A 56601-nucleotide genomic window follows, 5' to 3' on the forward strand; every position below is an offset into this window, starting at 1 on the left:
GCTTAACAGATTCGTTATTATATTTAAATTATTATTTATCTAAAACATATCCATATGCTCTTATTTTTCCATCTTCTTTTTCAAGATAAACACCTTGAATTTCTGGCGCAAATCCTGGGAATCTATTAATTCCTTCCTCTAAAATTGAAAAATATTTTTGAGCAACATTATTCCATCTTTCACCTGGAACTACACAAAATACTCCTGGTGGATAAGGAAGAGCTCCTTCTAATGCTATTTCTCCAACTATATCACTTAATGGAACTAACTTAGCATTATTTCTTTTTAGTTCAATACTGGCTTCATTTGGATTTATTACATATTCTGGCAAATAATCTTTTCTAAATAATAATTTTTGATAAGTTTTTGCATCATTTTTCTTATAAAAATCATGCATTTCTTGACATAATCTTCTTATTGTATATCCTTTATAACGTTCTTCATATTTAGCATAAAGTTTTGGTAAAACTTCATTTAATGGAGCATCTTCTTTTATAAGATTTTCAAATCTTACTAAATGATCCACAAGACCTTTCATTTTTGAAGTACTTTCTGCTGGTGTTAATAAAAATAATATTGAATTTAAATCATTTTTTTCAGGTACAACTCTATGATCTCTTAAATAATTAGCAAGTATTGTTGCTGGAATTCCAAACTCTTCATACTCACCAGTTTCTACATCTATTCCCGGAGTTGTTAACATAAACTTATTAGGGTCTACAAAATATTGATTTTCTCCATATCCTTCAAAAGAATGCCACTTTTCTCCCGGATAGAATTTAAAGAATTCTATATTATTCGCTATTTCTTCTGTAGGATAATCTTGCCATGGCTTTCCATTAACCACAGGAGGTATAAATGGTTTTAATAATTCACATCTTTCTAATACATCTTTTCTTGCTTCAACTCCAACCTTTATACAATCTGCCCAAAGTTTCTTTCCTGCCTCTCCATCTTGCATTCTTGCATTAACATCTAATGCTGCAAATAGTGGATAAAATGGACTTGTTGATGCATATAGCATATAAGCATTATTAAATCTTTTATGATCTACATAACGTTTTTGTCCTCTAAGATGACTATCCTTTTTGTGAATTTGAGATGTTTGTGAAAACCCTGCTTGTTGCTTATGAATAGATTGAGTAACTAATATTCCTGGATCATCAGGCTTTAACTCTAATAATAATGGTGAACACTCTCTCATCATTGGTATAAATTGCTCATATCCAACCCAAGCAGAATCAAATAATATATAATCGCAAAGATGCCCTATTTTATCAACAACTTGTCTTGCATTATATATAGTTCCATCATAAGTTCCAAGTTGTATAACAGCTAATCTAAATGGTCTTTTTTCCTTAGCTTTTTCACTATCTACTTTAGCTGCTTCTTCTCTTAAGTATTTTTCATCAAAACAGTGAGCATCTATTCCTCCTATAAATCCAAAAGGATTACGTGAAGTTTCTAAATATACTGGCTTTCCAGCATTTGAAACTAATGCTGAATTATATATAGACTTATGATTATTTCTATCAAATAAAACTAAATCTCCTGGAGAAACTATTGCATTTATTACTACTGAATTAGAAGTACTTGTTCCATTCATTACGAAATAAGTCTTGTCTGCATTATATACTTTAGCAGCATAAGTTTGAGCTGACATAGCTGGACCTTCATGTATTAATAAATCTCCTAAGTCAACATCCGCATTACATATATCTGATTTAAATATATTTTCGCCAAAGAATTCATACATAGCTCTTCCAGCTGGATGCTTCATGAAATATTGACCACCTTGATGCCCTGGACATGCAAACTGTAAATTTCCTCTTCTTGAATATTCACTTAAAACATCAAAAAATGGTGGCAATATCTCTTCTTCATATTTATCTGCAACCTTATTTAACTCTTTACTAAATTCTTCCTCATTCAATTCATTGATCTGTATTATTTTATGTACTTTATTTTTAATTTCATTATCAAATTCATCTGTTTCTGCTAATACAAATATTTCTATTCCAAATCTTGTATCATATATATCATTTATACTTTCTATATCACTTTCATTTACTACAGCAGCTGCTACATCAGTATAATCAGTTGTACCAACTTCTATGGTCTCCCTATCTGTAAAAAAGTAATTTCTAGTTCTTTCGGTACAAGCAATCTTTAATGATTTCATGCCTATTCCCCCAATCTTTTTAGTTTATATATTTATAATTTACCTAATTAGTAAAATATATTATAAATATAGTTTATTAATTATCATCATAATTATATAGTTAGCATTTTTCAAAGTAAATGATATAAACTCAATATATAAAAAATAATTTTAATTTTGGTCAAATATTTATAATCATTTACATTATTTTATAAAAATAGCTAGATGATTAATCACCTAGCTTACTTCTACTTATTATTTTTTCACATATTGTCTTTTAATTTTTTGAGACGTTGTCTTTTCAAACTCATCTTTTCTTATATATACTTTATTAATTCTTTTATAGCTTGGTAATTCCCTATTATATTTATCAACAATATTTTGAATTTCCTCTTGAACATTTTTTACTTTCTTTTTGTCTAAATAATCATAATCTGGAAATACCTCTGCTTTAATTACATCTTTCTCTTCACTAACTACAATTTCTTTAAGCATTCTATTCTCTAAAAGTCCATTTTCTAATTCTTCTGGCGATACATTTTCACCATTAGCTAAAATTATAAGATTTTTTCTTCTTCCAGTTATATAAAGATAATTATCTTCATCTATATAACCTAAATCCCCTGTTTTAAGATATCCATTAACTAATGTTTCTTTTGTCTCTTCAGGCATTTTATAATATCCCATCATGACACTTGAACCTTTTACGTATATTTCTTCATCTACAACTATAGCTTCACAATTTGCTACAAGTTGCCCTACAGATTCTTTTTTTACTTTTCCAGGTAGATTAGTACTTATTACAGGAGAACATTCAGTCATACCATAGCCTTGTATTACATCTATTCCAAACGCCTTAAAGCCATCAATATACTTTGGATTCAAATATGCACCACCGCTATAAATAGTTTTTAGTTTTCCTCCTAAAGCAGCCCCTGCAATAAGCTTTTTAGGTAACATCACACTAGCATCCATAAGTTTGTTATACAATCCTTCTATTACCATAGGCACAAGGCACATTACTTCTGGTTTAAATAAACTTAAATTTTTAGAAAATCTTATCATAGAATCATTTATACATATACAAAGTCCACAATATATGCCCTTTAATATATCCATAGTAAAACAAAAAACATGATTGATAGGTAATACTGTCATTGATACGGTTCCTGGTTTAAGTTGCATATCACAAACTGTTGCATTATCAGAAAGATTTCTATGATTAAGCATTACCCCCTTACTTTTTCCTGTAGTACCTGATGTAAATAATATTGTACAAAGTTTTTCATTATCAATATCCATTGAAAATGGACCCCTATTATCCTCCATTATTTCATTCAATGATAAAGCAAATTCATTATTAAGACTTTCTGTCATTGAAATTATATGTTTTATTTTGTGGCATTTTTCCTTAACTGCTTTAGCTACATCTATTCTATTATTATCATATATTAAAACTTCTGAGTCAGACCTTTCTATAAGTTCACACACATCACTTACTGGTAATTTATCATCTATGGGAACAATCACCCCACCAGAATTCACAACCCCAAAGTAACTTATAATCCATTCATAAGATGTAGAACCTATTATTGCCACATGTTTTCCTAACATGTTTAAAGACTTTAATGCATTACTTACAGTTTCACTATCCTCTTTTAAATCCCTATAACTTCTAGTTTCAATCTCTTTTTTACTAATTTTATATTTAAATGCTACACTATCACCATAATTACTTGCTGCATAATTAATTATATCTTTCATATTTTTAATATCGTTCATCAATATCCCCCCAAGCTATAGATATTATATATTCTTTATCCCTTATACTTACCTTTTCTTGTTTAAACCTAAATCCATTTAAGTTGCAATCAATATCATCTTTAATATCAAATTCAATATTTTTAATACCATAAGATAATCCATGACCTATATTTTTTAACAATGCTTCCTTCAAAGTCCATATTCTAAAAAAATATTCATTTCTATCCATGTTTAAAGAACTTAATTGAATTTTTTCTTTTTGTGTTAATGCTTTATTTACTATAAATTTATTAGCTTCCTTAATATCCTCAATATCGATACCTACATTTCTTTCACTTATAATACAAACAACAATATTATCACAATAACTGATACTAAAAAAAGGAGAACCTTTTTTTAAACATGGCTTTCCATTTAAACCAATCATATACTTCAGGTCCTCTTTCTTTAAACGAAACTCTTTTATTAAATTTTCTTCTAATAAATTAAATGCAGCTTTATGAAGTTCTTTGTTTTTTTGTACCTTTGAAAGATTTTTATCTAAATTAACTACTTTATGCAAATACATTTTCTTCTTTAAAATTACTTATATAATCTAGTAAATCTGCTATTGAAATAAGTTTAACTATTTCTCTTTCATCTAGCTCTACATCAAATTCCTCTTCTATTTCTCCTATAACACTCATAAATTCATAAGAATTTAATCCTAAATCTTCAGCTAATCTTGTTTCTAACTTAATTTCATTACTATCCATATCTATATAATCACTTAATATATCTTTAACTTTATTAAATATCATAATAACCTCCACACTTATACACTTTCAATTATTTCCCCAATACTCTTATAAGGATTTTTAATTCCTTCAAATAAAATCTTACATATATAATAATACATATACTCTAATTTTTCTGGCGTAACTCTTCCGGTTTTATATTCAAAACTAAAGTTCAATCCATTATCATTTGATCTATGCATTACTGTTAAATATAGAGTATGTGCACAAGCTCCATTCGAATACCAATTGGTTTTATAATCAATACCACTAAAATCTATAGTTTGGCCAGTTCTTTGTTTTACGTCTTTCATAGTTAAAGGCTGATAAGTTAAACTAAGTGGCTCATAAGTTTGACCTGGTTCATTATTATAAAAGCTTGTTCTATAATTTAAGTACTCAACAGGATTATAATTAGCATGTCTAAACAGGTTGTTTTGAGCTTCTCGTATTTTTTCTATGCCTTCCATAAATGTTTCTTCTTTATTAACAATTGTTCTACATGGGAAACAATGCACTCTTGTTCCACCACTTTTCTTTTCTGATATTGTAGCTCTTCTTGCTACTGTACTCATTATTGAAACATCATCTTGATAGTTAAATTTCTGAAGATAAGTTCTAAGACCCATCATTAATAAACAAACCATCGGTACTTTATTATTTTCACAAAACTCTATTAATCTATGTGATGGCTCTGCTTCTAAACTAAATACTGTAATATTAGCATCTACATTATCACTTACATTAGTAACATTTCTTACACTATCATCACCACGTTTATGTCTTTCTTCTAATAATCTTTCTATTCCATTAATATCATTGTAAATCGGTTCTGACATTTCAATTAACTTTTCAAAAAACACTCTATCTCTTTCCTTAAATTTAGAACCTGCCTCATATTCTAAATCTTTTTCTAGCTGATTTATATATGAAGCCATATTTTGGGGATATTCTACACCTTCATATCTCTTATGGCAATAAATTTCAATTATATCCTTCATAAAAACTATTAAGCTTTGAGCATCCATAGTCATATGATCTACTAATAAATATATTCCCTTATAATTATCCGGAGTAATAATCATTACTATCCTATTTAATGGCTTATCTTCTCTATCAAATGGAGTTTCTGTCCACTCTCTCATTTTAGCCTCAGCATCTTCCATTCTCCATGATGAAAAATCAAAAAATTCAATATCTCGTTCTTCCTTGTCTGCTACATATTGAAATACATTTCCTTCTGAATCAGTAACAAACCTAAGCCTCATAGATTCACATCTTGAATAGGCTTCATATATAGATTCCTTTAAAATATCAAAGTTAATATCTTCTTTTATAGTTAAGCTTGTACCTATATTCAATACTTGCTTTTTAGGACAATATCTCAATGTAAAAAAGTGTAGCTTTTGTGCATATGTTAATGGATATAATTTTTTCTCTGTCATTTCGTTAATCATTAATAATCACTTCCTTATTTGATAAGTATCTTTCTATAAAATCTTTAACTTTTTTTTCATAATTTATTGTGTCCTTATAGTAAGATTCAGCATGTCCTGCATCTTTAACTATAAGTAATGCCTTTGGCGAAGCACAATTTTTATATATTTCTTTACTCATACTACATGGAACAAAGGTATCATTATCACCATGTATAAATAGTATTGGAACCTTTGCTTTCTTTACTTCTTCAGCTGAATTACATTCATTTAATCCATATCCAGCAATACTTTTACTAATACTATTTGCTATATTAATTATTGGATACGGTGGTATATGGTACATGTCCTTTAAAACATCAACAAATACTTCCCAAGCTGAAGTAAATGCGCAATCAGATATAATGCCCTTTACATTGTTAGGAAGTTCAAGTCCACTTGCCATTAATACCGTAGCTCCTCCCATTGAAATACCATGTAATAGTATTTCACAGTCATCACCAAATCTTTCTATAATATAACTTATCCAACATAATAAATCATATCTATCCAAACATCCAAAACCAATATACTTTCCTTCACTTCTTCCATGAGCTCTAGCATCTATCATTAAAATATTAAAATTCATATCTAAATAAAATTTTGATATAGCAGCATGGTCACTTATTCCTGCATTACTTGAATATCCATGTAAACAAATAACTATTTTTTTTGAATCGTTTTTAGGAAATAATATACCATGTAATTTTAAGCCATCATTTGACTTTACATAAACGTCTTTATGTTCTTGATTAATAAGCCAATCTTTCCTCTTTTTAATTTCAGGAATATACTTAACCCAATTAGTTCCTGACATCTTTTTTGTTCTTTCAACATCAGCCCTTCCCCTTACTAAAGTTCTTTTTAGTAAGTATGAGGCTATTGCAACTTCTCCTACTGTAAAACATACTACTCCACCAATTAATAATTTCCTTATCAAATTACACCTCTCAATTAGTGAAATTTTGGCCAAAATTTACTTATATTATTTTTTATTAAACTCAAATAAATCTTTATCATCCAATATATCTGCTACTGCAGAATCATATTGCTTTAGTTTTCGTATTGCCATTTCTAAATTATTTATTGTATTTTCGATTTTCTTTTTTATATATTCTGTATACCTACACATTAAATCTCTGCGCTCATCTATAGTTTTATCACCTTGTAGATATAATTGAATATATTCTTTTATATTTGAAATAGGCATATCAATATCTCTAAGATTCATAAGCAGTCTTATCCATTCTAAATCTTCTTCTGTATATTTTCTTACACCATTTTCATCTTTTTTTACAAATGGTGTTAATCCTTCTTTGTCATAATATCTAAGAGTATATATTGAAATATTAAGTTTTTTTGATGCATCTTTAATCAAATATTCCATTTTATCCCTCCTATTAGTTCATTATAAGTGGTAGAGTGTACTCTATGTCAAATAATATATTCTTTCCTTAATCATCAAATTAATGATTTTTTCGATAAATTTCCTAGGAAATATCCATAATACTTTAATACTTTTTGTCATCTAAACCTTTACTTTGATTATCAAATATTTTCAATAAAAAAGAGAAAATAATTTTATTAACTATTTTCTCTTCTATGCTAATATGTAATTTTATTTTCTTATTTATCTTTTTTAGACTCTGGAAGATTATCTGCTACATACTTATGAATCTGATTTATATGTCTATTATTTAATCCTATAAATTTAATATTATAAAGATATGTATCATTTTTATAACTAATTCTTTTTTTTAATATCTTAGCTTTTGATGAGTATGATTGTCCTTCTATTTTGAATAACACCCGTATATCCTTACTTTTTATATTTTCATCGGTCTCAATCAACATCCCACCTGAACTAATATCAATAGTATTAGCACTATATTTTGCACTTTCTGCTGGTAATATAGTATATTTTAAATCTAATATTAAAGGTAATCTATTACTTTTTCTTCGTTGTTTTTCTTGTATTTGTGAATTTATTTCTCCCCTATAATATACTATTTGTCCTCGTACTATTTTATTTGTGATTAATAATTCTGTTGTATATAGTGACTCTGATGATATAAATTCTATCCTAATTATAGTATCTTCTTTAAATCTAACTATTTGATATTCATCTGTTGGACATCTAAAAATTACTTCTCTCTCATCAAAGCTTTCAACATATGTTGTGTATTGCCTCCCATTATATCTTACTCTTAATGATAAATTTAAATCATTTTTTAATTGCTGTTCATATTTTTTAATCGACTTATCAATATTTTTAATCGAATTCTTATTAAATAAGCTTAACATAATTCCCCCTACCTCTTTTATTCTAATATAATTACCCATTTTACCTTTAAATTATAATTTATTCCATTTTTATTATATATTATCATTAAATATACAATCAAATAATTTATTTATAATATATCTATGTAGTAGTACATTCAAATTCAAGGAAATAAATGTTAATAGCTTATTAATATATCAATTAGCAAAATTGTGAATATTAAAGTCCTAAAAATGCAATACTCATTATGTTATTTTATTATTTCTTGTGGATTATTGAATCCATACTTAATATATTATAAAATTAAATTAATAAATTATGGTATATAAATATCTATACATCCTTTTATATACTTTTAGGAGGCTTTATTATGTCAAACGAAAAACCATTACCAGCTTGTCCAGTAGAAACTACATTATCCCTTATAAGTGATAAATGGACTGTTGTAATTATTAGAGATTTATTAACTGGAACTAAAAGATTCAATGAACTAATGAGATCAGTAACTGGAATTACTCAAAAAGTACTTACTAGTCACCTTAGAAATATGGAGGCTAATGGTCTTTTAGTGCGTAAAGTTTATCCTGAGATACCTCCTAAAGTTGAATATACTCTTACCGAAACAGGCTATAGTTTAAAGCCAATTCTAGATGCTATGTATACCTGGGGTGAGAACTATAAATCTAAAAATATATAATAAAAAAACAAAGTGACACTTATAAAAGCATCACTTTGTTTTTTTATTAATTAAAGGTTATATTCCTTTGGTGGATTTCCTGAAAAATCAGCAATAACAGCATGTGCATCTTTTAAATAAAATACTTCGAATATTGGATTATCAGCACTATTATATTGTCCTTTGACAATTGGATTAGACATACATCCTTCTTTAACTTCCTTATTATCTTCAAATACCGCTTCCCCATTTAATCTTATCCAAGCATAACTAGGACTTGAAACCGAAATTTCAATTTTAGGATTAACTTGTATATCCTTATATACATCCTTTTGATTATTTGTGCAGAACCATAATTTATTATCTTTTTCAAAACAAAACATAAATGGACGGCACTTTGCTTTTCCGTCTCTTCCTATTGTTGCTAAGTATTGTACCGGGTTTTCTTGTAAAAATTCAACTACTTCTCTCATATCTTTATCTCCTTAATCACTGAAAATACTATTAATAATTTAGAAATTTTATTATTGGTGGCCACTTCCTATATTTGTATTATATCTATTATTCCAAGCAGTGAGAAGAACGCACTTTAAAGTGGCATAAGTACCTTTCAGTAATATAGTTTCCTAGAAGTAATCTAGTTTCTTCTATCAACTATAAAATTATATTATTATCTGGTCCATACACAGATTTCAATTATAATTTCTTAAAATCTCTATAACCTTTACCTTAATATTTAAAGTATATATAGTATATTCCATCACTTTATTTACTTTTTTCTTATAAAAAAAGATTAGATAAAACTATCTAATCTCTGACTAAATTACCTGTATCAAAACCCTTTTTTACTAAATAATATATTCTATAAGAATTATTTCACTGGAGGGCCTTCCATGATCACCTATATTTCTATTCTTTTGGGATTTCTCTGTCTTGGAATATTAATTTATTCAACATTTTTAAAAAGCACCAATTTTAGATTAATCTCAAAAATATTCTGTAGCCTATGCTTTTTGCTTATTTCAATTACAGCTTATTTAAATAATCCAGTTAATTTAACTTACTTCTATCTTATTTTTATAGGATTACTCTTTTCTTTCCTAGGAGATATTTTTCTTGGAATAAAAAAATCTGAACCTAAATTTAATTATATTTTATTTATGTTGGGTATAATTAGCTTTTCTGTTACTCATATTTTTTACTCAATTTGCTTTATTAATTTATCTACATTTCATATCAGAGATATTATTTTTGCTATTTTTTTAACTTTTATTATCATTGCATCTCTTAAATACAATAAAAAAATAGATTTTCGCAACTTAATTATTCCATGCACAGTTTATGGCTTTTTAATTAGCTTTATGGTCTGTAAGTCTATTTCTTTAATTTCTCTTACTTCTACAAATACATTAGCCTTATCCCTTATCATTGTTGGTGCAATTCTATTTATAGCTTCCGATTATTTATTATCATTTGTAATGTTTTATAAAAATTGTCCAAAGTCAATTAGTAGACTAAATCTACTCTGTTATTATGTTGGACAATTTCTAATTGCTCTAAGCATTTTATATATATAGCTCAACCTTTTATCTCATAAATAATACACATATAAACATAGAGTTAGGAAGTAATTTTTTAATTACTTCTTAACTCTATGTTTATTCCTAGTAAAATTCCATATTTCCCCTTTTCAAACTATTATTAACTTGTTTTCTTTCTTATACTTAATTGCTTTACTACAAACGAAGTTAACCAATATGGTACAAATAAATATACTAAAAATACTACTCCTGTATATGCCCATCTATTAACTCCATATAAAGTATGAAGTAATTTTACTGGAATATTAGCTGGTGAAGATAACATCATTAAATTACTTCCAGTTATATTATTAATAAAAATAGAAATTACAGAAAAAAATAAATAAATCACAATAAACTTTTTAAATGTCTTCCAATTTAGATTTATTTGTTTTTTTCTTAAATATAATACTCCCATATAAATCATTAATGTATGAAACAACATACTATAAATACATAAATAATGGCCTATTGGATATGCAGTTAACGAAGTAGATGGAAATAATAAATATGCACCTCCAGCAACCACTGTTACTCCTGTAATAAAAGAATCTCCTAATTTCTTTAAATACCCATTAGTAAATCCACTCATCCATAAAGCATATATAAATATTGAACAAAATGATATTGGGAACCAATAATTAACCTTTGTATATCCCCAATAAAAATTAAAAAATATCTTTATTCCTTCTAAGAAAGTTAAACTAACTGCAAATACTTTTGTCAATATATCAATTTTTTCTACCGTTATTTTTATTGAAATAATCAATAAAAAAGTAAGTACACATACACTAATTAATAATAATATCATGTGTCCTTCTGTAAACATTCCGCAAGGCTTATATATTTTTCTTGGTACCCAAAATTGATTAAATATATCCATTATACAGACACTCACTTTCATATTTACTTTAAAATTAAACTCTTAACTTGTTTAAATCATAAAAAATACAAAAACTCACCACTATTATTTTATGCAGACAAATAATAGTGGGTATAATAAATTAAAAATTAGAATTTAAAAATAACTATTAAAAGTGGCTATATCATACTGAATTTATCAATTCAATCTGATACAGCCACTTCTTTTTTATTTCTATTTTAAAATAAATAATATTTTTTAATCTACCACTAATTAGTTTACTTTCAATTTATAAAAGTAGTGTAAAATACATAATATTGCCAAAGCAAGTATTATTATTTCAAATCTATAGTAAGGAGTGAACAAAAAAATGCTTCAAATTCAGAAAATAAGTAAAAAGTATATTACTGGCGATTTAGTACAAACTGCACTTAATGAAGTATCTTTAAATCTTAGAGATAGTGAGTTCGTAGCTATCTTAGGTCCTAGTGGCTCTGGAAAAACCACATTATTAAATATTATTGGGGGCCTTGACCGTTATGATAGTGGTGATTTAATTATTAATGGCATTTCAACAAAAAAATATAAAGATAGGGATTGGGATTCTTATAGAAATCATACTATTGGTTTTGTATTCCAAAGCTATAACTTGATTCCTCATCAAACTGTGCTTTCAAATGTTGAATTAGCTTTAACTATCTCTGGCATATCTAAAGCCGAAAGAAAAAAACGTGCAATAGAAGCTCTAGAAAAAGTAGGACTTGGAAAACAACTTCATAAAAAACCTAATCAAATGTCTGGAGGTCAAATGCAACGTGTTGCTATTGCAAGAGCATTAGTAAATGATCCAGAAATATTACTAGCCGATGAACCAACAGGGGCACTTGATAGTGAAACTAGTATTCAAGTTATGGATTTATTAAAAGAGGTTGCTAAAGATAGACTAGTTGTTATGGTAACCCATAACCCAGAATTAGCAGAAGAATATGCTAATCGTATTGTTAAGGTAAAAGATGGACATATCATAAGCGACTCTAATCCATATGAGATAGATATTAAGAATATGGCTCCACCAAAACATGAAAATATGGGAAAAGCGTCAATGTCATTGTTAACTGCCTTATCTTTAAGCTTTAATAACTTAAAGACTAAAAAAGGAAGAACACTTTTAACAGCCTTTGCAGGTTCTATAGGTATTATTGGAATTGCTTTAATATTATCACTGAGCAATGGTGTAAATACCTATATTGATAATATTCAAAAGGATACTATGACATCATATCCTATATCTATTGAAGCTGAAACAATCGATATTAGCAGTATAATGTCTTCAGGAGGACCTACCCCTGGAAAACCTAGTGACGTCAATCATGATTTAAATGCAATTTATTCAAATGGTTCTGGTATTGAAATGGCTTCTACTATGACAAGTAGCTTTACTGAAAATAACTTAACTGAATTTAAAAAGTATTTGGATAATCCTGATAGTGAAATAAACCAATATGTAGGTGAAAATGGTATTATATATTCTTATGATACTAAATTTGGTGTATACACAAAGGATTCAGAAGGAACTTTTGTAAATACAGATGGAAGTACACTTACAGATAAAAATTCTTCTTCAATTACAATGACAGGAATATCTGCTATGTCATCAATGCCTATATCTAAAATAAGTGGATTTTCATCTAGTTCAAATAACTTTAAAGAATTGCTTCCTGGTAAAGACGGTGCATCAGTAAGTGACGCTATTAAGGATAGCTATGACTTATTATACGGTGATTGGCCTACTGCTTATGACGAAGTTATACTTACCCTAGATCAAAACAATGAAATTTCTGCTACTACACTTTATCAATTAGGTATTTTACCAAGTGCTGAATATAAAGAATTAATGACTAAAATCGAAAATGGTGAGGAAATAAAACTTGAAAGCAAAAGTTGGAAATACGAAGATATATGTAATCAAGAATTCTATATGATTCCTGACTGTGATACTTATATTTCAAATGGTAATGGTACTTTTACATCAATAAAAGATAATGTAAATGAAATGGAAAAATTATTGGACAATGCTATAAAATTAAAAATAACAGGTGTAGTTCGTCCAAAAGAAGATGCTAAAAATGCATCTATTACTAGTGCCATTGGATATACAAAAGCTCTTACTGATTATATTATTGAATATACAGATAATAGTGAAGTAGTTAAGGCTCAAAAAGAAAGCTCAACTATTAATGTGTTAAATGGAATGGAATTTTCTCCTTCTAGTGATGACGAAAAAATAGCTGATGCAAAGAAATACTTAGAAGGACTTGGTGTTTCTGATAAAGCAAATTTATTTAAAACTATGATGTACTCTATGCAATCTACTAGTAATGTTGAAGATGAAGGAATATCAACATCAATGCAAGCCGGAACACCAGATATATCAACTATGAGCGAAGAGCAACTTGCAGCAATGTTAGATGAATACTTAAAGTCACCTGATGATGATACACTACTTAAAATTTACGATGCATATATTTCTACTGGAAGTTATGATGATAACATGACTACTTTTGGTGTAGTAAGCTTAGATGCACCATCATCTATTAGTATTTATACAGATAGCTTTGAAAATAAAGAAGCTATTTCTGATTGTATCGAAGACTATAATTCAACTGCAAATGAAGAAGATCAAATTAGTTATACTGATTATATTGGAATATTATTATCTTCTATAACTACTATAATTGATGTTATTTCATATGTATTAATTGCATTCGTTGCTGTTTCTCTTATTGTTTCATCAATTATGATTGGAATTATTACATTTATCTCTGTTATGGAACGTACTAAAGAAATTGGTATTTTACGTGCTATTGGAGCATCAAAACATAATATTTCTCAAGTATTTAATGCCGAGACATTTATTATTGGACTTTGTTCAGGCTTACTAGGTGTAGGAATTTCTGCATTATTATTAATTCCTATTAATTCTATTATTCACTCTGTATTAAATTTAGATACTATTAATGCCTCATTGCCACTATCAAGTGCAATAGGATTAATTATACTTAGCATGATTCTTACTATTATAGGTGGATTTGTTCCAGCTAAAAAGGCTGCTAAAAAGGATCCTGTTACAGCTCTTAGAACTGAATAATCTACTTAAACACAAAAAGGCCTTAATAATAAGGCCTTTTTTCTTGATAACTATTTCTTAATTAATCTAACTACAGTCTCAAGCAGTAGGTTGCTTCCACTCGACTATAGTCTCTTGAACATCCTTTGCATGGACAGTAATAGAAGTCTTACTTCATCGCTCCGCTCTTCGTAAGCCTAACAACTGTCTCAGCGTGAGGTGTATTTGGGAACATATCCTTAACTGTACTCTTATCAACAGTATATCCATGAGCTAATAATACATCTAAGTTTTCAACCATAGTCTTAGGGTTACAAGAAACATATATAATTTCAGGTGCATTAAATCTAATTACATAATCAAGTGCCTTTGGAGAAACACCGCTTCTTGGTGGATCTAGGATAATTATATCTGGTTTATCCTTAACTTTCTTAATAGTTTCAGCAACATCACCTGCTATAAATGTACAATTATTTAATCCATTAAGCTTAGCATTTTCTCTTGCAGCTTCAACAGCCTCTTCAATAAGCTCAAGTCCAACAACCTTCTTAGCATTAGGTGCTGCTATTTGACCAATAGTACCAGTTCCACAATAAAGGTCAAATACAACTTTATTTTCACCATCTCCCATAAAATCTCTAACTAAACTATAAAGAGATTCAGCTCCCTTAGAATTAGTTTGGAAGAATGAGAATGGAGATATCTTAAACTTAAGACCAAGTAAAGTTTCAACTATGTAATCTCTTCCAAATAACACATTTACCTTTTCAGGTATAACTGCATCTGATAAAGAGTTATTTTCAGTATGTAAAACAGATACTAATTCCCCTTTATAATTTTGAGATTTAAGTAATTCAGTATATTCAGTTAAATCAAAATCAACTTGAGTTGTAGTTACTAAGTTAACCATAAGTTCACCAGTATTAGTGGCTTTTCTAATAACTAAATGTCTTAAGTAACCTTCTCTTTTCATTACTCTATAATAAGGTAATCCAGTTTTTCTAAAGTAATCTACAGTTGTTTTAAGAACAGTTCTAAAATCTTCATCAACTATCATACAGCTATCAACAGTTAATACACCAAAAGACTTACCTTTCATATGCATTCCTAAAGTAAGCTCTCCGCCTTTTTCTAAATCACCAAAAGTGAATTCCATCTTATTTCTATATTCCCAGCAATTTTCGCTACCTTTTACTCCAAGATACATTCCCATTGGTAAATCTCTAGCCTCAAAAAGTTCGCATATTTCATCACTTAAAAACTCTAATTGCTTTTCATAAGTTAAATTTTGTGAACTACATCCTCCACATACTCCAAAGTGAGGACATGGTGCTGGTATTTCATATTCAGCTCTTTCAATAACCTCTACAAGCTTTGCTTCAGCATATTCATCTCTCTTTTTCTTAACTGTTGCTTTTACTGTTTGGCCTGGAAAAGCTCCTTTTACATAAATCTTCTTTCCTTCACACTCTGATATTCCTGTTGATGGGAATTCTAAGCTATTTATCTTTAATGTTAACTGACTTCCTCTTTTCATCTTGTACTCCAATCTTTATATTTTAATTATCTTTTTAAACTTCCTATTAAGTTATTCAATAATATTTAAATATAATATTATATCTTAACTCTAGCTTTTAATATTATACCTTAAAACTAAAAGAAAAACACCTCTATAATTATATAGAGGTGTATCACATATTATCTGAAGATAAATTTCTTTCCTAAAGTTTTTCCGTGTAAAAACTCTTGCATTACTGGGTAATAGAATATATTACTTATAATATACGTAATTAAAAATACTTCTTCTCTCATAGCAATTTTATACCCAAATAATCTTATTACTAAACCAAATATTCCAAAAATAAGCATTGCTAATAGCATTACAAATATTTGATCTAATACTCCACTTAATATAACTTTAGTATAGTGTAATAACTTGCCATCACTTTTAATTTCTTCGTCTCTAATAAATTCTTTAGCTTCTGCTACTTCTTCTTCAGCTAAATAAACTTCAGCCTCTTCTAATTCTTCACCTGATAAAGTTATATCTTTATCATCAACTTGGCCTTCACCCTTATTTAACTTTTCTTCATTGTTATTCACCATTTCTACCTCCATAGGACTTATATTTATAATTAAAGCTTATTATTTACTTAAAGTTATATACTCTACTTTCTAATTTATAGAACAAAAAGTCATCTGTTATGGTTATTGTTTCTTTTAAACCATCAAGATTGTTTTCAATTGTTTGTATTTCATCTCCAGTTCCATTTTTAATTATGTCATATATTTGCTTATCTAATTCAGTATAATCCCTTTCATAATTCCCTGTAAAAGCTTGTGAAAATGCAGCTAAAGATAAGTTTTCAAATTCAAACTTTTGTCCTTCTAATATAGTTTTTCTATCTAAATTATAACCCATCTTCATTTCTAATTTTCCACTTGCTAAATCAGACCCATATTGTTTAAATCCAAAATACATACTTTCTAATCTCTCTGCTTCTGGAATATCTAAATATACATATGTATCATTAGTTGACTCACCATTTTCTTCTTTTATTTCATTTTCAGTTACCTCATATTCTAATGAATATCCTTTTGCTGTTGATTCAACACTTGCTAATGCTTTATCAAATAATGACTTTACTTCGTCTCTACTATAATCTTCTGACCATGTTCCTGACAAAATATCAGTATCTTCAATTGCTATTTTTGAATTATCACTTGCTATATTTTTATTTTCTGTATTATTACTTGAGCATCCTACAACACTAATAGCTAAAACTGTACATAATGCTAAAGCTATTACATTTCTCTTCATGTTGTTTCCCCCTATATCTTTATTAGCATAATATTATGCTTTCCTAAATCCTATTAATTATAACATTAATACCCTTTCATTTAAATGTGTTTATTAACATATTTATTTAAAATTCACATTAAGAATTATATTTTTATATTATTTTTTATTTTTTCAAAAGTTTTTTCTCCTATTCCATCAACATTTTTCAATTCATCTATTGTTTTAAATCCACCATTCTCTTCTCTATACATAATAATAGAATTAGCTTTTACATCACCTATACCTGGAATATCTTTAAGTCTATTTAAATCAGCTGTATTAATATTAATTTTACCATCATCAATTTCTATTTCTTGAATTTCATTAATTTCTATGTTCTCATTACTAACTGAATCATTAATATTTCTAATTACTATAAGCTCATGATTGTTTATTTCCTTTGCCCTATTTATATTAGAAATATCAGCTTCATTTGTTAATCCTCCAGCTGCTTCTATTAAATCTTTAATTATACTTCCTTCATTTAAACTATATACATCAGGATTAATGACCTCACCTTTAATTTCTACTACAATTATATTTCCTACTTGTTGATTAATATTGGTATTATTAATTATTAAACTTGAATCTTCTTTAAATATTTCATCTTTACTACTATTAGTTTTTTGCTCTTCATTATAATTATCATTTTCCTCAATAAAAATATTATTCATATATTCATCTTTAAAAACATTACTTTTATTCTTTCCATATGTCATTAATGAAACTATAAGAAGTAATATTAATACTACTGTTAAACCTATTGTTTTTTTCTCTTTAAATATATTCTTTAATTTCTCTTTCATATTATCCATTTATTCACCTACTTATTAATCTCATTATAATTATTAACACAAATTCCATATATAAACTTATTATATAAATATATATATGGAATTATTTCACCTTTTTTGATAAACTAAATAAGTAAACTATGAAATATAGGGAGAGAAAAATGAAGAAAAGATTATTCAAAAAGTTTGCTTTAGTATTTTTCTCAGCAATTTTGTTGTTAAATATTACTTCAGTAAACACCTTTGCCTTTCCTAATATATGCTCTGAAGGAGTATATCTTATGGATGCAAAAACTGGTCAAGTACTATATGAAAAAAATTCTGATGTTCAATATATGCCTGCATCAACCACAAAAGTAATGACAGCAATAATAGCATTAGAAAAATGTAATCTTACAGATCAAGTTACTATAGGAGAAAATCCACCCAAAGCTGATGGCTCTTCCATAGGGATAGAACAAGGCGAAGTTTATACAATTGAAGAATTACTTTATGGATTGTTATTAGAATCAGGAAATGATTGTGCAGAAGCAATTGCAGAACATGTTGCAGGTTCAATTGAGGAATTTGCCAAGCTTATGAATGAAAAAGCTAAAGAATTAGGAGCAACAAATACCTCCTTTAAAAATCCAAGTGGGTTAACAGAAGACGGACATTTAACAACGGCTCATGATTTAGCTTTAATAATGAGGTATGCTTCTCAAAATCCAGACTTTGTTAGGATTTCACAAACACCATCATATTTTTACGAAAATCATCCTTATTCAAATGGAAATGAAAAGTGGGCTTCAAATCATAATCCTTTATTAAAAGAAAATTCAGCATATACTTATAAATATGCTTATACAGGAAAAACTGGATATACAGTAGCTGCAAATCATTCATATGCTGCAGTTGCAGTTAAGGATGATCAAGAAATAGTAGGTGCATTTTTAAATGCTACTGATAAAGATGGTCTATATACTGGAGTTGGCCAATTATTTGATTGGGGATTTGAAAACTTTAAAACAGAAAAAATAGTAACAACTGGTGATAAATTAGATGATTATCAAATAGATGATTCAACTACTATTCCATTACTTGCTGCTGATGATGTTTATTATACCTTCAATCTTGCAAATGGAGAAAATATCGATAATATTAACTTATCAGTTACTTATGAAAATAAAGATTTAAGTAAAACATCTATAAAAAAAGGTGAAACACTATTTAATGCTTCACTTTTAATTAATGGCAATAAGATATGTGATATAAAATTAGATAGTGGTGAATCTAGAAAATATACAGCTGAAGTAGCGGTTAAAAATACTGTTAATTCTATTACTAATAATAAGTATTTTATTCCTGGAGTAATAACAGGTATTATTTTAATAATTATTATAATTATCATTATTCTTTCAATACGTAAAAGAAAGAGAAGAAAAAGATTTTTAGCAAGACGTTCTTATATAAGAAATAAACATAATTTTTAATAAAAGAGTCTGCCTTTAAGGCAGACTCTTTTATTAAAATAATTATTTATATTATAATTTTTTCTTAACTCTCTCTTAGATTTTCTAAAAGTGCTCTTATATCTTCAGGTAAATCGGCTCTCAATTGAAGATATTCTTTTGTTCTAGGTGATTTAAAGTTTAATCCATATGCATGAAGTGCCTGTCTTGAAATTAACTGAGCATCTTCCTCAATTCCATATAAAGTATCTCCATAAATAGGATGTCCTAGATGACTTAAATGAACCCTTATTTGATGTGTTCTACCTGTTTCTAATAAACACTCAACTAAATCAGCATTTTTTAATCTTTCTACTACTTTATAATGAGTTATACTCCTTTGTCCTCTTTCATCTACAACTCTTCTCATATTTCCTTCAATTTCAGGCCTATAAATTGGCTTATCTATAGTTCCCTCCATTTGCTCCATATGCCCATGGACTAATGCTAAATATCTTTTTTCTATTCCATTTTGTTGCATATCTTTTGATAACTCCATATGAGCATACTGATTTTTAGCAATTATTATTAACCCAGATGTATCCATATCAAGCCTACTAACAAGTCTTACAATACAGTCTTGGTTAGTTTCTTTAAAATAATATAACAATGCATTTGCTAATGTTCCTGATTGATAACGCTTAGTAGGATGAACTACCATATTAGGTCTTTTATTCACCACAATAATATCGCTATCTTCATATACTATTTCTATCTCTATTTTTTCTGGCTCTATATTTTGACTTTCTTTCTTTTTAAGATTAATCAAAATATTATCATCAGCCTTTAATACATAATTCATTTTAACTGGATTATTATTTACTAATATTCTTTTATCTAAAGCAGCACCCCTAATAAGCCTTGATGATAACCCCATCTCTTCTTTTAAGTATTCTCTTATCTTTATTCCATCAAAAGCCTTATCTACACACTTCTCTAAAGTACTCATGTTTTCCTCCCTAAAGTTAAGAGTTAAACTTAAAGTTATTATATCACTCTTACTAACTTTAAGTTAATTAATTAAATGTTAAATAATCTTCTCCAATAATAATTATAGCATCATAGTTTTCGTATTCTTCTTCTTTATTTTTAGAAAGATCATTAATTCCTGTATCCTCACTTAATAGCTTTTTAAGCTCTTTATCATTAGATAATATCTTAGATTCTTTCGATTTATCGTAATTTCCTACGCTAACATTTGTGTATCCTAGATTCTCCAATTCTATCCTTAAATTGCCTGCTAATCCATTTACCCTAGTAGCATTTAAAACCATTATAGAATAACCACTTCTGTTTGCACTCTTATTAGCTTCACTTGTTATCTTTAATGATTCTAATAAACTTTGATTATATGATGGATTCATAACTAGGAAATCTTGTCCATAAATTCTTTCATTATCACCTTGTAAAGTATTCATAGAAATCCCTTCATTTTTTACCATCTTCAATCCATAGTAAATCATATCACTACCAGACATATTAGTTACTATATTTTCTTTAACAGCCTTAAGAATACTTGGAATCTGTGTTATAATTTCTGGACTAGTGCATTTTTCAATTACTTTAGCTATAAATGCCTGTTGATTTTTAATTCTCCCTAAATCACCTTCTGCAAGTCCAGTTCCATCATTATTTTTTCTCCATCTAAAATATTCTTCTGCCTTTTGCCCATCTAATAATACTGTTTCACCAGCATTAAAATGTATATGTAAATCCTGTGCATCATCATCATAATACATATCTCTATCTATATACATTTCAACTCCGCCAATAGCATCAATTAAATTTCTAAAAGCCGCATAATCTATTTCAACTAAATAATTAATTTTTACATCTAAAAGATTTTGAACTTGTTCTATAACTTCTTCTTCCCCACCTAAAACATAGGCAGCATTTATCTTCCAATAAGGAATTTTATTTCCTTTACCATCTGTTGCATTCTCTACCTCTATTAATGTGTCCCTAGGTATTGAAACAACGTTTATATTATCTGTACGCGGGTTATAGTTAATCATCATCATAGTATCAGTTCTTCTTGCTGATGAATTTGAAGTATTTTCTGCATCTCCTATATCCATCCCCAGTAATAATATATTCACTGTTTCATTTGAACTTGGCTTAACTGCAGATATAATATCATTGTTATTAAGCGATGAAATAAATGAAAATAAATATACTCCAACTAATGCAACAAGCACAACTATTGTTAAAATAAAAGATGTAATTGCTCTCTTTATAATAGTTGACTTTTTCTCTTTTCTCTTAAGTCTTTGTTTAATTTCAAGCTCTTCTCTTGGACTTAATTGCCTCGATCCCTTCCTGGCATTATGTTTCTCACTTTTTTTATTTCCTGCCATTACCCATCCCTCACCTTATAAACTAAATCTATAATTGTATTTACTTATTATTATACAATAAATAATTTCTTGCTTTAACAGAATTTATATCTACTGCACAGCCCTGGTTTAATAAATACATAGTTGTATGAGTTAATGCTTTTAACATGGCTTCATCTAAGTTCTTGCGAGAAATATCTCTAATCTCTTCTACTCCTTCAAATTTTCTTGAAGGTTCAATTAAGTCAGCTAAATATATTATCTTTTCAAGTTTACTCATATTCTCTTTTCCAGTAGTATGCCATCTCATTGCACTTAATATTTCTTCATCATCTATTTCAAAAATTTTTCTTCCCAAAATAGGTGCAATTATTGAATGCCATAATTCTTTAGTATTTTTTTCATCTACTGATAATAAAATATTTTCATCTTTAATTATTTTTAGCATTTCCTCACTACTCATATTTTTTGCTGCGTCATGGCAAAGTGCAGCTATTTCAGCCTTTCGAACATCTTCATTATAAATATTCGCAAGCTCAACAGCAGTTTTTACTACCCCTAAGGTATGACCATATCTAGATGGTTTTAAATTATCTTTTAAATAATCTTTTATTTCATCTACTCCCCACATTTTACTCTCTCCTATATAAATTATTTTCACTTATATACTTCATTACTCCTTCTGGTAAGAAAAAGTCTACCCTTCTTCCTTCAGCTATTCTTTCTCTAATCATTGATGAAGAAATATCTATATTGGCTACATCAAGTAATATTATTTTAGCATTGTATTTTTCCTCTAATTTAGATTTTTGCAATTCTAAAATATCTTTATTATATTCTCCTCTATTAAAAGCAACAAAAGTGCAATTTTTTAATACTAAATCAGTATTTCTCCACTTTTCTATATCCATTAATGAATCTGCACCTGCAATAAAAAATACTTCGCTAACATCATCTAAACTTTTCAAATACTGTAAAGTTTCATAAGTATAACTATACCCATTCTTCTTTATTTCATAATCACTAATTTCAAAGCCTTCATAACCTTCTATAGCTTTTTTAACCATATCATTTCTATACTTAGAGTCTATTACCGGACTTTCTTTTTTATGTGGTGGATTACCAGCTACCATAAATATGACTTTATCTAACTCTAAAACTTCTTTGGCTTCATATGCTATATATAAATGTGCTAAATGTATGGGATTAAATGTTCCCCCCATCATACCATATCGTTTCATAATTAGTTATTTTTTCCTTGTGGTAATTCTATTTTAGGTTTCTTTTCAGATTTCTTATATAATACAATCTTACTTCCTATCGCTTGAACACCTTCACATCCAATAGCTTTGCATATTTCATCTGAGACTTCTCTAGCTGCTAAACCACTGTTTTCTAAAACTTTTATTTTAATAAGCTCTCTAGCTTCTAATGCTTCTTTTAATTGTCTTAAGAATGTTTCTTCAACACCATTCTTTCCAATTTGGAATATTGGACTCATAGTGTTTGCAAGTCCTCTTAAGTAAGCTCTTTGCTTTCCTGTTATCATAAAATTTCCTCCTATAAAATGTACTCGAATTCGAAGTCATTTAATCTAACCATGTCTCCATCTTGTACGCCCATCTCTCTAATTTGTTGTAATACTCCCTTATTATTAAGTACCTTATGGAAGTATCTTAATGAATCTGCATCATGAATATTTACAGATGCAAGTAATCTATCAACGAATGATCCAGTAACAACGTAAGTGTTGTACTCTTCACCTTCTTCAACGTTAATTTCATATGTGAATCTCTTTTCTTGCTCAACATATCTTTCTTCATCTGGAATTTCTAAATCCATTACTGGAATTTCTGTTAACATCTTACCAGCTTCTTTGATAACTTCTTCAACACCAGATTTTGTAGCTGCAGACATTTTAAATACTTTATCGAATCCTAATTCATTTACTTTCTTCTTGAAGTCCTCAAAAACTGATTCATCATAAAGCATATCTGCTTTATTAGCTACAACTATTTGTGGTCTATCCCAAAGCTTTACAGAATACTTCTTAAGTTCTTCATTAATAGTAACGAAATCTTCAAAAGCATCTCTTCCCTCAACACCTGAAATATCAACTACATGAATTAATAATCTAGTTCTTTCAATATGTCTTAAGAAATCAAGTCCTAATCCAACACCTTCAGCAGCACCTTCAATTATTCCTGGAATATCAGCCATAACAAATGAATTTATTCCTTCAGCTTTAACAACACCTAAATTTGGCTTTAAAGTTGTAAAGTGATAGTTTGCTATCTTTGGCTTAGCAGCTGTAACAGTTGAAAGTAATGTTGACTTACCTACATTAGGGAATCCAACTAATCCAACGTCAGCAAGTAATTTTAATTCAAGAGTTAATACTCTTTCTTCTGCTGGCATACCTGGTTCTGCGAAATGTGGTGCCTGTCTTGTTGGTGTACAGAACTTGCAGTTTCCTTTACCACCTTTTCCACCTCTAGCAATAACATATGTGTCATCTTTATGTGAAAGGTCAGCAATAACCTTATTACTTTCGAAATCTCTAACAATAGTTCCCATTGGAACTCTTATGTATAAGTCTTCTCCGTCCTTACCATAACATTTTGAACCTGATCCATTTCCTCCAGATTCAGCTATAAACTTTTTCTTATATTTGAAATCTAAAAGTGTTGTTAATCCTGTATCAACAGTGAATATAACGCTTCCACCTTTTCCTCCATCTCCACCATCTGGTCCTCCAAGTGGAACATACTTTTCTCTTCTAAATGTAACTGCTCCATTTCCACCAGCACCTGATATAACTAATATCTTGGCTCTATCTATAAACATAGTTACTTTCCTCCTTGTAACTTTTTTTAATGTTAAACATAATAATCTATTTTTATTATTCCATAACATATATATTTTATAATAGTATATATAAATTATATATCTATTACAAGAATAAAAGCACCCTTACGGGTGCTTTTACCTATATAAATATAATTATTCAGCTATTTCTTCAACGCTTACTGGGTAAACAGAAACTTTCTTCTTGTCTCTTCCCATTCTTTCAAATCTTACGATTCCGTCTTCTTTAGCAAATAAAGTGTCATCTCCACCCTTACCTACGTTTAGACCTGGGTGAATCTTAGTTCCTCTTTGTCTGTAAAGGATGTTTCCAGCTAAAACGAATTCTCCGTCAGCAGCCTTAGCACCTAATCTTTTAGATTCAGAGTCTCTACCATTCTTTGAACTACCTACCCCTTTTTTGTGGGCAAATAATTGAAGGTTCATCATTAACATACTCATTACACCTCCTCGAATTTTATTTTTATATATTTATTCCGTCTATTTTTACCAAAACTAGCGTCAAGGGACATAATTAAACTTTCTAAACTTTTTTCAAAGGTTAAAAGTAATATCTGTCCTCGTTCAATATCTTCATCATTAAGATTATGTAAATTCAGTGATAAAAATCCATCATTTATTTCATACTTTACTGGTAGCTTTAAAACTTCCTGCATGCCTATTACAGCACTTTGAGATAAAACCGAAACACTATTACAAATCATGTCATATGCATCACCTGTAGTGCTTTCTATTTCTTCTCTAGATAAAGCATGACCTTCAATCTTAAATCCAAGCGATATATCTTTTTGTTTAAATATAATAATCTTAATCATATCTTAAAATTAAGCTTCGATTTTTTCGATTACTAATTTAGTGTAAGGTTGTCTGTGACCAGTCTTCTTTCTGTAGTCCTTCTTAGGCTTATACTTGAAAACAGTGATCTTCTTAGCCTTACCTTGAGCTGCTACCTTAGCAACAACTTTAGCTCCTTCAACTACTGGTGCACCAACAGTTAAAGTTTCTCCGTTAGAAACAGCTAAAACTTCTGTTAATTCGATTGTAGAGTCAACTTCAGCGTTTAATTTTTCAACGTATATTACGTCTCCTTCTTGAACTCTGTATTGTTTTCCTCCAGTTAATAATACTGCGTACATTCTAAAAACACCTCCTCTTAAACGGTCTCGCCAATGTAGGTACAAAGATTTAACTTTGTTTTTAAAAAACCCGTTATGTGCGGTTTACAAATGACATTTTATCATATAAAGTTACATTTTGTAAAGAAATTTATTATACTTTTTCAATTGTTTTAATTTTGTACTTTTGGTAATTTTCTTTTTGTGATACAAATATAAGTGGCTCAACCCTGTACCCCTCTATATCATACACAAAATTCAAATAAACCTCTTTATCTAATCCATCAATATTTTTTAAAAATTTAACTATATCCTCTTTGATGTCATCTTCATAATTCTTATCAATCTCTATGTAAAAATCCTTTATTGAATTTTCATTAGAGCATTTTATTATTTCATTTCTAATAAGATTTTCAATATATGATAATTTTAAAAGGAATCCATTACTTTTACATTTTCTACAAGGCTCTTCTAGATATTCATAAATAGATTTTCCTTTTCTTTTTCTACTAATTTGAATTAAATCAAGTTCAGTAAACGGAAATACTTTAACATTACCTTTATCAGCTTCTAGAGATTTTTTTAATGCTTTTATAACGGGCACTTTTTGATTTTCATCTCTCATATCAATAAAATCAACTACTATGATACCACTTAAATTTCTCAATCTAATTTGTCTTCCAACTTCCTTAGCTGCTTCTAAATTAGTTTGCATTATAGTCTTATTAAAATCTCTTCCCTTGATATTTTTCCCACTATTTACATCTATAACATACATTGCTTCCGTTTTATCAATAACAATATATCCACCACATTGTAAATTCACTTTTTTATGTCTTAGTTTAAGTATTTCCTTTTCTATTCCACTATAATCAAATAATGTTCTTTTACCTTCATAAAATTTAAATTCAAAATTATTATTTCCTTTAGTTAATCCCTTAATATTTTCAAAAAATTCATCATCATCATCAGCTGTTATACTAGTTTTTCTATCATCTAATTCTTCAAAAAACCTAATTATCATGCTATTTGATTTTATTTTTCCAATAGTTGTTGAGTATCTAAGCTTCTTTTCCATCTCTTCTTTTTTTTCTAATAATGAATTTAATTCACTTAGCAATTCCTCATTAGTTGCAGCTTTTGATTCTGTTCTAAAAACTATTTCTACACCTTTAATAGGTTTAGTAAGATTTATTAGTCTTTGTCTTTCTTCTAAGTCAGAAATCCTTTTAGATATAGTAATTCCTTCTACTCCCATAGTTAAAACAATATATCTACCAAGTATATTAACTTTATTGCTAACTTTAGCACCTTTATTACCTAAAGGTTCCTTTAAAACTTCTACTAAAATTTCTTGACCCTTCTTAATTCCAACCCTTTTAAGTTCTTCACTATAATACATGTAGGCTTCTTTATCTAATCCAATATCTAAAAATATTGAGTTAATTCCTGGAATTATATTCTTGACTCTAGCCTTATAAATCTCTCCAATTTGCGGTTCATTAGTTTCCTCTTCAACGAGGCATTCTACCAATTCACCATTTTCTTTTACTGCTATTCTAATTAATTCTTCTCTCTTCTCAACAAAAATTTCTCTCATATTAAAACTACCTTAAATTCCCTTATATAAAGGAACATATTTATTATTTTTTAAAATATACATCTCTTCTCTTTTAATATTGACGAAAGAATCAGGGTTAATTTCTGATACCTTTCCTTTTAAATAAGTAACTAAAAGATCAGCCGAAAGATTTTCTCTACTTCCTGTTGCTATTAAAGTATTTAAAATTAACTCATTATCTTTTACCCAGTACTTAAACTCTTTAACTAGCGGTTTTATATCAGTAAGCTTTTCACCTTTTTTAGTTTTCTTTACAATTTCCCATTTAGATTCATTAAGAGTTTTACCCATTTCTTCTTCTACTTTAGAAGTTCCATTAAGTTTTACCTTAATTGTATATCTAGCTCCATCTAAAAGTGCCATTGCTTGAGGCAATCTCTTAACATTTTCTATTATTTCAACTGGTGTTGCATGTAAAAACTTAATTGTAGGAGGAGCACTTTCATTTAACTTTTCTATTACTTCTCCTACTCCTAGAGATTCTGTTAAAACTAAATCTAAATACTCACCATCTGAATAAACTCCAACTGAAAGTGGTTGCGCTATAGATAATGCCATATGTGGATTAAATCCTTTTGAATACTCAACAGGTAATCCTGATCTTTTTATTATTCTTTGAATAGTTCTCATTAAATCTAAGTGTCCAATAAACTTAATATCAGCACCTTTAGTAAATTTAATTACGTATCGCACCTTCAAAACACTTCCCTTCTTTAAAGTTTACATTTATTCCGCATCCAGTACATCCTTCTAAACAATTTCTTGTAAGCTCTGCTCTCTTAGCCTTTTCATTTTCTCTTTCAAGATATTTTCTATTAACTCCAATATCTATGAAATCCCAAGGAAGCACTTCATCATATCCTCTTTCTCTATATACATAGAAATCAGCATCTAAATTACATTCTTCCATAGCTTCTTTCCATATTTCCATATTGAAGTATTCTGACCATCCATCAAATTTAGCACCTTTTTCAAATGCTTTAATTAAAACATCACAAGTTCTTCTATCTCCTCTTGCAAATACAGCTTCCATAAATGAAGTTTCTTGTTCATGATAGTTATAAACTATACTTCTTGATTTAATAGCACCTCTAACAGCTTTAATTCTTTCATCTACTATTTCTGGTCTAGCCATTGGAGCCCATTGGAATGGAGTAAATGGCTTTGGAACTAATATAGATGTACTTACCGTAATCTTTAATCCCTTATTTCTAACATCCTTTGGAATGCCAAAATAAACATCAGCCATCTTTTCTGCTAACTCACCAATTCCTGCCGCATCTTCAGTAGTTTCATAAGGAAGTCCTAATATGAAGTATAACTTAATAGTACTCCAACCTGATTCAAAAGCACTTTTTGCTGCTTCTAAAATTCTCTCTTCAGTTAACCCCTTATTTATTATGTCTCTCATTCTTTGAGACCCTGCTTCTGGAGCAAAAGTTAAACCTGTTTTTCTAACTTTTTGAATTTCTTTAATTAAATCAACAGAGAAAGCATCAACTCTAATAGATGGTAATGCTATACCAACTTTTTTAGCTTCGTGCTCCATAACTAAACTAGATATTAAGTTTTGAATATTTGAATAATCACAAATACTTAATGAAGCTAATGATACTTCATCATATCCAGTAGCCTTAAGAGCCTTTCTTGCTTGTTCTAATAAAGTATTTGTAGTCTTTTCTCTAACTGGTCTGTAAATCATACCAGCTTGACAGAATCTACATCCATTTGTACATCCTCTAGCTGTTTCTAAAACAACCCTGTCGTGAACTATATCAGTATATGGAACAATCATTTCATCTGGGAATGATACAGCATCAAAGTTATTAACTATTCTTTTCTTAACTTTTGCAGGAACATCTTCATATTTAGGAGTAAATTCTTTTATAGTACCATCTTCATTGTAAGTTACATCATATAATGAAGGTACATAAATACCACCAATTTTTGATATTTCTCTTAAGAACTCCTTCTTATTAACTTTTCCATTAGCTTTATGTTTTGCATATACCTCTAAGACATCGTTCATCATTTCTTCACCTTCACCAATTTCGAAGAAATCTACAACATCATATAAAGGTTCTGGATTATAAGCACAAGGACCTCCAGCCATAATTATCGGCTCTTCTTCTCCTCTTTCGCTAGCCCTAATAGTTATTCCTGACATATCAAGCATATTTAATATGTTTGTATAACTCATTTCATATTGAAGAGTAAAGCCTAACATATCAAACTTATCTAATGGTGTTTTAGTTTCTAGAGTAAATAACTTTATGTCATTTTCTCTCATTAATGTTTCCATATCTGGCCATGGTGCAAAAACTCTTTCGCAATATGTATCTTTTCTTTCATTTATAGTATGATATAAAATTCTTGTTCCTAAATGCGACATACCAACTTCATATACATCTGGGAAACAAAAAGCAAATCTTATATTAACATTTTCAGGATTTTTTATAACTTGATTTAATTCTCCACCAACATATCTTGATGGTTTTTCTACTTTACATAAAATATCATCAGTTATCTTATTCATAGGTACCCTCCTTTAATTAAGTTAATAGTTAATAGTTTTAAGTTAGTAGTTAATGAAAAAATTCAGCTTAAGCCGAATTTCTCACTACTACTAACTTTTAACTCTTAAATCTTAACTTCTAACTATCTAACTGCTATTCTAGCATAATCATTATTAAAAAGTAAACTAATACCCATCCTTATTTCTTAAACCAAAGTATTCCTCTAAAGTAATATTACCATACAACTTTAACGCCTCTATTAATTCGTCTTCATTCATAATAAATACTACCTTTAAATCATCATCTAATACATAAAATATATTAAATCTATTTTTATCTACCATTGACATAACATTTGCAAGTCCTTGCTTGTAGTAAACTGATATACTTTTGTTTTCAATATATTTATTTCTCAACAATTTATTTCTTTTCACAAATATATTTCCCATCAATATATACATGGCAGATTTTTCTTCACTTCTTGTAATTAAACATATAGCAATTGAAGCAATAAGTATACTTACATTTATTACGCCACTATATGCAAATACAATTATAAAAATAACTAATAATATAACTCCTATCGTATAACTTATTTTAGAAATTATATCATTAGCTCGTCTATACAATATCTTTTGAGACAATAATATTTCTAATACTCTTGCCCCATCTAGTGGATAAGCAGGAAGTAAATTAAAAAATAATAAACTTATATTAATATTAATCATTTTATCTATCAATATATTATTACTTGCAAAACCAATACACCAAAATATACATATAATTATAAAGTTAGCAAAAGGACCTGATAAATAAATTTGTAGTTTTTCTTTTTTATTTAATTCATCTATATTAGCAAACTGAGCACTTGTTCCATATATATGAATCTGAATATCATTAAACTTACAGCCTTTTCTTTTTGCCACTAATATATGCATTCCTTCATGAGCAAGTATACTTATAAATGCTAAAATAATTGAATTGTTAAAGCTTAAAAGTATAAAAAATACTATGAATTCTGCTAAAACACTTCTTTTCCATCTATCCATTTACCTCTCCTTCTTAGTCAAACCATTAGTAAAACATCAACCTCCTTAATACAATTGCATAAACTGAATTCTTATCTTAAGACAAAGTTTTAAACTTTCCTTAATTTTAGAATTCATTATACCCCAAGCACCCCTAGTCTATTGTCCCGTCAATTATTATATCCAACCTAAACAAGTGGGAGTATTATACCAACTAACCATTTGATAAACATTAAAAATCAACCTTATCCCCACCTAAACTTGTTTTTATGTAATTACTTATTTTATTAACTATTTTTGACAAATCAAAGCTTTCTACTTCTTGTTCAACTTGGCTATAAGTTGTATCATTAATTACTGCTTTTACATTTTCATATGCCCCTGTTTGACCTGGTGCATATTTCAAATAAAAGCTTGCCATCAACATAAAAATAACTACAACTAATTGATAAATAAAAACATTAGACATACTTGAAAAGAACTCTTTCTTTTTTCTTTTATTATTGTTATATCCATATAGTTCTTCAAATGAATTCCTTGTGTATACTGGTGAATTATTTTTCTTTACATTTTTATTTTGTAAACCTTGATAGTAATTTTTATATTGCGAATTATAATTTCCCATTTCTACCTCCCTAAAAAATTGATTATTAAATTATATTTTACAACTAAAAAAAATATGCAATATATTGTGTTACAACATATTGCATATCCTGATATCTAAAAATTAAGTTTTGTTTTTCTCATTCCTACATTTATAACTAGTCCTAATGATAATATTGTAGTTAATAGCGAACTTCCTCCATAACTAACTAATGGAAGAGTTATTCCCGTTATAGGCATTAACCCTATAGTCATACCTATATTTTGCCATATTGCAAATAAGAAGTATGCTACCATCCCCGTTGCTATAATTCTACCAAAAATATCTTTAGAATCCCGTGCTATATTAATCATCCTTGAAATCAATATTCCATATAGAGTTAATAAACAAATTGCGCCAAAAGTTCCCCATTGCTCACAAACTTGAGTAAATATAAAGTCTGTTTGAATTTCTGGAACATATTGTGATGAATACCCTCCAGTTCCATCATTAGCTAACGAATTCAAGCTTCCAAAAAATCCACCTGATCCAACTGCTATAAGAGATTGTCTCAAATGATATCCTGAATCTGATGAATCTGCTTCTGGGTTCTGAAATGATGTAATTCTTCTCTTTTGATAATCTTGAATTAATCCTGAATTCCATACTAGAACTATTCCTAATATTAGTGCCCCTAGACCACCTAATATTATTCTATTATCTAGACCGCCAATAAAGAACACTCCTAAAACCATAAAGAATAATACCATCGTCATACCCATATCAGGTTGAATAACAATAAGTCCTGCAGGTATTATTGCATAAAAAGCTAATATACAGAAATTTTTAAAATTATTTATTTCTCCTTCCATATCATCTAACTTTTTACCCATCATCATTATTGTCCCAATTTTTGCAAGCTCTGCCGGCTGGAAAGATAATGGCCCTAACCTTATCCATCCTTGAGCCCCATTAATTGTTGATCCTATTAATAATACTAATACTAATAATGCTATTGATGCCCAATAAAATATTGGTGTAAATGCCTTAATAATTGAATAGTCTATTGCTACAACAAAATATAATAAAACTAATGATGCCACAAAGAAAATGCTTTGCTTCACAGGAAATAGCATTCCCCCAGCAGATGTTTTCTTTGCTAAATATATATTAACTATGCCAAACATCGTTATTAATATTATCGATATTAGCATCCACTTATCTACCCTTTTCAGTTCTTTCAAACTCATTTTAAACTTTGATAAAGGTATCATAACTTTACCTCCTAGAATTTATACCCACTTATTATATCTTATTTCCTCTTTTTTCTCCATAAAGAATTATACTGTTCCATATAAAATTCATAAAGTTTTAAGAATTAATTTACTTTAATGTTAAATATAAAAATAGTATATGTATTCTAATTTAATCTATGATAGTATATGTATTCTAATTTAATCTATGAATTCTTAATATTTTAAAATAAAAAAATGCATCAAAAAATAATGTTAACACAACAATAAGCATAGTAACAAATTTCAACTAACAAGTTGCAAATTAATGAATAAATTCAGCTTAATCTAAATTTACAAAAACACCCCAAGGTGTTCCAAACCTTAATCTGTCACTTGTCACTTAATAAGCTTGTCATCTGATTAAATCTTTATACATTTTGTGTTAACATTATAATTTTAATACACCTATTTTTTATCTTCCTCTTACATTCTTTATAGGAATATTGGCAATTAGTGCAGGTCCGCCTTCACCTTCAACGTCCTCACTTCTATTTAACGAAATCTCAACATCATTAGCATCTATTTCTATATACTTAGAAATAACCTCTAATATTTCATATCTAATCTTCTCTAAAGTTTCCGGAGCTATATCGCCTCTATCATGAATTAGTATTAATCTCAATCTATCTTTAGCAACTTCTTTTGGTGTAGTCTTATTAGAAAATACCCTTAAAAAATCCATAATGACCAATCCCCCTAATTTTTCTTAAACATTCTTTTTATTGCTGAAAATATTCCGGTAGATTCAGAACCTAACTTAAGTAGTGGAACTTCTTCCCCTGTGATTCTCTTAGCAATATTTCTAAACGCTTGGCCAGATTGAGCTTTATCATCTAAAACTATAGGTTCACCTTTATTAGTAGAAACAGTTATGCTTCTATCATCTGGAACTACTCCTAAAAGCTTAACTGATAAGGTTTCTATAATATCTGAAACATCAAGCATATCTCCCCTTTTTGTCATTTCGTAATTTAATCTATTAACTATTACTGCATGATCTTCTAATCCTTTTGCATCTAATTTACCAATTACCCTATCAGCATCTCTTACTGATGTAATTTCTGGATTTACAACTACAATAGCTTTATCAGCACCTACAACTGAGTTTTCAAAACCTTGTTCGATTCCAGCTGGGGAGTCTATTAATACATAATCAAACTCTTCCTTTAATTTATTAACTAAATCAAACATATCTTGCGCTCTAATATCATCTTTATCTTTTGTCTGAGCTGTTGGTAAAAGACAAAGATTAGGATACCTTTTATCTTTAATTAACGCTTGCTTTAATCTACATCTGTTTTCAATTACATCAATAATTGTATATACTATTCTATTTTCTAATCCCATTAATACATCAAGGTTTCTAAGCCCTGTATCTCCATCTACAACTACTACCCTTTTTCCTAACGCAGCTAATGCTGTTCCTAAGTTTGCAGTTGTTGTAGTCTTTCCAACACCACCTTTACCTGATGTAACAACTATCGAAATTCCCATGTCAATCCCTCCACTTTAGTAAATATATTTATTTGGTAAGTATGGCTCTACTACTATGTAACCATCTTTTATTTTTGCAACTTCTGGATAAGATGGCTTAATACCATCATCTGGCGGTACAGTAAGTATATCTGATATTTGCATTAACTCAGGTTGCATTGAAAATGCAGCTATTATAGATTTTTTATTTCCACCAGTTCCAGCTTTAACATGCCCCTTTATACTTCCAAGAACTATAATATTGCCTCCTGCTGAGACCTCTGCACCATTATTTATATCTCCTATTATAATAATATTGCCAGGATAATCAACCGATTGTCCACTCCTTATTGTTTTCTTGATAAATTTAGTTTTTCCTTCATGAACCCCATTAAAAACTTTAATATTATTAGTTTCCTTCTTTACTTTACTAATATCATCAAAAACGCAATCCTTTATATTTATTTTTTGAAATAATTCATCTTTTAATTTGCTTATATCAGAGTTACTAATATGTTTAAAATTAGCTGTGATTTTTAATATTGAATTTTTATAAAAACCTTTATTAATTGACAAGCTAGATACTAATACTTCGAGCATATCATCAAAGCCTATAAACTTTTCTGTATCAATAGTAATATTTACACCATCTTTGTTCCCTTTTATTTGTATTCTATCATCCTTCATTGGCAATCCTCCACCAATTAATAACTCAATTTAATATTAATTATATCATATAACAACAATTAAAAACATAAAATGCTTCAAACCTTTGTAATTTTTCTGCAAAATATCACTTATTTTTCCAATACATATTATTTATTTTAAAATATGTAATCTTTTAAGTAAAGAAAATAAATTAAAATAATAAATTTTACATAAAAAAGAGAACCTCTTTAAAGGTTCCCTTTTAGTCCGCACCAGTTCCACTCTCAACAGGTATATTTAATTCTTGACTACTTCCTTCAGTAGTACCTAAATCCTCTGTACCCTCATTTGTAGCTTCTTTATCAGCTTCAGCTCCTTGTTTGTTATCTGCTGGAGCTCCAACAACATATTTTTGGAACGTTGCTGATGTAGATGCGTAATTCGGATTAATTTGTAATAATTCATCCTTAAAATAAGCTTCATATATAGCTTTATGAACAAATGCACTATTAGCTCCTCTATTACCATCATAAATAGTAGAGAATATTGCAATTTTAGGATTATCCATTGGTGCAAAACTAATATAGTTTGCATATGCCTTTCTTCCTTGGTAATCATATTGTTCTTGTGTACCAAAGTCAGCTGTACCAGTTTTACCTGCAACTTCTATAGGGAAATTAGCAAATAATGCATAGTTAGTTGCATTTGAAGGTGATGTATTAACTCTTCTCATCCCTTCTTTTATAGCTTGTAGAACATCTGCCGGAATATCTATTTGATCTAATACCTCAGGAGTGTATTCTTGAATAACTTCTCCATCAGGTGATGTTATTTTATCAACTATCGATACCTTATATCTTGTTCCACCATTAGCTAAAGTCGCAACATAATTTGCCATTTGTAATGGTGTAAATGCATTCATACTTTGCCCAATACCATCTTGAACTATATTTATTGGAGATCTTATTTCAGAACTTTGGTTAACAATAAAATAAGAAATTGCATTTGATACTATTTTAGCCTGTTCATTAACAACTTTTTCAGAATACTCTAAACCTGCATTAGCTAAATTTTCTTTATATCTATCTGATACATTCATTATTTCTTTAACTGTATCAATTATGCTATTGGCATATTCTGTTTGCCCACTAACTTGCTCATTAGTTCCAACCTTTAATAAAGTTTCTTTAATATTATTTTTCAAATTAGTTTTTAATGTTTTTAATTCATCTGAATCAGTACTAATATCCTTTATATCAAAAGGTACAAAGAAATAAGAGTTTTCATAATTACCTGCTTCAAGCGCTGGTACTATAGTATATTTTGCATTTTCTGATAGACTCTTTTTCCATGAAACAAAATTATATGTTTGCCCAAAGTTTTCATAAATTTGAATTCCAGTTGAGGCACTTTTCCCTTGTTCTGCCCCTAGTCCAAATCTCCATGCATAACGAGCAATAGAATCAAGTGCATTAACATCTGCACCATTTTTTATATATAATCTAATTGCAGTTTCATAAAAGAAATAATTCGAAGAAACTTCTAGCGCTTTTCTAACATCTGTAATTCCATGACCTGTCTTTTGGAAGTTTTCAAGTGTTTGACTACCTGTATACTCACTACTCCAAATACCAACGTCATTAACAGTATCTGTTTCACTTATTGCTCCATCCATTAATCCTGCTACAGCTGTTAATGGCTTAAATGTTGATCCAGGTGGTACAAATCCTTGTGTTGCATAATTAAGCATTGATCTTGGATATAAATCATACTTATCAGTTCTTACTCCATCATCATTAACTGGGAAAAGCTCATCTAGCGTTCCAGTCGCTCCAGTACTTTGAATATGTTGTGTTCCGAAGCTCTCATAATCCGGATTAAAGTATTCATTATATTTCTCTGTAGTTAATTCACTTGGAATTGCAAAATCATTAGGGTCAAAATATGGATAACTTGCCATTGCAATTACCCTTCCAGTATTAACTTCTATCGCAACTACAGCCCCTCTATTTGCACTTGCTAAACCTTCTGACTGTAATGTAAGTATCTGATCTTCTAATGCTGCTTGAGCTGCATATTGAACATCCTTATCTATTGTTAAATGAACATTATTTCCTTGATAAGACTCTAATTTAAATAGTTCTTCTGTTGTTCTTCCTTGAGAATTTACTTTTACAGTAGTTCCGCCTTTTGTACCTTTTAATTGATCTTCAAAAGCTGATTCTATTCCAGATACACCAATTAAGTCAGTTGATACATCATATCCCCTTAGTTCATAACTTTCACTTTGAGAACTACTAATAGTAGAAACATATCCAACTACAGCTGATGCTAACGTTCCATATGGATAATATCTAACTGGTTTTAATGTAACATTAATACCTGGCAAATCATTTAATTGTTGATATACTATAAATGCAGTATCTCTATTAATATTATTTGCTATAGTAATATTAGAGTACCCACTAAAACTTCCCATCTTTATAGCATCTTTTATAACAATGTATCTTCTAATATCTTGAATTGAATATTCTTTTAATAAATCATCTAAAACTTCCTTACCAGTAGCATTTTTATACTTCTTTGCTAGTTCACTAGCTTGATCTGTTGTATATCCATCTGGTAATAACAATTTATATAAATCATATGATTTTACAAGATAATAGAATGTGTCTTCTGCCGAGATTTCCATAAGCCTATCGTTAACTTCATTTATTTGATCATCTGTATAATCTCCCTCTTGATCCTCAAAAAGTTTCTTTTCTATATCTTCATTTAACCCTCTATCACGTTTAAATCTTATTTCTAATGTTCTTTTAGCCGACTCACTATCTGCCTTAAACTGAAAATATATTTTGCCATTTTCATCAACCTTAAGTGCTAAATCATCCTGGAATTCTTCTCCATTTTCTTCCAAAATTTCAAATATCTTGTCCATAGTTTTGTAAAAAGCCTTGGTTGATTCAACTGTTTCCATATATGTTAATGCATATGTTTGTTTGTTAGTCGCTATTACGTTTCCATCAGAATCATAAATATTTCCTCTTGGTGCTTCCTCAGAAAGAAATTTAGTTGAACTTACATCAGCCTTTTCTTTATAATCATCATGCTTATAAACTTGTAAATATAATAACTTTGCTACTATAGTGCCCATAATTATAAACATAATTATATATAAAACAGAGTATCTAGAATTCTTTTTCTTTTTTTTAGGTTTATTTACTATCATTAAAACCTCCATGTATTTCTATCTAAATATTTATCTAGCATATTTAAAATAAATCTATAGAAAAGCATCATACAAATAGTATTTAATACTGCCGATAATAAAGCAACTTTCATATCAATACTTATAGCAAATAATTTAAATATTATAACTACCCCTAAAACCTTTAAAGTAGAAATAAATAACGCTATTAAAATTGGAACAATTCTATTTTCTTTAAATATACTTTCTCCAATTTTAGCACATAAAAGGCATAATAAAGTGTTTAAAAATAAATTAACTCCAAATCCTGAAAAGAAAAATAAATCCTGAAGAAATCCACTTACTATTCCAATAAAAAGTGCTTCATTTTTACCTCTAATAACTGAATATGCCATAGCAAATACAAATAAAAGACTTGGAAAGGCACCTGCAATTGAATAACTAGGTAATAAAGTATTATCTATAATCAATAATAACACTAATATAATTATTAAATATATCCTCTTCATAGTTCTATTCTCCAATATCAACCTTTTCTTTTGGAACAACAACAAACAATTCTTCAAGCTTATTGAAGTCCACATATGGTTTAACTACAGCTCTTTTCATAATCCCCACATTATCTACTTCTACTGAAATAACTTCTCCAATTCTAATTTCCTTAGGATACATTTCCCCTAATCCAGAAGTTAATATTTTATCTCCTTCTTTAATTGCAGACTCAATTGGAATATTAGATAGTTCTGTTAAATTTTTATTTTTACTATCTGTTATACCTTGTAGAATCCCAGTTGTTTCATCAGTACTTTCAACCATAGCTGCTACTGCAATATTTTCATTTAAAATAGTTTGAACAATAGCAAAACTTGAAGATGCCTTTGTTACTTTTCCAACTAAACCAGCAGGTGTTATTACCACCATGTCCTTTTCAACGCCATCTTTTGTTCCTTTATCGATTATATATCCATTAGATATATTTCCTCCACTATAGCCAATAATATTACATCCTAAATAATCATAATTGGCATTATTTTGTGAATAATCGAACATTTCTCTTAATCTTGTATTTTCATCTTTCATTCTTTCGTATTCTATTAATTTATTTTCAAGTTCAGCATTTTTTGCTGTAAGTTCTTCATTTTCTTTTTTTACATTAGAAAAATTAATAAAAAAGTCAAAAGAACCTTTTACTTTTTCATTTACTGTATAAACAATCTTTTGTAATGGACTAATAACACCACCAACACCACTAGATATAATATTTGAATTACCCTTTATACTTAATACAATTATTCCCAAAAAGGCAACTGACAGTACCACTATAGTTACTGCCAGTTTGTTTTTAAAAGGTTTCATTATTGACCTCTTTGAGTTTTACTTAATTCATCAAAATTATCTAGTGCTTTACCTGCACCTAAAACAACGCAATCTAATGGTGTTTCAGCAATGTGAACAGGCATATTTGTTTCGTGGTTTATTAATTTATCTAATCCTTTTAATAAAGCTCCTCCACCAGCTAGCATTATTCCCTTTTCCATTATATCCGCAGATAATTCAGGCGGAGTCTTTTCTAAAGTAGTTTTAATAGACTCAATAATTGCATAAACTGGTTCTTTTAATGCTTCTCTTATTTGATCCTCAGTTATTGTTACTATCTTTGGAAGTCCTGTTATCATATCTCTTCCTTTAATATCCATTGAGGCATTTTCTTCATCAATCTTATAAGCTGAACCTAATTCCATCTTAATTTGTTCAGCAGTTCTTTCCCCTATCATTAAGCTAAATTCTTTTTTAACATAAGCTATTATTGCCTGATCTAATTCATCTCCAGCAACTCTTAATGATTTGCTCGTTACTATTCCTCCTAAAGAAATAATAGCAACTTCTGTAGTTCCACCACCAATATCAACAATCATGCTACCTGTTGGCTCTCCAACTGGAAGTCCTGCCCCAATTGCTGCTGCCATTGGTTCTTCCATTAAAACTACATCTCTTGCTCCTGCAAATTTAGCTGCTTCTTCTATAGCTCTTCTTTCAACTTCAGTAACACCAGATGGATAACATACTATAATTCTTGGGCTTGTAAACGCACTTTTGCTTGTTACTTTTTCAATTAACTTTTTAAGCATAGTTTGTGCAACCTCAAAATCTGCAATTACACCATCTTTAAGTGGTCTTATTGCTACAATGTTACCTGGTGTTCTACCTATCATAAGCTTTGCTTCTTGCCCAACCGCTAATGGTTTTCTTGTATTACTATTTATCGCTACAACTGAAGGTTCGCTTAATACTATTCCTTTCCCCTTTACGAAAACAAGTGTATTAGCTGTTCCTAAATCTATTCCCATGTCTTTATTACTACTGAAAAATCCCATATGAATTCCCCTTTCGATTATATAATTCCTTTTTCTTTTAAACTAACATATTTATTATTACCAATTATGATATGATCTAACAATCCAATTCCTATAATATTTCCGCATTCCTTTAATCTAATGGTGATATCAATATCTTCCTTACTAGGACTGGGATCTCCTGATGGATGATTGTGACAAACTATTACATTTGCACTTCCCCTTTGAATTGCTTCTTTAAAAACTTCTCTTGGATGAACTATAGATGAGTTCAATGTTCCCTTAAATATGTCTTTAGTTCCTATCACAATATTTTTTGTATTTAATAAAATTAACTTAAATACTTCTTGCTTTAAATTAACCATTTCATTAATTAATAATGATGCAATATCCTTTGGTGATGAAATTTTAATCATCTCTTTTTGAGATTTAAAAGTTCTAATCCTATTAACTAACTCCATCATGGCAATTATTTGGCAAGCTTTCACTTTTTTAATACCTTTAATTTTACTTGCTTCCTCATAACTTACATTTAAAAGTCCGTCTAATCCATCAAGCTCAGCAAGTAATCTACTGCTTAAAGCTATGACATTTTCACCTTTTGTACCTGTTCTTAATAATATAGCTAAAAGCTCCTCATTAGATAAAGTATCAACTCCAAATTGAAGTAACTTCTCCATAGGTCTCTCATTTAATGGTATATCATTTACTCTAATATTATTCGTCATAAATACTCCTTATAAGTAATAATATACCCATTCCCCCTAATTATAAAACATTCTTTATCATCTTGTTTAACAAGTTTAATGGCAATCCAACTACGTTATAGTAACAACCATTTATTTTTTCAACAAATACGCCACCATATCCTTGAATTCCATAAGCTCCTGCTTTATCTAAACATTCTCCTGTGTCTATGTATCTCCATATTTCCTCATCTGAAAGCTCTGAAAAATAAACTTCTGTGTAAAGACATTCACTTTTCATTACTTGCTTTTCATTGTTAATAACTGTAACACCTGAATAAACCCTATGAACATTATTACTTAATAATTTAAGCATCCTAAATGCATCATCTTTATCCTTCGGTTTTCCAAGTATATTATCATCTATAACAACAATTGTATCTGCCCCTATTATTATAGAATCATTAGTACAATTTAATGCTACTGATTTAGCTTTTCCTTCTGCGAGTGTTTTAACATATTTTTCAATGTCTTTACTAACCTCTACTGTCCCCTCATCAAAGTCACTAATCTTTACTTCAAAATCACTTATTATCCTTGATAATAATTCTTTCCTACGATCTGAAGCAGATGCTAATATAAACTTCAAACATATCACATCCTACAGTTATTTATTATTTATTATTCCCAATTAAACGCTAGTCTTACACTTGACTTTAAAATTTAATTTAAACATAATAAAAAAAGAGGTAAAACACTTGCCACCTATCTTTTTTCTAATATAGTTTATCACTTAATAGATGTTCAAACAAGCACTTTCCTCTTTTTATATATGAATTTTTTGTAGAATATTATATATATTCCCTTAAGATTTTCTTAATTTTTTTACAATTATTGATATTTAATGTCATTATTTTTTTAATTAACTAAAACTCAATAAAATTTTGTATAAATATTGCATTTCGTTTGCTACATCTTCTTTCTTTATTTCAGCTGCCATATCATTAACATGATTTTTTAATTCAGTTAATACATCATTCTTATCACCTTCACTTATTACATCAAGTCCTTTAACCCAACTCTTAAAATCAGATGTATCTACTGATTTTACATCATCCTTAAATGCTGTATCTAATATATTTAAGTATCCATTATAAATTCCTGCAATTTGACTTTGTACTTTATCATTTGAATTTAAATCAAATGATACTTTAGCACAATCTATACCACTACTAGTTAAAGTATCCATTATTGATTGTCCTTCTGCTGTTGTATATACTCCAGCTAACACTTTAAACTTATCTGACTCATTATATATAAAGGCTCCATATCCATTCGCTATTTTGTTATATGCCTCTTTTGCGTTATCCTCATTAGCAAAATACCCACATTGAATTGCCATAAAACTTGTATTTATACTTCCTTGTACATTTTCTTGACCTTCTGTACTATTATCAACTGCACTACTAGCTTGAACATCTTCACTGTTATCAGCTGCATTTTCAGCTTCGCTATTATCAATATTTTCACTTTGATTTACCGCTTCAGAATTTGCTTGAGTTTCACTAGCATCATTTAATGGTAAAAAATGAATAATTATATTAGCAAGCATTATCCCAACAATTACAACAAATACACTCATAGCTAAAAATGATAATATAGTTTTTGCAAGTCCACTATTTTTTTTAGTTTTCTTATAGTTATACCTTGTATACCTCACTTTCTCATCCACCCCATCTCTAACTTTCTTAAACTTTTACTTATTACATTACAATATATTCATTATTTATCTTATATATACATAACAAAAAACTTTTAATTCCCATACTAGTTTGTAAATTAAATTGTTTAAATTCAATCTTTTACTTATACTGTACTAAAAATATTTTTTCATAATAATAAAAAATAAAGGCCTAGTTAACTATACTGTGCCAAATAGACACCTTATAATTAACAAGCCTTCATTAAAATAGATTTTAAAATAGAAATTTTTTAAATAGAAATCTAATGATTTTTTATTATCTTATTTCTTTTAATATTCCTAATAAATATTCATAACAATTTTTAACTGATGAAATACTCATATGTTCATCTGGAGTATGTACATCATAAAGATTTGGTCCAAAACTTATCATATCTAAATTTCCAAGTTTTTCATTAAACAATCCACATTCAACCCCTGCATGGATAGCAACAATTTTTGCTTCTTTTCCATACATATCTTTATGAACCTTTTGGCATATATCTCTAACTTTTGAATTAGGATCATATTCCCATCCTGGATAATCAGATGTAGTTTCAAATTTTCCACCTAAAAGTTCTACTATAGTCTTACTTCTTAAAACTATTTCTTCTTTTAATGAAGGAATTGAACTTCTAATTGCTGAATCAAATTCTACCACTCCATCTTTTGTAGTTAGTACTCCTAAATTAGTTGAACTTTCTACTAATCCTTCAATTTCTGTACTCTTAGTATTAATACCATTTGGATAAATGTATAATAAATCTACAACTTTCTTTGTACTTTCATCAGTAAACTCTTTGCATGTTTTAATATCAGTTATTGATGCTTCAATTTTTAATCCTGGATCTTGTGCTCTTAACTCATTTTCAATAATATTATTCCAATTATTTATTACTTCTATTGCAGTATTCTCATCATTAGGATTAACAGCTATTATTGCTTCTGCTTCTCTAGGTATAGCATTATTTTTAGATCCTCCATTTAAACTAACAAGATTAAATTTCACTTCTCTTAATAATCCTTTAAGTACTCTTCCTAATATTTTATTAGAATTTCCTCTTTCCTTAATTATATCCATACCAGAGTGACCGCCTTTTAACCCTGATATATTAATTTTTATTAATTTTTTACTACCAATCTCTTGCTCATCTACTTTTAAAGTAGCTGTGCTTCTTACTCCTCCTGCACAACTAACTAAAAGATATCCTTCTTCTTCATTATCAAGATTGATTAAAATCTTTCCTTGTAAATTTTCTTTTTTTATTGCCATTGCACCTGACATTCCTGTTTCTTCATCTGTAGTTAATAATACTTCTATTGGCGGATGTGGAATGTCATTTGAAGCTAATATAGCCATTGCATAAGCTACTGCTATCCCATTGTCTGCTCCTAATGTAGTATCTGTTGCATATATATAATCATCAACTATTCTTAATTTTAATGGATCTTTTTCAAAATCATGCTCTACCCCATTATTTTTTTCACACACCATATCCATATGACCTTGAATAATTACTGTTGGTGCATTCTCATATCCTGGCGTACCTGGTTTCTTTATAATAACATTTAATGCTTCATCTTGTATGCTTTCAAGACCTAATTCTTTACCAAAATTCAACAAGTAATCACTTATTCCTTTTTCATTTCCTGATCCTCTTGGAATATTAGAAATCTCTTCAAAATATTGAAAAACCGCTTTTGGTTCTAAATTTTGTAAAATCTTCATTTTTACGTCTCCTTACTGTTTAATTATGTTAAAATAATTATATATCAATTAGTGCAACATAATCTATATAGAACAAATATATTTTATTATTTTATTATTTTATAATTTTTATTTTTGATAAAGTGAGGTGTTTTTATGCAAAAAACTAAAATGATTTTCACAATTGGACCAGCAAGTGATAATGAAGAAACATTAACACAATTTATTAAAATTGGTATGAATGTGGCTAGATTAAACTTTTCTCACGGAACACATGAAACTCATAAAGAAAAAATAGACTTAATAAAGAAAATAAGAACTAATCTCAATACTCCTACTGCAATAATGCTTGATATTAAAGGACCTAAAATAAGAACTCATAATTTTATAAATGATGGAGTTGAATTAAAGGCAAATCAAATATTTGCCTTCAAATGTGGTACAGAAATAACAGGTAATACACAAGAATGTTCTATCTCATATTCCGAATTATATAAGGATGTAAATATTGGAGGAACTATACTAGTCGATGATGGATTAATTAACTTTGAAATTATTGATATAAACGGAAAAGATATAATATGTAAAGTATTAAACGATGGAGTTATCAAAAATCATAAAGGAGTTAATGTTCCTAATGTTAGTATTAATTTACCTTCTGTAACTGAAAAAGATAAAGATGACTTAGTTTTTGGATGTAAGATGGGCGTAGATTTTGTAGCAGCCTCTTTTATTAGAAAAGCTTCAGATATTAAAGAAATAAGAGACCTTCTTAACAAAAATAACGGTAAAAATATTCAAATTATAGCTAAAATAGAAAGTCAAGAAGGTGTAAATAACATTGATTCTATTTTAGAAGTAGCTGATGGAATAATGGTTGCTAGAGGTGACATGGGTGTTGAAATTCCAATAGAAAAAGTTCCTATTATTCAAAAGAAAATCATAAAGAAATGTAATGAAGCTGGAAAAATAGTAATTACAGCAACTCAAATGCTTGATTCAATGATAAGAAACTCTTTACCTACTAGAGCTGAGGCTTGCGATATTTGTAATGCTATTTTTGATGGAACGGATGCAATTATGTTAAGTGGTGAAAGTGCTAGCGGACAATATCCAATCGAAGCAGCTAATACTATGTCTAAAATAGCTAAAGAAACTGAACTTCATTTAGATTATAATTATTTAAATCAACGTTTAAAAGAACCTGCAATGTATGACTTTGCTGAAGCTATTAGTTATTCTACTTGTAGAACTTCTAATGTTCTTAATGCTAAAGCAATTGTTGCAGCAACTAACTCTGGCGCAACAGCAAAACTTGTTTCTAAGTATAAGCCAAAATGCCCTATAATAGCTATTACTCCTCATGAGGAAGTAATGCGTGGATTAAGCTTAAATTTTGGTGTTTATCCAGTCTTATGTCAAGAATTTGCAACTACTGATGACATTTTAAATGAATCAAAGAAGATTGTAGCAGAATTGAACTTAGCAGATAAAGGTGATGACATTATTGTTGCTGCCGGTATGCCAACAAATTATACTGGTGGAACCAACATGCTTAAAATCGAAAAACTTTAGATACTTAATGGAATAACGAAAAAAGTAATGATTTTATGAAAGGGAGGATATAAATTCTTAACGAAAATTATACTAACTCCTGTAGATAATATCATTACTTTTTCTTTTTCACGTTTACCCGTAATTAATTGAATAATCCGCTGAATAGATCTCCTAGTGTAACATCACCATCGTTATCATTGTATTGTAAGTATTCATTTGATCTTTCAACAGCATCTTTAATACTTAAAGAAATTCTCTTGTTTTCTTTATTAACATCAAGAACCTTAACTTTAACCATTTGTCCCACTTCAAGAACATCTGAAGGTTTAGCTATATTTTCATCAGTAATTTCATTGATGTGGACTAACCCTTCAACACCTGGGAATAATTCTACAAATGCACCAAAAGACATAAACTTAACTACTTTACCTTCTAATACATCTCCAGCTTTTATACTATCAGCATGTACCTTCCATGGTTCTTTATCTACATCTTTTAATATTAGTGAAACTCTTTCATGTTCAGCATCTACATCACCTACAAATACTGTAACCTTATCGCCTTCACTAACTACATCTTCAACCCTTTTTACTCTTTCCCAAGCTAAATCATTAATGTGAATTAATCCAGTTATTCCTCCAATATCTACAATAGCACCAGCCTTTATTATCTTCTTAACTGTACCTTCTCTTTTTTCACCACTTTTAACATTTTTCCAAAGTTCTCTCTTCTTTGCATTGTAAGCTTCTTCTTCTAAAATTCTTCTTGAAGCAACAACCTTTCTGTTTCTTAAATCTAATTCTGTTAATCTTACTTCAATTTCTTTTCCTAATAAAGTTTTAAGATCTATTCTTTCTCTTGAAGCTAAAGAAGCTGGTATAAATACTCTAATAGATCCATAGTAAGCAACTAATCCACCTTTAACCTCTTCTTTAACAACAACCTTTATAGTTTCTTCTTTATCAAAAGCTTTCTTTAAATCTTCTTTTTCAGTTATTTGAAGTGCTCTTAATCTAGAAAGTTGAACATATCCTTCTCCATCATTTGGTGAAATAACGTATACATCTAATATATCACCTGGTTTAACAACATCAACTGGTGAAATATCTCCAATAACTAACTCTTCCTTAGCTATTACACCATCGAATGCATAATTAATATTAACTGTAGCTTCCTTATCATTAACATCTATAATTTGACCTTTTAATATATCTCCTGAATTAATTCTTTTTACATCAAATTCTTTTAAAAGATCTCCCATTGAATTCTCATTTAATTCAACTGACATAACTAATCACTCCTTTGTAAAAACTTTTCACATTTAATTTTAAGTCAACAGTAAATTTTATACAAGCAAAACAAGAAAAAAGCCATTTTGATTATATAATATGCCCCCTTCATAATAACAGTTTTTTTATTCTAACTGTCTACTATAAAGAGAGCATATTTAAAATTTCGATTCTCACTTTATTATATTAATTTTTTATATTATAGTAATTTCTTTTCTTTCTTAATGGCATTGTAACAATAATTTATTATGTCACTTCTTTTTATTATTCCAATAAATATGCCTTCATCATCAACTACTGGAACAAAGTTTTGAGTAGTTGCTAATCTAATAATACTTTCAACATCAGCATTAATCGAAACACTTTTATGTTTTGTTCTTATAGCTATTTCACTTACTTTAACATTTTCAGTATTTTTAAAATTAAGATTAGCTGTATTTTTTAACTTCCATAATAAATCACCTTCAGTTAAAGTTCCTACATACTTTCCTTGCTTGTCTATTAATGGTATTGCCGTGTAACCATGATGCTCCATTCTCTCAATTACTTGTCTCATGGTTGCATCTATATATTCATAAATAACCTCACTTTTAGGAGTTAAAAGAAATGCAATATTCATATCTTCTGTCCTTTCCTTTAAATCTTACTTCTCTTACATTTTATCATATATAAAATCTAAATGTTATATGACATCAAACTTTTAATAATTTATTTATTTATTTTATTCATAATTAATTATAAACTTTATTTTTTAACTTATTTTCATATCTTAAATAATCATATTCATCTATAACAGTAGCAACTTCCTTATAAATTTCTTCACCACATAAGCTTTTCTTTACTATAAGTTCATCTAAAACTCTGCTATTACACTTAGAACAAGTTCCTAATGATATAAATCTCCATCCAACTATACTAAAAGGATAATCAACTTCTAACTTTTTTTTACATTTTGGACATATTTGATTTATCTTTTCGTAATTTAATTCAACCCCTTCTAATGATCTTACCTCTAAAGCTGGCATTTTAAAAATATCTTCTACTATATAATTTTTCACTGCTCGTGAATTATACATATTTTTAAATACATGTGCTGTATAAATGCAATCATTTAAAGCATCATGTAATAAATCTTCATTTACTTTTATTTTTAATGCTTTAAGAGCATTTTTTAAGCTTAATGATTTCCTATATCCAAGTATTTTAGTTACATACTCTTGAATATCTAAGTAATTATCTATCCAACTTAAATCATCATATCCATAGTAATTTGCATTTCTTATTATTTCTGCAATATCATCTTTTGCCCATGAGCAAATAATATCTCCTTCATCAACCATTTCCTTTAATTTATTAATACCTTCAACAAATCCTACTCCATTTTCTAAATCCTTAATATTAATTTTAGTTATTTCTAAAATTTTAGGATTTATAATTGGAATAACAGATGGTTTTATATATACCTTTAGTTCTTCACACGGCTGCATATGTGCATCTAACTTCACTGCACCTATTTCTATTATTTCATTATCTAATTCTAAATTTTTCAGTCCTGGATTATCATTATAAACATTCGGTATACATTTATGTATACCACTTAGGTTATTAAACTCTAAATCAATTATTATAAAAGCCACCCTTATTCCCCCACTCTCTTTACTCTTCTATATCAATACCTGCTAACTTCATTAAATGCTTTGCATTTTGAGTTTCACTCATACCTCTTCTAAGCACATAATCAAAATTTATTTTATTATTCTTATAATATTCTCTAAAATTATAATTAACTAACCAGCTTTTTTCATTTTCTAAATCACATAACTCTAAATCATGTGTTGATACTAATCCTACACCTTGAAGTTTTACAAGCTGTTCAATTAAAATCCTTGCACCATCATGCCTATCTTGTGAATTAGTTCCTTTAAATATTTCATCTAATAAGAAAAATACCTTTTCTCCATTTTTAGCCGCTTCTATAACTAATTTTATTCTTAATATCTCAGCATAAAATGATGATATATTCTCATCTAAATTGTCTTGAGTTCTCATACAAGTATAAATATTGCTTATTCCGCACTTAAATCCTTTTGAAAAAGTAGGTAATCCTAAATAAGTAAGTACCATATTAAACCCTATAGTTCTTAAAAAAGTACTCTTTCCTGACATGTTTGATCCAGTAATTAATGCAACCTTCTCACTTCCCTTAAGGTTAAAATTATTAGCCTTTGCTCTTTCTCCTAATAAAGGATGTGCTAATTCAATAGCTTCAATTTCATTAATTCCTGAAATAGTTGGATAAGTCCATTCTTCATGCTCAAATGATATTGTAGAAAGACTTACAAGCGCTTCTACTTCCCCCATGTCTTCAAGCCACTTTTCTAGCTTATATCCATTTTTAATTCTCCACTCCTGTAAATTACTTAAAATAAAAATATCACTCATAAAAAATACATTTATTAATAAATAATAGGCATTTGAAGTACTATCCCCTAACCAAGAAATAATATTTTTTAATTTTTTCATTTCATTCTTACAATTAATATTTGAGCTTACTAAATCTTTTTGAATATCCAATAGCTTTTTAGATTGAAAGTTTTCATCTTGTATAATTGAAAGCAATTTACTGTATTTTTCTATCCCTCTCTTATTATTTATAAAAATATCAATTACATCACTTAATTTTTTAGTAAACAATTTAATAACTAAGTAATTAATAACTAAATCTAATATTAAATAGGAAATAGATAATCGTCCAATGATAGTTAAAAATAATATTATGCATGTAATTGCAATAAATATATACGATATATATTTAACTGTAAAATTATTTTTCTCTTCATTTGAAGCCCAATCTAATAATTCTTTAAGCTTTTCTTTTTTCTTACTTTCTATACTTGCTTCAAAATAAATCTTTTCACAAAATTCTCTTTTGTTAGCTAATTCTTTAATTGCTTCTTGCTCTTCTTCTATTTCATACCTAGTCGGTAACGAATTCATTATCATCTTACTTGCAAGTTTTTTTCTTCCAAATGTAGTCTTAGTCAAATTAATCCATTGAAATAAGGAGTTTTTACCAAATATATCTAAATCACTTGAAAATTTATGATTTCTATCAATAAATTCTTCACCTATATCACTAAATTCTTTCCAAGTATTATCCAATCTCTTTAACCCTTTTTCATTATACTCTAATATAACTAGTAATCTTTTTTTAGAATTTATTCGTTCATTATGGAAAAATGCAACTATTATAAATAATATTAAGGAAATTAAAAAACTACCTCCAACTGCCTCCATACTATTTTGTTTATAAAAATAATACATCATTCCAATACATAAAATAACAATCATAAATCTTAATGTTGAAAAAACTAACAGGTTTTTCTCTAATTTTGCTAATTTTTCTTTAACACTTTTTATATTATCATTGTAATAATTTAATGCTTTTCCCATTCTTGATACCTCTTAAAATAATTCTATAATCAATAGTTTAGACTATTTTTCCCATTTAATCCATAATAATTTATTGATTACTACTTATAACTTAATATATTTATGTTCAATGCTATTTTTTCTAGCTATATTTTCTTCTCTTCTTTGACAAGTGAATAAAATACATTGCTCAAAGTTTTCTTTTACTAAATACTTAATAGTCTTTTCTATACGCATATCATCATATTGAACAAATGCATCATCTAAATATATAGGGACATTTTTATTCTTAAATATCATTTCTATAAAAGCTAGCCTTAAAGATAAATATAATTGATCATTTGCACCATTACTTAATATCTCTGCTGGTAATATGTTATTATCAGCTTTCACCTTCATCTCATAGGTATCTGATACCATAACATCATTGTATTTGTTATTAGTCAATTCTTTAAAAGAATACATAACATTTTTATTAAGAATAGGTCCAAAGCTTCCTCTTATCTCATTATAAACTTCATTTAATATTTCACTGGTAATATTACTAGCTTTAAGCTGATTCTCATATTCTGCTATATAACTTTCAACCTCTTTGATTTCTTCTTCAATAGTTGGAATATCTCTCTTGCCATTAAATCTATTTTTTATTTCATTTTCTATATCTTTTATTTTCTTTTCAACCTCTACAAATCTTATATTCTTTTCTCTAATAACATCATCTATTTCATCTTCATTTTCATAAGAATAATCAAAATTTATATTTATTACATCACTTAACTCTTCCTTTATTGCTTCAATATCCTTTCCTCTTGTTAATACTGAATATGCTTCTTCAACTGATGCAAGACTTTTATTTATTTCATCTCTTTTTCTTAACTTATTCTCTAATTCTTTAATAATTTCATCAACATCAACTAAATTTACATTATTAAATCCTATGGAACTTAAACTTTTATTTAATTTTTCTTCTCTGATTAATAATTGTTCCTTCGTTCTATTTAAACTATTCTTTAAATTGCTTAGTTCAATTTCTAAATTAGTAAACCCTTTGGATAACTCCTTATATTTATAAATCTCAGAAATTAATTTTTCTAAGCTATTTAATGATGAAATTCTTAAATACTCTTCTATCTCACTATTTACTTCTTCATGCTCACGTAAAGCTTTATCCAATGATAGCAATTTCTTCTGAGTTAATTTTTCACTCATCTTACTATTAATCTTTTCTTGTAAGCTTAAATAATCATCATAAACCTTTAATTTTTTTAATAATTCTGTATAGTTACTAACATTTAATTTATTACAATATTTATTTAATTCAGCTTCAATTTTTCTAATACTTTCATTTAATTGATGAGTTGTTTTGTTTTTTTCTGATCCTAATTTACTACTATATAAGTTAATACCTAAGAATCCCAGTATAACTATACCAATTGTATAAAATATAAACTCAAAAGGATTATTAATAAATATACCTAAAATAATACTTATTAATGATACTACCCCTAATAAAATTAAAAACCTTGTATTTTGTACAATAACTTCATTTTTATTTTCCATTATGAATTTTAAACTTTTAAGCTTATCTTCATATGTTGCAAATAGTTTTTCTATATCACTCTTAAAATTTTTAATTTCTATTGCTGAACCTATTAGCTTTTGAGCTTCTTTTTCCTTAACTTTTAAAAAGTTAATTTCACTTTCTATTGAATTATTTATTTCAACCTTTTCATTTAATAGCTCATTTTTTATTTTTAATGCTTCTAAATTACTTAATATATTTTCAGGTAAGTTCTCCATATAATAATAACTACGTAATGGAGCCTTTAAATCTATTAATTTCTCTTCTTTAATAGAAATCCTTTCCTCTTCTTCTTTAGTTATATCTAATAAATTTAAATACATAGTATATTCTTCTTTAAGATTTTCTATAAAATTATAATTTATTATTTCATCTTTAAAGGTTAATGATTTGTTTATTGATACTTCTTTATTTTTTAGATCTTCTTTCTTTTTAAAATACTCTGCTATTTCCTGATACTCTTTTTTTATTTTCGTCTTTTTCAAGTATTTTTTATATATTTCTAAATTAATAACTTCTTTATTTAAGTTTTTCTTTTCCTCATTTAACTGAATTAATTTTTCTTCATTATCTATATTATGATTTGATAATTTATAAGCTTCATATCTTTCACTAAGTAAATCACTATATTTATTTTTTAAACAATCAAGCTTTCCATTCTTTCTTACATTTGATATAGACTTTTTATATTTATCTAGCTTATTAAATGCCACATCTACAGATACTTGTCCTTCTTCAGTTCCTATTGAATTTGATAGTTTATCTAATATCTCTTCTTCTTTATCCTTTTTAACTGCTACCGCTAATTGTCCAATAAATAATGTATTTACAAATGTAGCTCTATTTATATTTAGAAAATACCTTCCTGGTTCATCTTTATTAATAAAGCTTATTTCTTCACCAGTAATAGCATCTATAATAATTGAAACATCGTCTTTTTTAGTTCTTCCAAATGTTCTTCGTATTATATACTCCTTATTTTCATGTAATATACTAAGTTCACCACTAATAGTTTCACCACTATTAGGTGTATATTTAATTCTTTCATTTAACTTATAATCCTTACCTTTATAAGAAGAAAAACCATACAACCAAACTTTTATGAATGCTTGAATAGTGCTTTTACCAGCTTCATTTTCTCCATATATTAAGTTTAATCCCTTATTAAAATTTATTTTTTTATTTTTAATTCCACCGAAAGCAATTATATTTACATTTTTAATAATCATTTAAATTCACCTCTTCTTCTGAGAGACATTGAATTCCTAATTTTAATGCAAGCCTTAATAAATCTTTTTCATCATCACTACTTGCTTCTTCTATCTTTTTCATTATTTTAGCTACAAACTTACCCTTTACAGAATAATCCTGACTTACCTGATCTAAATCTACTGCAATACTCGTAGTATTAACAATCTTTATATAGTAAAATTTCCCCTTTATCTTTTCACTCAATATCCTTTCATTTAAGGAAAAATGCTCTTTTATCTCCCCCTTTAAAATTATCTTATAAAAATTCTGCTTAAACTCTTCTGAATTTACCTCAGATAATATCTTTGATATCAATTCATCATAAGTATTAATATCGCTAATATCTATTTCTCGAGTTATATATTTTCTTTTACAAATAGGTTTAAAATAAAGTGATACTCCTCCACAGTATACATCTCCAATAATTACTCCCTTTTCTCCTTCTTCATCAAATCCCCGTCCTTGAGGGCAACCACTATATGCATAATAAGTGTTTCCTTCTTTAAGGATTCCCGAAAATTTATGTCTATGCCCTATTGCAATATAATCTAAACCTGATTTTCCTATTTCATTTAAATAAATTGGATTATATTCATTTTTGGAATTTCCTTTTTCAACCTCACCATGGATAACCATAATGTTTATTTTACTTCTATCTACATTAATTTCTTTTAATAAGCTTTCATGCTCATAGCTAGCATTAAATCCAGCACCCCAAACTACTAAATTTAATTCACTAACTTCTTTATACTCAAGTTCTCCTTTAAATATATAGACATTATCTGGCCAATTGACCATCTTATAAAATGATTTTTCATTATAAGGATCATGGTTTCCTGGTGAAATAAATACTTTAACCTTTTCTATTCTCTTTAGTTCATTTGCTATAAAAAATAAGGTATTCTTATTAACTGTTAAATTATCAAAAACATCTCCTGCAATAAGTAATACCTCTACATTTTCTTTTATGGTTAAATCTATTATATTTTTAAATACCTCTAATAGTTCTTCTTTACTATTTTCTGAAACTTCTTTTGTAAGCTCCTTAAAAGGTGTATCAAAATGCAAATCAGCACAATGTAAAATTTTAACTTGTTTCATACTATCACCCACTTTGCGAACTTCTGTTCATATTTTACCATTTTTATGGGCATAAGAAAAGAGTCACATTATCATAGAATTTCTACTCTAATGTAACTCTTCTCTTTTTTGAATGATAGTTTAATTTTCTGGTGGTATTTCACCCATAACAGTACTCACCCTCTCGAAGTATTGTTTCCTCTAATTCGTTAGCTTTGTACTCGTTAGTGGTTTTCTACTTTAATCCACTTTCGTATTGTTCTACCATTCTCTTAACCATTTCACCACCAACGGAACCACATTGTCTTGAAGTTAAATCACCATTGTAATCAGTGAATGGTACACCCATTTCTGCGGCAACTTCATTTTTGAATGCGCTTAATCCTTGTTTTGATTCTGGAACTAATGCTTTTGACATAATGAATTCCTCCTCTGGCTTCCGGTATTTTGTAAACATAACTTAAATTTATTTAAGTCGTATCTTGTTTACACTATTATATTAACCACTATGAATTTTTATATTACAAGTAAATAATACCTATAATTTATTAATTTGGATTTGTTTTAACTGTTTTCCTTATTACCAACTTTTTTCACTTTCTTAACTATAAAATCACGCACAATAGCTAATACCATTCCTATTTGAAATGATAATGAAACGGCAATAACTTGAAGATAATTAACCTTACTCATTTTATATACTATAAAAGTTTCAATTATCCACACTAAACTTGCCATTAACGATGCTTTCTTTCCACCTATTAATGAACAAAATATTATACTAAAAAATATTACTCCTTGTATTTGAACAAAACTCATTGATTCACCTCATATTAAAATAATTTATTTTAAGTTCTATCCAAATTACAATATTTTAATCATTATCGCTTTTACATAAAAGTCTAAACTTACATTGACCACATTTATAACTCTTTTGTGTTTTTTCAAAAACACTTTTTTCTTTCGGCTTATTTAAACTAATATCATCTAAATAATAATTTATAATTTTTAAATCATTATCAACTTTTGCTTTTATATACTCAATATCTTCGCTTTTAAATATAATTTCCTCAGAATGACCTTCTAATAAATATTCAACTCTCCCCTTAATTCGTGAATAATGAATATCATATTTTTTCATTACATACCATGCATAAACAAGTAATTGTTCTTTATCATCTTCAGAAGGTTTTCCCGTTTTCCAATCTACAATTACATAATAACCATCAGGACTTTTGTATAGTAAATCTATTTTTGAATAAACCTTTAAGCTATCATGGTTAAAACTACTAAATATATCTTCATCATTTTCGATAATTATAGTTTCATTATTTAATATTTCTTCAAAAGTTGTTGAAACATAGAAACTATTAACACATTGAATCAATCTTTCTTTTAA

54 protein-coding genes are annotated in these 56601 nt (G+C 28.2%); 5 read left to right on the forward strand and 49 right to left on the reverse strand.

What is annotated here, in order from left to right; all coding sequences use genetic code 11:
* Positions 1–31: 31 nt before the first annotated feature.
* The 8 genes from speC to TY07_RS11295 form a co-directional block, all read right to left on the reverse strand.
* Positions 32–2182: an ornithine decarboxylase gene (gene speC, locus TY07_RS11260; RefSeq protein WP_042399711.1), complete on the reverse strand. Its 2151-nt coding sequence runs from the start codon at positions 2180–2182 to the stop codon at positions 32–34.
* A gap of 234 nt (positions 2183–2416) precedes the next feature.
* Positions 2417–3943, reverse strand: a complete 1527-nt coding sequence (locus tag TY07_RS11265; RefSeq protein WP_042399714.1) for an AMP-binding protein — start codon at positions 3941–3943, stop codon at positions 2417–2419.
* Entirely contained in the window at positions 3930–4487 is a 558-nt protein-coding gene (locus TY07_RS11270; protein WP_042399717.1) for a 4'-phosphopantetheinyl transferase family protein, read from the reverse strand. Before TY07_RS11270 ends, TY07_RS11265 begins: the two co-directional genes overlap by 14 nt.
* A complete protein-coding gene (locus TY07_RS11275) occupies positions 4480–4725 on the reverse strand; it encodes an acyl carrier protein (protein ID WP_052330704.1) in 246 nt (81 codons plus the stop codon). Before TY07_RS11275 ends, TY07_RS11270 begins: the two co-directional genes overlap by 8 nt.
* A gap of 14 nt (positions 4726–4739) precedes the next feature.
* Positions 4740–6158 carry a condensation domain-containing protein gene (locus tag TY07_RS11280; RefSeq protein WP_078061350.1) on the reverse strand — a complete coding sequence of 473 codons (1419 nt, stop codon included), beginning with the start codon at positions 6156–6158 and terminating at the stop codon, positions 4740–4742.
* On the reverse strand, positions 6151–7116 hold the full coding sequence (locus TY07_RS11285; protein WP_042399720.1) for an alpha/beta hydrolase: 966 nt from the start codon (positions 7114–7116) through the stop codon (positions 6151–6153). Before TY07_RS11285 ends, TY07_RS11280 begins: the two co-directional genes overlap by 8 nt.
* Before the next feature lie 45 nt (positions 7117–7161).
* Positions 7162–7563 carry a MerR family transcriptional regulator gene (locus TY07_RS11290; protein WP_042399724.1) on the reverse strand — a complete coding sequence of 134 codons (402 nt, stop codon included), beginning with the start codon at positions 7561–7563 and terminating at the stop codon, positions 7162–7164.
* A 239-nt stretch (positions 7564–7802) separates the two neighbouring features.
* Complete coding sequence (locus tag TY07_RS11295) at positions 7803–8480, reverse strand: flagellar brake protein (protein WP_042399726.1); 678 nt, start codon at positions 8478–8480, stop codon at positions 7803–7805.
* Between the two features lie 350 nt (positions 8481–8830).
* Here TY07_RS11295 and TY07_RS11300 point away from each other — a divergent pair, with 350 nt between their 5' ends.
* Positions 8831–9157 carry a winged helix-turn-helix transcriptional regulator gene (locus TY07_RS11300; protein ID WP_042399729.1) on the forward strand — a complete coding sequence of 109 codons (327 nt, stop codon included), beginning with the start codon at positions 8831–8833 and terminating at the stop codon, positions 9155–9157.
* Between the two features lie 50 nt (positions 9158–9207).
* Here the strand turns inward: TY07_RS11300 and TY07_RS11305 are convergent, their stop codons facing one another.
* Positions 9208–9609 carry a pyridoxamine 5'-phosphate oxidase family protein gene (locus tag TY07_RS11305; RefSeq protein WP_042399732.1) on the reverse strand — a complete coding sequence of 134 codons (402 nt, stop codon included), beginning with the start codon at positions 9607–9609 and terminating at the stop codon, positions 9208–9210.
* Between the two features lie 420 nt (positions 9610–10029).
* On the opposite strand from TY07_RS11305, the gene TY07_RS18900 reads away from it, so the two are divergent.
* Complete coding sequence (locus tag TY07_RS18900) at positions 10030–10713, forward strand: lysoplasmalogenase (RefSeq protein ID WP_042399734.1); 684 nt, start codon at positions 10030–10032, stop codon at positions 10711–10713.
* 124 nt (positions 10714–10837) lie between these two features.
* Here the strand turns inward: TY07_RS18900 and TY07_RS11315 are convergent, their stop codons facing one another.
* Complete coding sequence (locus tag TY07_RS11315) at positions 10838–11599, reverse strand: TMEM164 family acyltransferase (RefSeq protein ID WP_042399735.1); 762 nt, start codon at positions 11597–11599, stop codon at positions 10838–10840.
* Between the two features lie 349 nt (positions 11600–11948).
* On the opposite strand from TY07_RS11315, the gene TY07_RS11320 reads away from it, so the two are divergent.
* The gene (locus TY07_RS11320) at positions 11949–14726 is read left to right on the forward strand and encodes an ABC transporter ATP-binding protein/permease (protein WP_042399738.1); all 2778 of its coding nucleotides are present in this window, start codon (positions 11949–11951) and stop codon (positions 14724–14726) included.
* A 148-nt stretch (positions 14727–14874) separates the two neighbouring features.
* Here TY07_RS11320 and rlmD read toward each other — a convergent pair whose 3' ends face one another.
* The 4 genes from rlmD to TY07_RS11340 form a co-directional block, all read right to left on the reverse strand.
* Positions 14875–16242: a 23S rRNA (uracil(1939)-C(5))-methyltransferase RlmD gene (gene rlmD / locus TY07_RS11325; protein WP_042399741.1), complete on the reverse strand. Its 1368-nt coding sequence runs from the start codon at positions 16240–16242 to the stop codon at positions 14875–14877.
* A 161-nt stretch (positions 16243–16403) separates the two neighbouring features.
* Complete coding sequence (locus tag TY07_RS11330) at positions 16404–16811, reverse strand: RDD family protein (RefSeq protein ID WP_042399743.1); 408 nt, start codon at positions 16809–16811, stop codon at positions 16404–16406.
* A gap of 43 nt (positions 16812–16854) precedes the next feature.
* Positions 16855–17526: a hypothetical protein gene (locus TY07_RS11335; protein ID WP_042399746.1), complete on the reverse strand. Its 672-nt coding sequence runs from the start codon at positions 17524–17526 to the stop codon at positions 16855–16857.
* A gap of 125 nt (positions 17527–17651) precedes the next feature.
* The gene (locus TY07_RS11340) at positions 17652–18362 is read right to left on the reverse strand and encodes a ComEA family DNA-binding protein (RefSeq protein WP_052330705.1); all 711 of its coding nucleotides are present in this window, start codon (positions 18360–18362) and stop codon (positions 17652–17654) included.
* A gap of 140 nt (positions 18363–18502) precedes the next feature.
* On the opposite strand from TY07_RS11340, the gene TY07_RS11345 reads away from it, so the two are divergent.
* Positions 18503–19813 (forward strand): D-alanyl-D-alanine carboxypeptidase, encoded by a 1311-nt coding sequence (locus TY07_RS11345; protein ID WP_042399750.1) that lies wholly within the window; start codon positions 18503–18505, stop codon positions 19811–19813.
* 64 nt (positions 19814–19877) lie between these two features.
* Here TY07_RS11345 and TY07_RS11350 read toward each other — a convergent pair whose 3' ends face one another.
* From TY07_RS11350 to TY07_RS11475, 26 genes are all read right to left on the reverse strand, one after another.
* Entirely contained in the window at positions 19878–20780 is a 903-nt protein-coding gene (locus TY07_RS11350; RefSeq protein ID WP_042399752.1) for an RluA family pseudouridine synthase, read from the reverse strand.
* A 67-nt stretch (positions 20781–20847) separates the two neighbouring features.
* Positions 20848–22188 (reverse strand): LCP family protein, encoded by a 1341-nt coding sequence (locus tag TY07_RS11355; RefSeq protein WP_052330706.1) that lies wholly within the window; start codon positions 22186–22188, stop codon positions 20848–20850.
* A 40-nt stretch (positions 22189–22228) separates the two neighbouring features.
* Positions 22229–22798 carry a bis(5'-nucleosyl)-tetraphosphatase (symmetrical) YqeK gene (gene yqeK, locus TY07_RS11360; RefSeq protein ID WP_042399754.1) on the reverse strand — a complete coding sequence of 190 codons (570 nt, stop codon included), beginning with the start codon at positions 22796–22798 and terminating at the stop codon, positions 22229–22231.
* A gap of 1 nt (position 22799) precedes the next feature.
* Positions 22800–23408 (reverse strand): nicotinate-nucleotide adenylyltransferase, encoded by a 609-nt coding sequence (gene nadD, locus TY07_RS11365; RefSeq protein WP_042399756.1) that lies wholly within the window; start codon positions 23406–23408, stop codon positions 22800–22802.
* 2 nt (positions 23409–23410) lie between these two features.
* Complete coding sequence (yhbY, locus tag TY07_RS11370; RefSeq protein WP_042399757.1) at positions 23411–23716, reverse strand: ribosome assembly RNA-binding protein YhbY; 306 nt, start codon at positions 23714–23716, stop codon at positions 23411–23413.
* Positions 23717–23727: 11 nt separating this feature from the next.
* Positions 23728–25014 carry a GTPase ObgE gene (gene obgE, locus TY07_RS11375; RefSeq protein WP_042399761.1) on the reverse strand — a complete coding sequence of 429 codons (1287 nt, stop codon included), beginning with the start codon at positions 25012–25014 and terminating at the stop codon, positions 23728–23730.
* A gap of 156 nt (positions 25015–25170) precedes the next feature.
* A complete protein-coding gene (rpmA, locus tag TY07_RS11380) occupies positions 25171–25470 on the reverse strand; it encodes a 50S ribosomal protein L27 (protein WP_042399852.1) in 300 nt (99 codons plus the stop codon).
* Between the two features lie 5 nt (positions 25471–25475).
* Positions 25476–25850: a ribosomal-processing cysteine protease Prp gene (locus tag TY07_RS11385; protein WP_042399765.1), complete on the reverse strand. Its 375-nt coding sequence runs from the start codon at positions 25848–25850 to the stop codon at positions 25476–25478.
* 9 nt (positions 25851–25859) lie between these two features.
* Positions 25860–26171: a 50S ribosomal protein L21 gene (gene rplU / locus TY07_RS11390; RefSeq protein ID WP_042399768.1), complete on the reverse strand. Its 312-nt coding sequence runs from the start codon at positions 26169–26171 to the stop codon at positions 25860–25862.
* A 133-nt stretch (positions 26172–26304) separates the two neighbouring features.
* On the reverse strand, positions 26305–27750 hold the full coding sequence (locus TY07_RS11395) for a ribonuclease E/G (protein ID WP_042399771.1): 1446 nt from the start codon (positions 27748–27750) through the stop codon (positions 26305–26307).
* A 12-nt stretch (positions 27751–27762) separates the two neighbouring features.
* Positions 27763–28464 carry a TIGR03936 family radical SAM-associated protein gene (locus TY07_RS11400; protein WP_042399856.1) on the reverse strand — a complete coding sequence of 234 codons (702 nt, stop codon included), beginning with the start codon at positions 28462–28464 and terminating at the stop codon, positions 27763–27765.
* Complete coding sequence (locus TY07_RS11405) at positions 28448–30307, reverse strand: TIGR03960 family B12-binding radical SAM protein (protein WP_042399774.1); 1860 nt, start codon at positions 30305–30307, stop codon at positions 28448–28450. Before TY07_RS11405 ends, TY07_RS11400 begins: the two co-directional genes overlap by 17 nt.
* A gap of 165 nt (positions 30308–30472) precedes the next feature.
* Positions 30473–31336 carry a site-2 protease family protein gene (locus TY07_RS11410; RefSeq protein ID WP_042399776.1) on the reverse strand — a complete coding sequence of 288 codons (864 nt, stop codon included), beginning with the start codon at positions 31334–31336 and terminating at the stop codon, positions 30473–30475.
* Positions 31337–31547: 211 nt separating this feature from the next.
* On the reverse strand, positions 31548–31940 hold the full coding sequence (locus TY07_RS11415) for a hypothetical protein (protein ID WP_042399779.1): 393 nt from the start codon (positions 31938–31940) through the stop codon (positions 31548–31550).
* Between the two features lie 95 nt (positions 31941–32035).
* Positions 32036–33172 (reverse strand): rod shape-determining protein RodA, encoded by a 1137-nt coding sequence (rodA, locus tag TY07_RS11420; protein WP_042399782.1) that lies wholly within the window; start codon positions 33170–33172, stop codon positions 32036–32038.
* 433 nt (positions 33173–33605) lie between these two features.
* Positions 33606–33875, reverse strand: coding sequence for a cell division topological specificity factor MinE (gene minE / locus TY07_RS11425; RefSeq protein ID WP_042399785.1), 270 nt, complete (start codon positions 33873–33875; stop codon positions 33606–33608).
* A 14-nt stretch (positions 33876–33889) separates the two neighbouring features.
* Complete coding sequence (gene minD / locus TY07_RS11430; RefSeq protein WP_042399788.1) at positions 33890–34687, reverse strand: septum site-determining protein MinD; 798 nt, start codon at positions 34685–34687, stop codon at positions 33890–33892.
* 15 nt (positions 34688–34702) lie between these two features.
* Entirely contained in the window at positions 34703–35353 is a 651-nt protein-coding gene (gene minC, locus TY07_RS11435) for a septum site-determining protein MinC (protein ID WP_042399791.1), read from the reverse strand.
* A gap of 223 nt (positions 35354–35576) precedes the next feature.
* Complete coding sequence (locus TY07_RS11440; protein ID WP_042399796.1) at positions 35577–38543, reverse strand: penicillin-binding transpeptidase domain-containing protein; 2967 nt, start codon at positions 38541–38543, stop codon at positions 35577–35579.
* Entirely contained in the window at positions 38543–39031 is a 489-nt protein-coding gene (gene mreD / locus TY07_RS11445) for a rod shape-determining protein MreD (RefSeq protein ID WP_042399799.1), read from the reverse strand. Before mreD ends, TY07_RS11440 begins: the two co-directional genes overlap by 1 nt.
* A 4-nt stretch (positions 39032–39035) precedes the next feature.
* Positions 39036–39878 carry a rod shape-determining protein MreC gene (mreC, locus tag TY07_RS11450; RefSeq protein WP_042399802.1) on the reverse strand — a complete coding sequence of 281 codons (843 nt, stop codon included), beginning with the start codon at positions 39876–39878 and terminating at the stop codon, positions 39036–39038.
* Entirely contained in the window at positions 39878–40897 is a 1020-nt protein-coding gene (locus TY07_RS11455) for a rod shape-determining protein (protein WP_042399805.1), read from the reverse strand. Before TY07_RS11455 ends, mreC begins: the two co-directional genes overlap by 1 nt.
* A 17-nt stretch (positions 40898–40914) precedes the next feature.
* Positions 40915–41604, reverse strand: coding sequence for a RadC family protein (gene radC, locus TY07_RS11460; protein WP_042399808.1), 690 nt, complete (start codon positions 41602–41604; stop codon positions 40915–40917).
* Between the two features lie 40 nt (positions 41605–41644).
* The gene (locus TY07_RS11465; protein WP_042399811.1) at positions 41645–42211 is read right to left on the reverse strand and encodes a Maf-like protein; all 567 of its coding nucleotides are present in this window, start codon (positions 42209–42211) and stop codon (positions 41645–41647) included.
* Positions 42212–42484: 273 nt separating this feature from the next.
* Positions 42485–43282, reverse strand: a complete 798-nt coding sequence (locus TY07_RS17355) for an SPOR domain-containing protein (protein ID WP_052330707.1) — start codon at positions 43280–43282, stop codon at positions 42485–42487.
* A 298-nt stretch (positions 43283–43580) separates the two neighbouring features.
* Positions 43581–45032 (reverse strand): aminoacyl-histidine dipeptidase, encoded by a 1452-nt coding sequence (locus tag TY07_RS11475; protein ID WP_042399814.1) that lies wholly within the window; start codon positions 45030–45032, stop codon positions 43581–43583.
* Positions 45033–45167: 135 nt separating this feature from the next.
* Here TY07_RS11475 and pyk point away from each other — a divergent pair, with 135 nt between their 5' ends.
* The gene (pyk, locus tag TY07_RS11480) at positions 45168–46586 is read left to right on the forward strand and encodes a pyruvate kinase (protein ID WP_042399818.1); all 1419 of its coding nucleotides are present in this window, start codon (positions 45168–45170) and stop codon (positions 46584–46586) included.
* Positions 46587–46710: 124 nt separating this feature from the next.
* Here pyk and rpsA read toward each other — a convergent pair whose 3' ends face one another.
* From rpsA to TY07_RS11525, 9 genes are all read right to left on the reverse strand, one after another.
* Positions 46711–47856 (reverse strand): 30S ribosomal protein S1, encoded by a 1146-nt coding sequence (gene rpsA / locus TY07_RS11485; protein WP_042399819.1) that lies wholly within the window; start codon positions 47854–47856, stop codon positions 46711–46713.
* Between the two features lie 200 nt (positions 47857–48056).
* The gene (locus tag TY07_RS11490) at positions 48057–48476 is read right to left on the reverse strand and encodes a CBS domain-containing protein (RefSeq protein WP_042399821.1); all 420 of its coding nucleotides are present in this window, start codon (positions 48474–48476) and stop codon (positions 48057–48059) included.
* 112 nt (positions 48477–48588) lie between these two features.
* Positions 48589–49494 carry a 3'-5' exonuclease gene (locus TY07_RS11495; protein WP_042399824.1) on the reverse strand — a complete coding sequence of 302 codons (906 nt, stop codon included), beginning with the start codon at positions 49492–49494 and terminating at the stop codon, positions 48589–48591.
* A gap of 19 nt (positions 49495–49513) precedes the next feature.
* Positions 49514–51310 (reverse strand): MutS-related protein, encoded by a 1797-nt coding sequence (locus tag TY07_RS11500; protein WP_042399825.1) that lies wholly within the window; start codon positions 51308–51310, stop codon positions 49514–49516.
* A gap of 84 nt (positions 51311–51394) precedes the next feature.
* Complete coding sequence (locus TY07_RS11505; protein ID WP_042399829.1) at positions 51395–54100, reverse strand: ATP-binding protein; 2706 nt, start codon at positions 54098–54100, stop codon at positions 51395–51397.
* On the reverse strand, positions 54090–55223 hold the full coding sequence (locus TY07_RS11510; RefSeq protein WP_042399830.1) for a metallophosphoesterase family protein: 1134 nt from the start codon (positions 55221–55223) through the stop codon (positions 54090–54092). The genes TY07_RS11505 and TY07_RS11510 overlap by 11 nt, the downstream gene beginning before the upstream one ends.
* Positions 55224–55437: 214 nt before the next feature.
* Positions 55438–55620, reverse strand: coding sequence for an alpha/beta-type small acid-soluble spore protein (locus TY07_RS11515; protein WP_042399833.1), 183 nt, complete (start codon positions 55618–55620; stop codon positions 55438–55440).
* Positions 55621–55766: 146 nt separating this feature from the next.
* Complete coding sequence (locus TY07_RS11520; RefSeq protein ID WP_042399836.1) at positions 55767–56021, reverse strand: hypothetical protein; 255 nt, start codon at positions 56019–56021, stop codon at positions 55767–55769.
* 55 nt (positions 56022–56076) lie between these two features.
* On the reverse strand, positions 56077–56601 hold a 525-nt coding region (locus tag TY07_RS11525), incomplete at its 5' end, for a PD-(D/E)XK nuclease family protein (RefSeq protein WP_157029181.1).

The organism is Clostridium saudiense (assembly GCF_000577815.1).
Classification (GTDB): domain Bacteria; phylum Bacillota; class Clostridia; order Clostridiales; family Clostridiaceae; genus Clostridium; species Clostridium saudiense.

Coding starts and splice junctions, on each gene's coding strand:
- speC (WP_042399711.1), bottom strand. CDS start 2,182: ATGAAATCATTAAAGATTGCTTGTACCGAAAGAACTAGAAATTACTTT.
- TY07_RS11265 (WP_042399714.1), bottom strand. CDS start 3,943: ATGAACGATATTAAAAATATGAAAGATATAATTAATTATGCAGCAAGT.
- TY07_RS11275 (WP_052330704.1), bottom strand. CDS start 4,725: ATGATATTTAATAAAGTTAAAGATATATTAAGTGATTATATAGATATG.
- TY07_RS11280 (WP_078061350.1), bottom strand. CDS start 6,158: ATGATTAACGAAATGACAGAGAAAAAATTATATCCATTAACATATGCA.
- TY07_RS11290 (WP_042399724.1), bottom strand. CDS start 7,563: ATGGAATATTTGATTAAAGATGCATCAAAAAAACTTAATATTTCAATA.
- TY07_RS11295 (WP_042399726.1), bottom strand. CDS start 8,480: ATGTTAAGCTTATTTAATAAGAATTCGATTAAAAATATTGATAAGTCG.
- TY07_RS11300 (WP_042399729.1), top strand. CDS start 8,831: ATGTCAAACGAAAAACCATTACCAGCTTGTCCAGTAGAAACTACATTA.
- TY07_RS11305 (WP_042399732.1), bottom strand. CDS start 9,609: ATGAGAGAAGTAGTTGAATTTTTACAAGAAAACCCGGTACAATACTTA.
- TY07_RS18900 (WP_042399734.1), top strand. CDS start 10,030: ATGATCACCTATATTTCTATTCTTTTGGGATTTCTCTGTCTTGGAATA.
- TY07_RS11315 (WP_042399735.1), bottom strand. CDS start 11,599: ATGGATATATTTAATCAATTTTGGGTACCAAGAAAAATATATAAGCCT.
- TY07_RS11320 (WP_042399738.1), top strand. CDS start 11,949: ATGCTTCAAATTCAGAAAATAAGTAAAAAGTATATTACTGGCGATTTA.
- rlmD (WP_042399741.1), bottom strand. CDS start 16,242: ATGAAAAGAGGAAGTCAGTTAACATTAAAGATAAATAGCTTAGAATTC.
- TY07_RS11330 (WP_042399743.1), bottom strand. CDS start 16,811: ATGGTGAATAACAATGAAGAAAAGTTAAATAAGGGTGAAGGCCAAGTT.
- TY07_RS11335 (WP_042399746.1), bottom strand. CDS start 17,526: ATGAAGAGAAATGTAATAGCTTTAGCATTATGTACAGTTTTAGCTATT.
- TY07_RS11340 (WP_052330705.1), bottom strand. CDS start 18,362: ATGGATAATATGAAAGAGAAATTAAAGAATATATTTAAAGAGAAAAAA.
- TY07_RS11345 (WP_042399750.1), top strand. CDS start 18,503: ATGAAGAAAAGATTATTCAAAAAGTTTGCTTTAGTATTTTTCTCAGCA.
- TY07_RS11350 (WP_042399752.1), bottom strand. CDS start 20,780: ATGAGTACTTTAGAGAAGTGTGTAGATAAGGCTTTTGATGGAATAAAG.
- TY07_RS11355 (WP_052330706.1), bottom strand. CDS start 22,188: ATGGCAGGAAATAAAAAAAGTGAGAAACATAATGCCAGGAAGGGATCG.
- yqeK (WP_042399754.1), bottom strand. CDS start 22,798: ATGTGGGGAGTAGATGAAATAAAAGATTATTTAAAAGATAATTTAAAA.
- nadD (WP_042399756.1), bottom strand. CDS start 23,408: ATGAAACGATATGGTATGATGGGGGGAACATTTAATCCCATACATTTA.
- yhbY (WP_042399757.1), bottom strand. CDS start 23,716: ATGATAACAGGAAAGCAAAGAGCTTACTTAAGAGGACTTGCAAACACT.
- obgE (WP_042399761.1), bottom strand. CDS start 25,014: ATGTTTATAGATAGAGCCAAGATATTAGTTATATCAGGTGCTGGTGGA.
- rpmA (WP_042399852.1), bottom strand. CDS start 25,470: ATGTTAATGATGAACCTTCAATTATTTGCCCACAAAAAAGGGGTAGGT.
- TY07_RS11385 (WP_042399765.1), bottom strand. CDS start 25,850: ATGATTAAGATTATTATATTTAAACAAAAAGATATATCGCTTGGATTT.
- rplU (WP_042399768.1), bottom strand. CDS start 26,171: ATGTACGCAGTATTATTAACTGGAGGAAAACAATACAGAGTTCAAGAA.
- TY07_RS11395 (WP_042399771.1), bottom strand. CDS start 27,750: ATGAGAGAAATTTTTGTTGAGAAGAGAGAAGAATTAATTAGAATAGCA.
- TY07_RS11405 (WP_042399774.1), bottom strand. CDS start 30,307: ATGAATAAGATAACTGATGATATTTTATGTAAAGTAGAAAAACCATCA.
- TY07_RS11410 (WP_042399776.1), bottom strand. CDS start 31,336: ATGGATAGATGGAAAAGAAGTGTTTTAGCAGAATTCATAGTATTTTTT.
- TY07_RS11415 (WP_042399779.1), bottom strand. CDS start 31,940: ATGGGAAATTATAATTCGCAATATAAAAATTACTATCAAGGTTTACAA.
- rodA (WP_042399782.1), bottom strand. CDS start 33,172: ATGATACCTTTATCAAAGTTTAAAATGAGTTTGAAAGAACTGAAAAGG.
- minE (WP_042399785.1), bottom strand. CDS start 33,875: ATGGATTTTTTAAGGGTATTTTCTAATAAGACTACACCAAAAGAAGTT.
- minD (WP_042399788.1), bottom strand. CDS start 34,687: ATGGGAATTTCGATAGTTGTTACATCAGGTAAAGGTGGTGTTGGAAAG.
- minC (WP_042399791.1), bottom strand. CDS start 35,353: ATGAAGGATGATAGAATACAAATAAAAGGGAACAAAGATGGTGTAAAT.
- TY07_RS11440 (WP_042399796.1), bottom strand. CDS start 38,543: ATGATAGTAAATAAACCTAAAAAAAAGAAAAAGAATTCTAGATACTCT.
- mreD (WP_042399799.1), bottom strand. CDS start 39,031: ATGAAGAGGATATATTTAATAATTATATTAGTGTTATTATTGATTATA.
- mreC (WP_042399802.1), bottom strand. CDS start 39,878: ATGAAACCTTTTAAAAACAAACTGGCAGTAACTATAGTGGTACTGTCA.
- TY07_RS11455 (WP_042399805.1), bottom strand. CDS start 40,897: ATGGGATTTTTCAGTAGTAATAAAGACATGGGAATAGATTTAGGAACA.
- radC (WP_042399808.1), bottom strand. CDS start 41,604: ATGACGAATAATATTAGAGTAAATGATATACCATTAAATGAGAGACCT.
- TY07_RS11475 (WP_042399814.1), bottom strand. CDS start 45,032: ATGAAGATTTTACAAAATTTAGAACCAAAAGCGGTTTTTCAATATTTT.
- pyk (WP_042399818.1), top strand. CDS start 45,168: ATGCAAAAAACTAAAATGATTTTCACAATTGGACCAGCAAGTGATAAT.
- rpsA (WP_042399819.1), bottom strand. CDS start 47,856: ATGTCAGTTGAATTAAATGAGAATTCAATGGGAGATCTTTTAAAAGAA.
- TY07_RS11490 (WP_042399821.1), bottom strand. CDS start 48,476: ATGAATATTGCATTTCTTTTAACTCCTAAAAGTGAGGTTATTTATGAA.
- TY07_RS11500 (WP_042399825.1), bottom strand. CDS start 51,310: ATGGGAAAAGCATTAAATTATTACAATGATAATATAAAAAGTGTTAAA.
- TY07_RS11505 (WP_042399829.1), bottom strand. CDS start 54,100: ATGATTATTAAAAATGTAAATATAATTGCTTTCGGTGGAATTAAAAAT.
- TY07_RS11510 (WP_042399830.1), bottom strand. CDS start 55,223: ATGAAACAAGTTAAAATTTTACATTGTGCTGATTTGCATTTTGATACA.
- TY07_RS11515 (WP_042399833.1), bottom strand. CDS start 55,620: ATGTCAAAAGCATTAGTTCCAGAATCAAAACAAGGATTAAGCGCATTC.
- TY07_RS11520 (WP_042399836.1), bottom strand. CDS start 56,021: ATGAGTTTTGTTCAAATACAAGGAGTAATATTTTTTAGTATAATATTT.